The organism is Sphingobium sp. PAMC28499 (assembly GCF_004795815.1).
Taxonomy (GTDB): Bacteria; Pseudomonadota; Alphaproteobacteria; order Sphingomonadales; family Sphingomonadaceae; genus Sphingobium; species Sphingobium yanoikuyae.
Map to the genome: position 1 here is coordinate 3283160 of NZ_CP039248.1, position 54985 is coordinate 3338144.

At 64.4% G+C, this 54985-nt stretch carries 57 protein-coding genes and 1 pseudogene; 24 read left to right on the forward strand and 34 right to left on the reverse strand.

Translation table 11 applies throughout. The annotated features are described in order from the left end of the window. The first annotated feature begins 122 nt into the window (after positions 1 to 122). The 7 genes from E5554_RS23085 (at position 123) to purC (ending at position 6835) form a co-directional block, all read left to right on the forward strand. The gene (locus E5554_RS23085) at positions 123 to 293 is read left to right on the forward strand and encodes a hypothetical protein (protein WP_004207346.1); all 171 of its coding nucleotides are present in this window, start codon (positions 123 to 125) and stop codon (positions 291 to 293) included. 61 nt (positions 294 to 354) lie between these two features. Further along, positions 355 to 1119 carry a trehalose-phosphatase gene (otsB, locus tag E5554_RS15675; RefSeq protein WP_136187375.1) on the forward strand — a complete coding sequence of 255 codons (765 nt, stop codon included), beginning with the start codon at positions 355 to 357 and terminating at the stop codon, positions 1117 to 1119. Between the two features lie 143 nt (positions 1120 to 1262). Further along, the gene (locus tag E5554_RS15680; protein ID WP_136187376.1) at positions 1263 to 2987 is read left to right on the forward strand and encodes a glycoside hydrolase family 15 protein; all 1725 of its coding nucleotides are present in this window, start codon (positions 1263 to 1265) and stop codon (positions 2985 to 2987) included. Then, positions 2984 to 4390 carry an alpha,alpha-trehalose-phosphate synthase (UDP-forming) gene (gene otsA, locus E5554_RS15685; RefSeq protein ID WP_136187377.1) on the forward strand — a complete coding sequence of 469 codons (1407 nt, stop codon included), beginning with the start codon at positions 2984 to 2986 and terminating at the stop codon, positions 4388 to 4390. The genes E5554_RS15680 and otsA overlap by 4 nt, the downstream gene beginning before the upstream one ends. 35 nt (positions 4391 to 4425) lie before the next feature. Further along, complete coding sequence (locus E5554_RS23505) at positions 4426 to 4560, forward strand: hypothetical protein (RefSeq protein ID WP_004207350.1); 135 nt, start codon at positions 4426 to 4428, stop codon at positions 4558 to 4560. A 90-nt stretch (positions 4561 to 4650) separates the two neighbouring features. Further along, complete coding sequence (locus E5554_RS15690; RefSeq protein WP_136187378.1) at positions 4651 to 5925, forward strand: aminotransferase class V-fold PLP-dependent enzyme; 1275 nt, start codon at positions 4651 to 4653, stop codon at positions 5923 to 5925. A 127-nt stretch (positions 5926 to 6052) separates the two neighbouring features. Continuing rightward, positions 6053 to 6835, forward strand: coding sequence for a phosphoribosylaminoimidazolesuccinocarboxamide synthase (gene purC / locus E5554_RS15695; RefSeq protein WP_004207352.1), 783 nt, complete (start codon positions 6053 to 6055; stop codon positions 6833 to 6835). A 177-nt stretch (positions 6836 to 7012) separates the two neighbouring features. Here purC and E5554_RS15700 read toward each other — a convergent pair whose 3' ends face one another. Then, positions 7013 to 7765: a sulfite exporter TauE/SafE family protein gene (locus E5554_RS15700; protein ID WP_136187379.1), complete on the reverse strand. Its 753-nt coding sequence runs from the start codon at positions 7763 to 7765 to the stop codon at positions 7013 to 7015. A 71-nt stretch (positions 7766 to 7836) separates the two neighbouring features. After that, positions 7837 to 9051: an MFS transporter gene (locus tag E5554_RS15705; protein WP_125985877.1), complete on the reverse strand. Its 1215-nt coding sequence runs from the start codon at positions 9049 to 9051 to the stop codon at positions 7837 to 7839. Positions 9052 to 9143: 92 nt separating this feature from the next. Between E5554_RS15705 and E5554_RS15710 the strand changes: the two genes are divergently transcribed. Next, a complete protein-coding gene (locus E5554_RS15710; protein WP_136187380.1) occupies positions 9144 to 9908 on the forward strand; it encodes a helix-turn-helix transcriptional regulator in 765 nt (254 codons plus the stop codon). Positions 9909 to 9911: 3 nt separating this feature from the next. Here the strand turns inward: E5554_RS15710 and E5554_RS23090 are convergent, their stop codons facing one another. Further along, complete coding sequence (locus E5554_RS23090) at positions 9912 to 10064, reverse strand: hypothetical protein (protein ID WP_004207357.1); 153 nt, start codon at positions 10062 to 10064, stop codon at positions 9912 to 9914. A gap of 154 nt (positions 10065 to 10218) precedes the next feature. Here E5554_RS23090 and purS point away from each other — a divergent pair, with 154 nt between their 5' ends. From purS to E5554_RS15725, 3 genes are all read left to right on the forward strand, one after another. Then, the gene (gene purS, locus E5554_RS15715; protein WP_004207358.1) at positions 10219 to 10452 is read left to right on the forward strand and encodes a phosphoribosylformylglycinamidine synthase subunit PurS; all 234 of its coding nucleotides are present in this window, start codon (positions 10219 to 10221) and stop codon (positions 10450 to 10452) included. A gap of 3 nt (positions 10453 to 10455) precedes the next feature. After that, positions 10456 to 11130, forward strand: coding sequence for a phosphoribosylformylglycinamidine synthase subunit PurQ (gene purQ / locus E5554_RS15720; RefSeq protein WP_004207359.1), 675 nt, complete (start codon positions 10456 to 10458; stop codon positions 11128 to 11130). 177 nt (positions 11131 to 11307) lie between these two features. Next, positions 11308 to 11811 (forward strand): hypothetical protein, encoded by a 504-nt coding sequence (locus tag E5554_RS15725; protein WP_136187381.1) that lies wholly within the window; start codon positions 11308 to 11310, stop codon positions 11809 to 11811. A gap of 11 nt (positions 11812 to 11822) precedes the next feature. Here E5554_RS15725 and E5554_RS15730 read toward each other — a convergent pair whose 3' ends face one another. The 4 genes from E5554_RS15730 to wecB all read right to left on the reverse strand — a co-directional run bounded on the left by E5554_RS15730 (position 11823) and on the right by wecB (position 17316). Further along, positions 11823 to 13967: a polysaccharide biosynthesis tyrosine autokinase gene (locus E5554_RS15730; RefSeq protein ID WP_136187382.1), complete on the reverse strand. Its 2145-nt coding sequence runs from the start codon at positions 13965 to 13967 to the stop codon at positions 11823 to 11825. Continuing rightward, positions 13967 to 14695 carry a polysaccharide biosynthesis/export family protein gene (locus E5554_RS15735; protein ID WP_136187383.1) on the reverse strand — a complete coding sequence of 243 codons (729 nt, stop codon included), beginning with the start codon at positions 14693 to 14695 and terminating at the stop codon, positions 13967 to 13969. Before E5554_RS15735 ends, E5554_RS15730 begins: the two co-directional genes overlap by 1 nt. 117 nt (positions 14696 to 14812) lie before the next feature. Then, complete coding sequence (gene wecC / locus E5554_RS15740) at positions 14813 to 16108, reverse strand: UDP-N-acetyl-D-mannosamine dehydrogenase (RefSeq protein ID WP_004207363.1); 1296 nt, start codon at positions 16106 to 16108, stop codon at positions 14813 to 14815. 71 nt (positions 16109 to 16179) lie between these two features. Continuing rightward, positions 16180 to 17316, reverse strand: a complete 1137-nt coding sequence (gene wecB / locus E5554_RS15745) for a UDP-N-acetylglucosamine 2-epimerase (non-hydrolyzing) (RefSeq protein ID WP_136187384.1) — start codon at positions 17314 to 17316, stop codon at positions 16180 to 16182. A 157-nt stretch (positions 17317 to 17473) separates the two neighbouring features. On the opposite strand from wecB, the gene E5554_RS15750 reads away from it, so the two are divergent. Further along, the gene (locus E5554_RS15750; protein WP_017499497.1) at positions 17474 to 18793 is read left to right on the forward strand and encodes a UDP-glucose/GDP-mannose dehydrogenase family protein; all 1320 of its coding nucleotides are present in this window, start codon (positions 17474 to 17476) and stop codon (positions 18791 to 18793) included. Between the two features lie 124 nt (positions 18794 to 18917). Here the strand turns inward: E5554_RS15750 and E5554_RS15755 are convergent, their stop codons facing one another. Beyond that, positions 18918 to 19766, reverse strand: coding sequence for an ABC transporter permease (locus E5554_RS15755; RefSeq protein WP_004207367.1), 849 nt, complete (start codon positions 19764 to 19766; stop codon positions 18918 to 18920). 113 nt (positions 19767 to 19879) lie between these two features. Here E5554_RS15755 and E5554_RS15760 point away from each other — a divergent pair, with 113 nt between their 5' ends. Further along, a complete protein-coding gene (locus E5554_RS15760) occupies positions 19880 to 20569 on the forward strand; it encodes a GcrA family cell cycle regulator (protein WP_037519632.1) in 690 nt (229 codons plus the stop codon). Positions 20570 to 20620: 51 nt separating this feature from the next. On the opposite strand, the gene E5554_RS15765 is transcribed toward E5554_RS15760, so the two are convergent. After that, positions 20621 to 21799: a M48 family metalloprotease gene (locus E5554_RS15765; protein WP_136187385.1), complete on the reverse strand. Its 1179-nt coding sequence runs from the start codon at positions 21797 to 21799 to the stop codon at positions 20621 to 20623. A 115-nt stretch (positions 21800 to 21914) separates the two neighbouring features. Then, positions 21915 to 22757, reverse strand: coding sequence for an outer membrane beta-barrel protein (locus tag E5554_RS15770; protein WP_136187386.1), 843 nt, complete (start codon positions 22755 to 22757; stop codon positions 21915 to 21917). Between the two features lie 153 nt (positions 22758 to 22910). Between E5554_RS15770 and parE the strand changes: the two genes are divergently transcribed. Together parE and E5554_RS15780 are read left to right on the forward strand one after the other, a co-directional pair. Next, positions 22911 to 24890 (forward strand): DNA topoisomerase IV subunit B, encoded by a 1980-nt coding sequence (gene parE, locus E5554_RS15775; protein ID WP_122928075.1) that lies wholly within the window; start codon positions 22911 to 22913, stop codon positions 24888 to 24890. Beyond that, positions 24887 to 26161 carry a serine hydrolase gene (locus E5554_RS15780; RefSeq protein WP_136187387.1) on the forward strand — a complete coding sequence of 425 codons (1275 nt, stop codon included), beginning with the start codon at positions 24887 to 24889 and terminating at the stop codon, positions 26159 to 26161. The genes parE and E5554_RS15780 overlap by 4 nt, the downstream gene beginning before the upstream one ends. 168 nt (positions 26162 to 26329) lie before the next feature. On the opposite strand, the gene E5554_RS15785 is transcribed toward E5554_RS15780, so the two are convergent. The 9 genes from E5554_RS15785 to E5554_RS15825 form a co-directional block, all read right to left on the reverse strand. Continuing rightward, positions 26330 to 27121, reverse strand: coding sequence for a LysR family transcriptional regulator (locus tag E5554_RS15785; protein WP_136187388.1), 792 nt, complete (start codon positions 27119 to 27121; stop codon positions 26330 to 26332). Beyond that, positions 27118 to 27516: a Co2+/Mg2+ efflux protein ApaG gene (gene apaG, locus E5554_RS15790; protein ID WP_004207375.1), complete on the reverse strand. Its 399-nt coding sequence runs from the start codon at positions 27514 to 27516 to the stop codon at positions 27118 to 27120. The genes E5554_RS15785 and apaG overlap by 4 nt, the downstream gene beginning before the upstream one ends. Before the next feature lie 32 nt (positions 27517 to 27548). Next, the gene (locus E5554_RS15795) at positions 27549 to 28757 is read right to left on the reverse strand and encodes an aminotransferase class I/II-fold pyridoxal phosphate-dependent enzyme (protein ID WP_004207376.1); all 1209 of its coding nucleotides are present in this window, start codon (positions 28755 to 28757) and stop codon (positions 27549 to 27551) included. Continuing rightward, entirely contained in the window at positions 28754 to 29752 is a 999-nt protein-coding gene (locus tag E5554_RS15800; RefSeq protein WP_136187389.1) for a threonine dehydratase, read from the reverse strand. Before E5554_RS15800 ends, E5554_RS15795 begins: the two co-directional genes overlap by 4 nt. Positions 29753 to 29832: 80 nt before the next feature. After that, a complete protein-coding gene (locus E5554_RS15805) occupies positions 29833 to 30249 on the reverse strand; it encodes a hypothetical protein (RefSeq protein WP_136187390.1) in 417 nt (138 codons plus the stop codon). 85 nt (positions 30250 to 30334) lie between these two features. Then, positions 30335 to 31378, reverse strand: coding sequence for a 3-isopropylmalate dehydrogenase (gene leuB / locus E5554_RS15810; protein WP_136187391.1), 1044 nt, complete (start codon positions 31376 to 31378; stop codon positions 30335 to 30337). Positions 31379 to 31498: 120 nt separating this feature from the next. Further along, entirely contained in the window at positions 31499 to 32233 is a 735-nt protein-coding gene (recO, locus tag E5554_RS15815) for a DNA repair protein RecO (RefSeq protein WP_136187392.1), read from the reverse strand. Positions 32234 to 32271: 38 nt separating this feature from the next. Continuing rightward, on the reverse strand, positions 32272 to 33252 hold the full coding sequence (locus tag E5554_RS15820) for a TerC family protein (RefSeq protein ID WP_136187393.1): 981 nt from the start codon (positions 33250 to 33252) through the stop codon (positions 32272 to 32274). A gap of 141 nt (positions 33253 to 33393) precedes the next feature. After that, the gene (locus E5554_RS15825) at positions 33394 to 34911 is read right to left on the reverse strand and encodes an acetyl-CoA hydrolase/transferase family protein (RefSeq protein WP_136187394.1); all 1518 of its coding nucleotides are present in this window, start codon (positions 34909 to 34911) and stop codon (positions 33394 to 33396) included. Between the two features lie 116 nt (positions 34912 to 35027). On the opposite strand from E5554_RS15825, the gene E5554_RS15830 reads away from it, so the two are divergent. Further along, the gene (locus E5554_RS15830) at positions 35028 to 35915 is read left to right on the forward strand and encodes a LysR substrate-binding domain-containing protein (RefSeq protein WP_136187395.1); all 888 of its coding nucleotides are present in this window, start codon (positions 35028 to 35030) and stop codon (positions 35913 to 35915) included. On the opposite strand, the gene E5554_RS15835 is transcribed toward E5554_RS15830, so the two are convergent. The 3 genes from E5554_RS15835 to uvrC all read right to left on the reverse strand — a co-directional run bounded on the left by E5554_RS15835 (position 35912) and on the right by uvrC (position 39752). Next, positions 35912 to 37438 (reverse strand): methyl-accepting chemotaxis protein, encoded by a 1527-nt coding sequence (locus tag E5554_RS15835; RefSeq protein ID WP_136187396.1) that lies wholly within the window; start codon positions 37436 to 37438, stop codon positions 35912 to 35914. The genes E5554_RS15830 and E5554_RS15835 overlap by 4 nt on opposite strands. Further along, positions 37435 to 37740, reverse strand: coding sequence for a hypothetical protein (locus E5554_RS15840; protein ID WP_247594287.1), 306 nt, complete (start codon positions 37738 to 37740; stop codon positions 37435 to 37437). The genes E5554_RS15835 and E5554_RS15840 overlap by 4 nt, the downstream gene beginning before the upstream one ends. 98 nt (positions 37741 to 37838) lie before the next feature. Next, positions 37839 to 39752 carry an excinuclease ABC subunit UvrC gene (gene uvrC, locus E5554_RS15845; protein ID WP_136188392.1) on the reverse strand — a complete coding sequence of 638 codons (1914 nt, stop codon included), beginning with the start codon at positions 39750 to 39752 and terminating at the stop codon, positions 37839 to 37841. Between the two features lie 240 nt (positions 39753 to 39992). Between uvrC and E5554_RS15850 the strand changes: the two genes are divergently transcribed. The 3 genes from E5554_RS15850 to E5554_RS15860 all read left to right on the forward strand — a co-directional run bounded on the left by E5554_RS15850 (position 39993) and on the right by E5554_RS15860 (position 42696). Then, on the forward strand, positions 39993 to 41045 hold the full coding sequence (locus E5554_RS15850; RefSeq protein ID WP_136187397.1) for an NAD(P)-dependent alcohol dehydrogenase: 1053 nt from the start codon (positions 39993 to 39995) through the stop codon (positions 41043 to 41045). Between the two features lie 141 nt (positions 41046 to 41186). Continuing rightward, complete coding sequence (locus E5554_RS15855) at positions 41187 to 42101, forward strand: HAD family hydrolase (protein ID WP_136187398.1); 915 nt, start codon at positions 41187 to 41189, stop codon at positions 42099 to 42101. A gap of 70 nt (positions 42102 to 42171) precedes the next feature. After that, positions 42172 to 42696: a GNAT family protein gene (locus E5554_RS15860; protein ID WP_063141370.1), complete on the forward strand. Its 525-nt coding sequence runs from the start codon at positions 42172 to 42174 to the stop codon at positions 42694 to 42696. 62 nt (positions 42697 to 42758) lie between these two features. On the opposite strand, the gene E5554_RS15865 is transcribed toward E5554_RS15860, so the two are convergent. The 8 genes from E5554_RS15865 to E5554_RS15900 form a co-directional block, all read right to left on the reverse strand. After that, on the reverse strand, positions 42759 to 43373 hold the full coding sequence (locus tag E5554_RS15865) for an ATP synthase subunit B (protein WP_004207390.1): 615 nt from the start codon (positions 43371 to 43373) through the stop codon (positions 42759 to 42761). Further along, on the reverse strand, positions 43366 to 43860 hold the full coding sequence (locus tag E5554_RS15870; RefSeq protein ID WP_004207391.1) for a hypothetical protein: 495 nt from the start codon (positions 43858 to 43860) through the stop codon (positions 43366 to 43368). Before E5554_RS15870 ends, E5554_RS15865 begins: the two co-directional genes overlap by 8 nt. A 67-nt stretch (positions 43861 to 43927) precedes the next feature. After that, positions 43928 to 44155 (reverse strand): F0F1 ATP synthase subunit C, encoded by a 228-nt coding sequence (locus E5554_RS15875; protein ID WP_004207392.1) that lies wholly within the window; start codon positions 44153 to 44155, stop codon positions 43928 to 43930. Between the two features lie 52 nt (positions 44156 to 44207). Continuing rightward, on the reverse strand, positions 44208 to 44993 hold the full coding sequence (locus tag E5554_RS15880; protein ID WP_017503282.1) for a F0F1 ATP synthase subunit A: 786 nt from the start codon (positions 44991 to 44993) through the stop codon (positions 44208 to 44210). A gap of 46 nt (positions 44994 to 45039) precedes the next feature. Beyond that, positions 45040 to 45363, reverse strand: coding sequence for an AtpZ/AtpI family protein (locus tag E5554_RS15885; protein WP_004207394.1), 324 nt, complete (start codon positions 45361 to 45363; stop codon positions 45040 to 45042). 173 nt (positions 45364 to 45536) lie between these two features. After that, positions 45537 to 45923, reverse strand: coding sequence for a YdbL family protein (locus E5554_RS15890; protein WP_004207395.1), 387 nt, complete (start codon positions 45921 to 45923; stop codon positions 45537 to 45539). Beyond that, positions 45920 to 46108, reverse strand: coding sequence for a YnbE family lipoprotein (locus E5554_RS15895; RefSeq protein WP_004207396.1), 189 nt, complete (start codon positions 46106 to 46108; stop codon positions 45920 to 45922). The genes E5554_RS15890 and E5554_RS15895 overlap by 4 nt, the downstream gene beginning before the upstream one ends. After that, positions 46105 to 49344: a YdbH domain-containing protein gene (locus tag E5554_RS15900; RefSeq protein WP_136187399.1), complete on the reverse strand. Its 3240-nt coding sequence runs from the start codon at positions 49342 to 49344 to the stop codon at positions 46105 to 46107. Before E5554_RS15900 ends, E5554_RS15895 begins: the two co-directional genes overlap by 4 nt. A gap of 152 nt (positions 49345 to 49496) precedes the next feature. On the opposite strand from E5554_RS15900, the pseudogene E5554_RS15905 reads away from it, so the two are divergent. Both E5554_RS15905 and E5554_RS15910 read left to right on the forward strand, forming a co-directional pair. Further along, positions 49497 to 49910, forward strand: a pseudogene (locus tag E5554_RS15905) (hypothetical protein); the annotation flags it as partial. Positions 49911 to 49954: 44 nt separating this feature from the next. Beyond that, positions 49955 to 51652, forward strand: coding sequence for a recombinase family protein (locus E5554_RS15910; RefSeq protein WP_136187400.1), 1698 nt, complete (start codon positions 49955 to 49957; stop codon positions 51650 to 51652). A gap of 4 nt (positions 51653 to 51656) precedes the next feature. On the opposite strand, the gene E5554_RS15915 is transcribed toward E5554_RS15910, so the two are convergent. Together E5554_RS15915 and E5554_RS15920 are read right to left on the reverse strand one after the other, a co-directional pair. Continuing rightward, positions 51657 to 52052 (reverse strand): DUF6232 family protein, encoded by a 396-nt coding sequence (locus E5554_RS15915; protein ID WP_136187401.1) that lies wholly within the window; start codon positions 52050 to 52052, stop codon positions 51657 to 51659. A 181-nt stretch (positions 52053 to 52233) separates the two neighbouring features. After that, positions 52234 to 52416 (reverse strand): hypothetical protein, encoded by a 183-nt coding sequence (locus E5554_RS15920; protein WP_136187402.1) that lies wholly within the window; start codon positions 52414 to 52416, stop codon positions 52234 to 52236. 169 nt (positions 52417 to 52585) lie between these two features. Here E5554_RS15920 and E5554_RS23095 point away from each other — a divergent pair, with 169 nt between their 5' ends. The 3 genes from E5554_RS23095 to E5554_RS15930 all read left to right on the forward strand — a co-directional run bounded on the left by E5554_RS23095 (position 52586) and on the right by E5554_RS15930 (position 53675). Further along, the gene (locus tag E5554_RS23095; RefSeq protein ID WP_168708720.1) at positions 52586 to 52759 is read left to right on the forward strand and encodes a hypothetical protein; all 174 of its coding nucleotides are present in this window, start codon (positions 52586 to 52588) and stop codon (positions 52757 to 52759) included. A gap of 113 nt (positions 52760 to 52872) precedes the next feature. Then, complete coding sequence (locus E5554_RS15925) at positions 52873 to 53250, forward strand: hypothetical protein (RefSeq protein ID WP_168708721.1); 378 nt, start codon at positions 52873 to 52875, stop codon at positions 53248 to 53250. Between the two features lie 65 nt (positions 53251 to 53315). Continuing rightward, positions 53316 to 53675: a DUF2958 domain-containing protein gene (locus E5554_RS15930; RefSeq protein WP_136187404.1), complete on the forward strand. Its 360-nt coding sequence runs from the start codon at positions 53316 to 53318 to the stop codon at positions 53673 to 53675. Between the two features lie 145 nt (positions 53676 to 53820). Here E5554_RS15930 and E5554_RS15935 read toward each other — a convergent pair whose 3' ends face one another. Further along, a complete protein-coding gene (locus tag E5554_RS15935) occupies positions 53821 to 54216 on the reverse strand; it encodes a hypothetical protein (RefSeq protein WP_136187405.1) in 396 nt (131 codons plus the stop codon). Positions 54217 to 54302: 86 nt separating this feature from the next. Continuing rightward, on the reverse strand, positions 54303 to 54830 hold the full coding sequence (locus E5554_RS15940) for a site-specific integrase (RefSeq protein ID WP_136187406.1): 528 nt from the start codon (positions 54828 to 54830) through the stop codon (positions 54303 to 54305). Positions 54831 to 54985: the final 155 nt, after the last annotated feature.

Sequence of the window (54985 nt, forward strand, 5' to 3'; positions counted from 1 at the left end):
GATAAGCCAGGCTTATCTATGCTGTCCATGCTTTTGTTGGCGCCAAGGGTGCTGTTCGGGCAGAGACAGCGGTGCCGGCGGCCCTCCGCGCCCGGCGATGATCATGGACGGAAGGAACAGTGATGCGCGATCAATATGACGCCCGGCTGTGGAACGACAGCCATGAAGAAATCAGCAAGAGTGCCGACCATTTCCTGCATCGCGTGATGCAGGCATTTCGGGTGCTTCACCGCATCGAATGGAGCGCGCCCTGGGCCGATGAACGCCAATGCAAGCGCCCCTGCCAATCGTGAAAATCCCGGCAAGGGGCAAAACAGGGGTTGCGGTTTCCGGTACAGGCGCCACCTTTAGGCCGTGCCCGAAACCGCTCTTCCCCCTCTGCCCGATCTTCCCGCTCCCCCGCCCGCGCTGCTGACCGGCGCCGCCCTGTTCCTCGATTTCGACGGGACATTGGCGCCGATCGCGGACACGCCCGACGGGGTGCATGTCGATGATGATCTGCTCGCCCTGCTGGCGGCGCTGCGGCGCAAGCTGGAGGGGAGGCTCGCCATCGTCAGTGGCCGGTCGATCGCCACGCTGCGCGATTTCGGCTTTCAGGATTTTCTGCTTGCCGGCACCCACGGCCTGGAATTTGCCGCGCCCGGCGAAGTGCCGGATGCTCCGCCCCGCCTGCCCGCCATAGACGCGGTCGAACGGGCCTTTCATATCTTTGCCGACACCCGTCCCGGCGTGCTGGTCGAACGCAAGTCGATCAGCGTCGGCCTCCATTTCCGCGGCGCGCCCGATTGTGGCGAGGCCGCCGGCCTGCTCGCCCATCAGCTTGCAGAGGAACATGGCCTGGCCGTGCAGGCGGGCAAGATGCTGTTCGAACTGCGCCCCGGCGGCGCCGACAAGGGCAGCGCCGTCACCCGCCTGATGCAGCAGGCGCCGATGGCTGGCGGCACGCCGATCTTCATCGGCGACGATGTCACGGACGAAGAAGGTTTCGCCGCCGCCGCGCAATTGGGCGGCCATGGTATATTGGTCGGGCCCGCACGGCACACGCACGCGGCCTTCGGCTTGGAACAGGTTGCCGCCGTCAGGCATTATCTGGCGCAGGGGGTCGCCGCGATCATCTGACCGGCGGCCACCATTCGCATGAACGAAGGGGGCCGAACATCATCCATACCAGCGACCATATCCTGGCCGGAAACGAGCGTGATCTCGACCTCTGGCCGATCGGAAACTGCCAGGCATCCGCCCTGATCGACCGCGCCGGGCGCATGGTCTGGGCCTGCGTGCCGCGGGTCGACGGCGACCCCGTCTTTTCCGCCCTGCTCGACAACAAGCATTGGGACAGCAAGGAAGCGCGCGGCTTCTGGGCAATCGAGCTGGAAAATTGCGTCGCGGTCGAGCAGCATTATATCCGCAATACGCCGATCCTGGTAACCTGCCAGAGCGACGGCCAGGGCAATGCGATCGAGATTTTCGATTTCTGCCCGCGCCACAAGCATAAGGGCCGCATGTATCGCCCGGTCGCCTTCGCGCGCATCGTGCGCCCCGCCGCCGGCAGCCCGCGCATCCGCGTCCGCCTGCGCCCCACGACAAGCTGGGGCAAGGAAAATGTCCCGGTCACCTACGGCTCCAACCATATCCGCATGGTCCTGTCCTACATGGCGATGCGGATATCGACCAACGCGCCGATCGGTCTCATTTCCCAGGAAAGCTGGTTCCGGCTGGAATCGGACATGCATTTCTTCATGGGGCCGGACGAGGGATTTTCCGACGCGCTGCGCCCGGCGATCGAGCGGATGCTGGACGACACCATCCTGGAATGGCAGCTCTGGGTGCGCGGCCTCGCCATCCCGCCCGAATGGCAGGAGGCGGTGATCCGTTCCGCCATCACGCTCAAGCTCTGCCAGCATGAGGAAACCGGCGCGATCGTCGCCGCGCTCACCACCTCCATCCCCGAACATGCCGACAGCGGCCGCAACTGGGACTATCGCTACTGCTGGGTGCGCGACGCCTATTATACGGTCGAGGCACTGAACCGGCTCGGCGCCCTCGACGTGCTGGAAACCTATCTCGTCTATCTGCGCAACATCGTCGACGGCGCCAAGGGCGGCCATATCCAACCGCTCTACGACGTGCGCGGCAATGCGACGCTGCATGAATGGGAGGCCGCGCACCTGCCCGGCTATCGCGGCATGGGGCCGGTGCGGGTCGGCAATGCCGCCTATGAACAGATCCAGCATGACGCCTATGGCCAGATCGTCCTGTCCTCGGTCCAGGGCTTCATCGACCGGCGCCTGCTGCGCATGGCCGGCCATGCCGATTTCGAGGCGCTGGAGGCGGTAGGCGAACGCGCCTGGCAGGTCTATGACCAGCCGGACGCAGGCCTGTGGGAATTGCGCACCCGCGCCCATGTCCACAGCTACAGCGCGGTGATGTGCTGGGCCGCCTGCGATCGTCTGGCCCATGCCGCCACCGCGCTCGACCTGCCGCTGCGCGCCGCCCATTGGGAAAACCGCGCCGAAACCATGCGCGCCCGCATCATCGAATCCGCCTGGCGCGCCGACAGCAAGGCGATCTCCGCCAATTTCGAGGATGACGCGCGCGACGCGTCGCTGCTGCAACTGCTCGACCTGCGCTTCCTGACCGCCGACGATCCGATGTTCATCGGCACGCTCGAAGCGCTGGAAAAGGATCTGCGCCGCGGCAACGACATGCTGCGCTACAGCGCGCCGGACGATTTCGGCGAGCCGGTCACCGCCTTCAATGTCTGCACCTTCTGGCTGATCGAGGCGCTGCATCGCACCGGCCGGACCGAGGAGGCACGCGAACTGTTCGAGGAGATGCTGTCCCGCCGCACCGCCGCCGGCCTGCTGTCCGAAGATATCGATCCCCATAATGGGGAACTCTGGGGAAATTACCCGCAAACCTATTCGTTGGTCGGCATCATCAACTGCGCCGTCTTGCTGAGCAAACCGTGGAGCGTGATGCGATGAGCCGTCTGATAGTCATTTCCAACCGGGTCAGTCGCCCCAATGGCGCCGCCAATCAGGGCGGGCTGGCCGTGGCGCTGGCCCAGGCACTGCGCGAAAGCCGGGGCATCTGGGTTGGCTGGTCGGGTGGCACGACCGACAATTTCACCGGCCATATCGGCTTTGCCGACGATGACGGGGTCAAGACCGCAACGATCGACTTGGAAGAACAGGATGTCGACGAATATTATAATGGCTATGCCAACAAGACGCTGTGGCCGCTGTTCCATTACCGCATCGACCTGGCCGAATATGCCCGCGATTTCGAGGGCGGATACAACCGCGTCAACCAGCGCTTCGCCGACACCGCCAGCCCGCTGATCGAACCGGAAGACATTATCTGGGTGCAGGATTATCACATGATCCCGCTGGGCCAGATGCTGCGTGATCGGGGCCATCAGAACCGGATGGGCTTCTTCCTGCACATTCCCTGGCCGCCGACCCGCCTGCTGGTATCCCTGCCCCACCATACCAAGCTGGTCAGCACCCTCTTCGCCTATGACGTGATCGGCTTCCACACCGAGGAATGGCTGGAATCCTTCCGCCATTATGTCGAGCGCGAGATGGGCGGCACCGTCGATGGCGATTTCGTCACCGTCGGCGGTCGCACCATCCAGGCCGTCGCCTGCCCGATCGGCATCAATGCCGAGGAGTTCAAGCAGGCCGCCGCCAGCGACGCGGCGGTGGAGATGCACCGCCAGGTCCGCGCCTCGCTGCAGGATCGCTCGCTGATCGTCGGCGTCGACCGGCTCGACTATAGCAAGGGTCTGGAAGAACGGTTCAACGGCTATGCCCGCTTCCTGAAGGACCATGCCGAACATCATCGCCGCGTCGTGCTGGCGCAGATCGCCCCGCCCTCACGCGGCGAGGTAGAAAGCTATCAGCAGATCCGCGCCACGCTGGACTCGCTCGCCGGGCGGATCAACGGCGAATATAGCGATGTCGACTGGACACCGATCCGATACGTCAACCAGGGCTATCCGCGCGACAAGTTGGCCGGCATCTATCGCTCCGCCCGGATCGGCCTGGTGACGCCGCTGCGCGACGGCATGAACCTGGTCGCCAAGGAATATGTCGCGGCCCAGAACCCGGACGATCCCGGCGTCCTGATCCTGTCCCGCTTCGCCGGCGCGGCGATGCAGCTCAAGGATGCGCTGCTCATCAACCCCTATAGCCCCGAAGAAATGTCCGACGCGATCGACCGGGCGCTGGCCATGCCACTCGACGAGCGCAAGCGGCGCTGGCGGGCGATGATGGACAGCGTCGAGCAGCAGGATATCAGCTGGTGGCGCAGCGCCTTTACCGAACGGCTGGCGGCGACCCGCCAGGAAGAGCCGGAGGCCGAGCCGGAACCGGCGACCGAATGATTGAGATCAGGCACCGGCCCCGCTAGGCCGGTGCCATGCATAGCGAAGATGATGACGAACCGCGCGGCCTGTGGGCCGCCATCAGCGCCAAATCCGGCGTGATCATTGGCAGCATCGGCCTGATCGCCTGGCTGGCGCTGATCTGGTTCATGTTCGGCGACGTGCTGTAGCGCGCCCTGCGGATTTCCCCTTGCGCCTCGTTGAACCAGCGGCAGACATGATGCCGCTCCGGCTTCGGGAGCGCCAAATGGGGGATGTCCATGCTCGATCGCCGTTCCTTCCTCGGCAGCGCCGCTGCCGCCTCGCTCGCCGCGCCGGTCGGGGCGCAAGCGCTGACCAGCGTGCCGCTGCCAGCCGCCGATCTCCATGCGAAGAATGAAGATGCCTATTGGGCGGCGCTGCGCAAACAGTTCCTGATCCCGGCCGATGTCGTGAACCTCAATGTCGGTACGGTCGGCTCCTCGCCGCGCCCGGTATTGAAGGCGATCTTCGACGGGTTCGAGACGACCGAGCAGATGACCCAGGAAGGGTCCGAGGATTATCCGATCTGGGGCTATGGCGCCTGGGACCAGTATCGCAAGCCGTTCGCCGACTTCATGGGCGCGAAGGTCGAGCAGATGGCGATCCTGCGCAACTGTACCGAGGCGAACAGCTACATCGCCAATGGCTTCGACATGAAGCCGGGCGACGAGGTGCTGATCAGCGACGAGGAACATGGATCGGGCGAAATGCCCTGGATGCTGCGGTCGCGCCGCTATGGCGTGGTGGTCAAGAAATTCGCCATGCCCAAGCCGGCGAAGAACGCGGCCGAAATCCTCAACCGCATCAGCGAGGCGATCACGCCGAAGACGCGGATCATCTTCGTCAGCCATATCAGCACCTCGACCGGCGTGGTGCTGCCGGCCAAGGAGATTGCCGCGCTCGCCCGGTCGAAGGGGATCATCTCCGCCTTCGACGGCGCCCATGCGCCGGGCATGATGAAGGTCGACCTCAACGATATCGGCTGCGACCTCTATACCGGGTCGATGCACAAATGGCTGTTCGCGACCAAGGGCACCGGCTTCCTCTATCTGCGCGACAGGAGCGTGATGGACCGGGTCTGGAACACGATCGCGACCGGCGGTTATGACGACCCGACGCGGATGGCGGATCGCTATATGCAGATCGGCTCCTCCTGCATCCCGACCTTGATGGGCCTCAACGCCGCGATCAGCTTCGCCGACAGCATCGGCATGGAGCGGATCGAGGCGCGCAACCGCATGCTCGCCGACTATATCCATGCCGAGATGGTGAAGCGCGGCGCGGAGGACTGGACCTCGCCCGATCCGGCGCTGCGCTGCGCGATCGCGACCGTCAATGTGCCGCCGGTGCAGCGGATGGAATTGCAGGACTGGCTCTGGAAGAACCACAAGGTGCGCATTCGCGGCGGCAACCCCAGCAAGCTGCGCCTCGCCACCCCCTATTTCCTGAGCAAGTCGGACATCGACCGCTTCCTTGGCCTGTTCGACGAATTTCGGAAGATGAAGGGGGCGTAGCCGCCACAATTGCACCCTCGCGCGCTTTGCTCTATGGGCCACCCCAAGCAGCCCCGGCACCCGCTGATCCTTTCCGATTCGCGTTTGCCGGGGCAAAATCTTTTGTAAGAAAAAGACAGGAACGCGCATGGCCCGTCGCCGCCAGATCTACGAAGGCAAGGCAAAGATCCTTTACGAAGGCCCCGAGCCCGGCACGATCATCCAATATTTCAAGGATGATGCGACCGCCTTCAATGCCCAGAAGAAGGGCACGATCTCGGGCAAGGGCGTGCTCAACAACCGTATCTCCGAGCATATCTTCACCCTGCTCGGCCAGATCGGCGTGCCGACCCACTTCATCCGCCGCCTCAACATGCGCGAACAGCTCGTCCGCCAGGTCGAGATCGTGCCGATCGAGGTCGTGGTGCGCAACGTCGCCGCCGGTTCGCTGTCGAAGAAGCTCGGCATCGAGGAAGGCACCCAGCTGCCCCGCACACTGATCGAATATTGCTACAAGGATGATGCGCTGGGCGACCCGCTGATCTCCGAAGAGCATATTGCCTGCTTCGGCTGGGCCACGCAGGAGGAGATGCACGACATCGCCGACATGGCGATCCGCATCAACGACTTCATGTGCGGCCTGTTCGCCGGCATCGGCATCCGCCTGATCGACTTCAAGCTGGAATTCGGCCGCCTCTATGACGGCGATTACAGCCGCATCATCCTGGCCGACGAGATCAGCCCCGATGGCTGCCGCCTGTGGGACATGGCGACCAACGAGAAGCTGGACAAGGATCGCTTCCGTCGCGACCTCGGCGGCGAAGTCGAAGCCTATCAGGAAGTGGCCCGCCGCCTGGGCCTGCTGCCCGAAGGGCTGGACACCACCGTCCTCGACCTCGACACGCATCGCAAGAAGCGCGAGAAGGACTGATCTACGAAAAGGCCGGCCGCAACGCCGGCCTTTTTGTTATGCGCCTTTGGCGCGCCTGCACCGGCCCACACCCCCACCCGACCGCCCACAGAGTGTATCCTGAATGGGAGGTCGGGTGGGGGTGTGGGCCGGTGCCGCTACCGAAATGCGCTCTTTCGTGCATTTCGAGACAGCCTCTCAACCGATCAGCGCATCCGCCATCAGCTTGAGCCCCAGCAGCACCATCAACACATAGATGAGCGTATAGAAGCGCGCAGCATCGACCCGCCGGACCAGCCAGACGCCGGCGAAGGTCGAGACCACCGCCACCGGCACCAGCAGCGCCGTCGCCATCAGATTGGCATGGGTGAACTGGCCCAGCGCGGCATAGGCCGGCACCTTCATCCAGTTCATGACAGCGAAGGCGACAGCCGTGGTGCCGACCAGCATGTCGCGCGGCAGCTTTTTCGGCAGCACCCACATCTGGAAGGGCGGTGATCCGGCATGGGCGATCTGGCTGGTGAAGCCGCTGGCGACGCCGAACAGCGTGCCGACCCAACCCGGCGAACTGGACGGCAGGACGATCGCCCCGCCCCGCTCGACCCAGAGCCGCTGTAACCCGAACAAGGTGGAAATGGCGCCGAGCGCGCCCAGCACCGCAGTTTCGGAAACCTGCGCCGCGAACCAATAGCCCAGCCCGACGCCGATCGCCATGCCGGGCAGCATCACCGCCAGGATATGCCCGTCCCAGCTGCGGCGGAAGGCCCAGACGCTGACCGCATCCTGCAGGATCAGGATCGGCAGCAGGATCGCCGCGCCGCGCACCGGATCGACGCCCAGCGCCATGATCGGCATGGCCAGCGCCCCGACACCGGCAAAGCCGCCCTTGGCGAGCCCCGATATGATGACGGCGATGATGGCACAGGCGAGATAGAGAAGGTCGGGACTCATGCCCCAGCCTTATAAGCAGTTGCCCGCAAAGAGAATAAGCGGGGCGACCTGGGCCGCCCCGCCTGTGACATTCAGTTCCGTTCGCGTCCCAGATTGGGCAGGAAGGCGGTGAGCAGGCCGATCGCCGGCAGGAAGGCGCAGACCCGGAACACCATCTCGATGCTGCTATGGTCGGCCAGCCAGCCCAGCCCGGCCGCGCCCAGCCCACCCATGCCGAAGGAGAAGCCGAAGAACAGGCCGGAGATCATGCCGACCTTGCCCGGCACCAGTTCCTGCGCAAACACGACGATCGCGGGGAAGGCGGAGGCAAGGATCAGGCCGATGATGACGGTCAGCGGCCCGCTCCAGAACAGCCCCGCATAGGGCAGCGCCAGGGTGAAGGGCAGCGCCCCCAGGATCGAGAACCAGATCACATATTTGCGCCCGAACCGGTCGCCCAGCGGCCCGCCCGCGACCGTGCCGACCGCCACCGCGGCCAGGAAGGCGAACAGATGGAGCTGCGCATTCTGCACCGACAGGTCGAACCGCTGGATCAGGTAGAAGGTATAATAGCTCGTCAGGCTGGCGAGATAGACATATTTGGAGAAGATCAGCGCCAGCAGGATGGCGATGCCCCGCGCCGCCTGCCCGCGCGGCAGTTCGATATGCAGCGCGCCGGCGCCGCCGACCTGCAACCGGCTGAGGCCATGATGGCGATACCAGTTGGCGACATTCCACAGCACCGCGCCCGACAGCAGCGCCAGCAGCGCAAAGAAGGCCAGGCTCGACTGGCCCCAGCGCACCACGACCAGCGCCGCCGCCAGCGGCCCCAGCGCCTGCCCCGCATTGCCACCGACCTGGAACAGCGACTGGGCCAGGCCATGGCGACCGCCGGCCGCCATCCGCGCCACGCGCGAGGATTCGGGGTGGAAGACCGAGGATCCGACGCCCAGCAGCGCCGCGCCGACCAGCACCAGTCCATAGCTGTGCGCGATCGATAGCACGGTCAGGCCCGCCAGCGAGAAGAGCGTGCCGCCCGGCAGCGCCATCGGCGTCGGCCGCTTGTCAGCATAGAGGCCGATCATCGGCTGCAGGATCGACGCGGTAATCTGATAGACCAGGGTCACCATGCCGATCTGGCCGAAGCTCAGATGTAGCTCGCTCTTGAGGCCCGGATAGATGGCGGGAAGCAGCGACTGCATCATGTCGTTGAGCAGATGGCAGAAGCTGATTGCCACGATCACGCCGAACGCCGTGCCGCCCGCTGCCAATTGTGCGCCTGTCTTGTCTATCCGTGTCTCTTTCATTGTCCGTTCCTTTCTGAGGCCGGACCGATTAGCGCTTCCCTTCTCGTCCCGCTTCCGCATATGGGCCAATCTCTTTTGTGATCGGGACAATCATGGACCAGCGGCACCCGGACGATCATGAGCATGTGCCCCGGCCGGTGGTCGGCATCGGCAATGATTATCCGCCCTCCTTCGAACTGGCCGAGCATCAGCATCGCCGCGGGCAATTGCTTTATGCCGCGTCCGGCGTGGTCGCGGTCAGCACGCCGCAGGGCGCCTGGGTCGCCCCACCCGAACGGGCCGTCTGGATTCCGGGCGGCACGCCCCATGCGGTGCGGATGGTCGGCGCGGTGCAGACGCGCAGCGTGCTGGTCGACCAGGCCGTCTATCCCGGCCTGGCCCGGTCCTGCCGGGTGCTCGGCGTGTCGCCGCTGCTGCGCCAGTTGCTGGTGGAGGCCGCCCATGTCCCGATCGAATATGCGGAAGCGGCGCGCGATGGCCTCGTTATGCGACTGCTGGTGGCGGAGATCGAGCGGGCGCCGCTGATCCCGCTCGCCGTGCCCTTCCCGCGCCATGCCGCGCTTGCGGCGCGCTGCCACGCCTTTGTCGAACAGCCGCAGGCCCATGTGACGATCGACCAATGGGCCGACTCGCTGGCGATGAACCGGCGCCGCTTCACCCGGCTGTTCCGGCAGGAAACGGGCATGAGCTTCGCACAATGGCGGCAACAGGCCTGCCTGTCGGCGGCCCTGCCCCGGCTGGCGGCGGGCGAACCGATCACGACGATCGCGCTGGATCTGGGCTATGACGGGCCGGCCAATTTCTCGACCATGTTCAAGCGGGCGCTGGGCGTCTCGCCCAGCCGCTATCGCCCCTGATCCTCAGGCGGACTTGGCGCGATAGCCGACCAGCAAGCCGAAGCAGAAGGTCGCGAACAGCGCCAGTTGAACCCGCCCATGCGGGTCGTCATAGCCCACAATCTGCTGCCCCCAGGCAAAAAGCCCCACAAACATTGCCAGTGCCAGACCGGACATGCCCCATATCCCCGCAAAAAACTCGGCGATCAGATTATCCTCAGCTTCCTAAGAAAGTCATAATCTCTTGCCTGCGCGCCGCGCCGCGCCTAGGGGGAGCGGCAAAGTTCATCCCCCCGCATCGGCGGGCGGCATGCCAAGGAGTTTGCACCTCATGAAAGCCCGCATCTTCGTCACTCTCAAGGGCGGCGTCCTCGATCCGCAGGGCCGTGCGATCCATCACGCGCTCGAAGGCCTGGGCTTTGGCGGCGTCAACGACGTGCGCGCCGGCAAGCTCATCGAGCTGGACCTGGCCGACGGCACCAGCGACGAAGATATCGACGCCATGTGCCGCAAGCTGCTGGCCAACACGGTCATCGAAAATTACCGCATCGAAAAGGTGGCCTGAGCCATGAAGAGCGCCGTCATCGTCTTTCCGGGCAGCAATTGCGACCGCGACCTGGCGGTGGCGTTCGAGGCTGCGACCGGTTCCAAGCCCACCATGGTGTGGCATCGCGATACCGAACTGCCCGACGACATCGACCTGATCGGCGTGCCCGGCGGCTTTTCCTATGGTGACTATCTGCGCTCCGGCGCGATGGCCGCCCGCTCGCCGGTGATGCAGGCCGTCGCCCGCGCCGCTGACCGTGGCGCCTTTGTCCTGGGCATCTGCAACGGCTTCCAGGTGCTCACCGAAAGCGGCCTGCTGCCCGGCGCGCTGCTGCGCAACGCCGGCGGCCATTTCGTCTGCCGCGACGTCGCCCTGACCGTCGAGAATGCCCAGAGCGCCTTCACCAGCCGCTATGCCGCCGGCGAAGCGATCAGCTTCCCGGTCGCCCATCATGACGGCAATTATTTCGCCGACGATGCCACGCTCGATCGGCTGGAAGGCGAAGGGCGCGTCGCGCTGCGCTACGCCCAGAACATCAACGGCTCGGCCCGCAACATTGCCGGCGTCCTCAACGAAGCCGGCAATGTACTGGGCATGATGCCCCACCCCGAGCGCGTGATCGAACCGGCCCATGGCAACACCGACGGCCAGCGCCTGTTCGCCGGCCTGGTCGAGGGCCTTCTCGCCCGCGCCTGATCCTCCGGATCGAGATCACAAAAAAGCCCGCCACGCATCAGCGCGGCGGGCTTTTTTTTTACGTCCGGCTGCGGCGATGCCGGCATCGGTCCTGACTTGCATCATTCCCCCTTTGTTCTACACGGGATGGACAATGACCAAGGGGGATCGATGATCAGCAAATCGCGCGTGTAGCTGATGGCCTTGCTGCTATTGCCGACGGCCGCTCAAGCTGCCGAACCCGGCACGATCGCGGTTCCCGAAGCGGTCCTTGCGCTAAGTGGCTGCTGGGAAGGCGAAGGCAGCGTGATGGGCAAGCCGGTCCGTGTGTCCATCCGCAGTCAGCCCATAGCGCTCGATGCCATGCTCGCACTCGATGTGGAAAGCAGCGCCCTGGCCGATCCCAAGGATCGCTACGCCGCGCATCTGATCTTCGGCGGCACCGAAAAATCCCATCCGATCATCGGTTTCTGGGCCGACAGTTTCGGCGGCGCCTTCACGGCCCTTGGCGAAGGCGAAAGCCAGCCCGATGGCTTCGACATCGACTATGCCTATCCCGACGCGACCTTCGTCAACCGTTGGCGCATCAAAGGCGCGCAACTGACATGGAGCATCGTCGCGCGTGACGAGGCAAATGCCGAAAAGCCCTTCGCCAGCTACAGCCTCCACAAGGTTGCGTGCGCGCCCGCCAAGGCGCGCTAAACGATCAGGCTCTAGCCGCCCCGGTGATAGTCATAATCATAGGCCCGGCCATGCGCCTTGGTCAGCACGGCGCCGACGATCGAGCCGCCGGCCCGGCGGAGTCGGTCCACTGCCACCCGCAGGCCGCCATGATGGTTGCGGCCCCATTCGACCACCAGCAGCGTGACCTGCACCTTGGCGGCGAGCAGTTGCGCGTCGGACATGCCCAGGATCGGCGGCGCGTCGATCAGCACCGTGTCATAGCGGTCGCGCACCGCGCCCAGCAGCGCGTCGAGCGCAGGGGTGGAGAGCAGTTCCGCCGGATTGGGCGGCACCGCGCCACAGGGTAGCAGCGACACGCCGGCGACACCGCTGTCGAGGATCAGATCCTCGACCTTGCCCTGGCCCGTCAGCACCTCGCTGATGCCGCGCGTCGCGGTCACCCGGAACAGGCTGTGCTGCACCGGCCGGCGCATGTCGGCGTCGATCACCAGCACCTTCTTGTCCAGCCGCGCCAGCGCGCGTGCCAGCGCGTTGACGGTCAGCGACTTGCCTTCCTCCTCCTGCGCGCTGGTGACCAGGATGGAGCGCGGCAGGCCGGCAACCGATGCCAGTTGCAGCGACGCCGCGATCGGCGCGAAGATGTCCGGCGCGCTCGGCTGGTCGCCGGTGGTCGGTACTGCGCCCAGCAGCGGCAGGTCGACACGCTCCGCCAGCGTATCGGCCGACGTCACCGCATCGTCGAACATGTGCCGCGCTGCGATCAGCAGCAGGCCCAGCAGCATGCCGCCGAGCAGCGCGACCAGCATGATCTGGCCGGCATGGGGGGCAAAGGGCGTGGTCGGCACCGCCGCCCGGTCGAGCGGCTGGATGCGGCCGGCCTGGAAGCCCGCCTGCGACGCCATGTCGCGATAACGTTGCAACAGGCTGTCATGCAGCAGGCGATAGGTTTCGACCGACCGGCTCATCATGCTCATCTGCATGTCGCGGCCGCGCTCGACCCGCGCATCGCCTTCCAGCGCGGCGATTTCCGAAGCGATCTGCTTCTCGCCATGCGCCGCCACCTCATATTCCTGGCGCAGCGACGCGCGGATCGTGTTGGCCATGCTCTCGGCCTGGTCGTCAAGCGCCGCCAGCCGCGCCCGTGCCTCGCGCATTTCGGGGTGGGCGTCCTTGCGGAACTGCCGTTCCTCGACCAGCGCCGCCCGCGCCTGCGCCCGTTCCGCCATCAACTGCTGCATGGCGCCATTGCCCAGCACCTCGGGCAGCGTCTCGGCGCTCGCCGCCTTCGCGCTTTCCCAGCGCTTCTGCGCGGCGATACGGTCGGCGACCGCCTGCGCGCGGAAGGCGTTGAGCTGCGCCAGACGCGCCGCGGTCGATCCTTCCGGCACCGGCGCGGCATCGGGCTTTGCATCCTTGCCGTCGTTCTTCTTGTCCTCGTCCGTGGCCGCCTCGGCCGGCACCGCGCCGGTGCGCGAGGCATAGACCGCCAGATCGCGCTCGGCCCGTTCCAGATCCTTGCGCGCCCCATCCAGCTCGCCCAGCAGGAAACGACGCGCCTGCACGCCGGACTCAAAGCCACGCTTCAGGTCCGCCCGGATCAGGCTGTCGGCATAGCTGTTCGCCACCCGCGCCGACAACGCCGGATCGGCGCTGACGAAGCTGATGCGCAGCACCCGCGACTTGCCCGGCAGTTCGACCTGCAGATTGTCGCGCAGCAGCTTGATGACCTGCTCATGCTCGACCTGGCGCTGGGTCAGGCTGCCCTGCCCCTGTGCCGGGCGGCGCGCATCCATGCCCTGGAAGAAGACCGGGCTGCCGACCAGCGCCAGATCGCGCGCGACATCCTCGGCCAGTGCCCGGCTGCGCAGCACTTCCAGTTCGGTCTGCATCATGCTTTCGGTGTCGGCCGCGCTGACCGGCTTCTGCATCGCGCCCGCGCCGGCGGCCCCCGCCGGCACATCCTCCACCTCGACCGAGGCGGTCGCGCGATAATCCGGCGTCGACAGCAGGATATAGATGACGCCCGCCAGCACGCAGAGCGCCATGGTAACGAACAGGATCACCCGGTGCCGCCGCACCACGGTCCATGTGCCGCGCGCACTCTCGACAAACCGGGTGGTGCGATCCTCCTCCCCGGCCTGACGCTGTTCCAGTTCGATGATCCGGGACACCATCAATTGCCTCCGTCTATGGCGATGAAGCCGGTCGCGACGGCGGGAATGGCGATCAGCGCGCCGCCAAGGATGGCCTTGGCGCGCGACAGGCCGACGATCACCAGATCGCCGGCCAATATTTCAGGATCGGGCGCTTCGCCCTTGCGAATGGCGCCCAGGTCGAAGGTCGCGGCCTGACGCTGCCCCTCGACGGTGCGGACCACCACCACCTGCCCCAGGCTCGCCAGCCGGGTCGGGCCATGGGCCAGCGCCACCGCCTGGATGAGGCCGATCCGTCCCTCGATCGGGAACAGGCCGGGCTCACGCACCTCGCCATCGACGGTGATGCGGCGGCCGACCGCCTGCTTCACAAACACTGTGACCTGCGGCGATACCAGATAGCGCTCGCCCAGCCGGCCGGCGATCACGTCCGATGCCTCGCCGGCGGTCAGCCCGCCGATCGATACATCGCCGACCAGAGGCATGCGGACCATGCCGGCCGCGCTGACCCGCGCATCCTCCAGCGACAGGTCGGGCTCGTGATAGACCTGGATACGCAGCACATCGTCGGGACTGATGACATAGTCGCGGCCCACCGCGGCGGGCGCGGGCATCAGCGCATAGGCGGCCTCGCCGCGCGGGGCATCCTCAACAGTCGAGCAGCCGGCGAGCAGCATCGCCGCTGCCGCGACGGCGCCGCCCTTCATGCCCTTGCCATAGTGCCCCAAAATCTGGCGCTTCATGCGCATCAACACCCCATTGCGAACCGGGTGCGGCCCGCAAAAGGGCCGCTCGGCTCGGGGGTTAGCGACGCGGCACCGTCATGGCAACCGCGCGGGGGGCAGGACGAACCGCCCGGCCGACGATCAGACCGCGATGCGCTGCGCGGCCGGCTCGGGCTGACGACGCGGCTGGTCGGGCCAGATGCCGCGCGTATCATAGACGGCCTTGCCGGCACGTTCGTCGACGGGAACGGATTTGAACATGTCATGATCGACAAGAATGATGAACACGCCGCATTGTTCCAGAGCCGTATCGAGATCGATCAGTTCGGCACCGGTGCCGGCGAACTCCATCGGCAGATCCTGGGCATAGGGTTCGACGAGCTTGACCCGCTTGCCGTAGCGGCGGGCGAGCCGGCTGGCGACCTTGACCGCCGGGCTTTCGCGGAAATCGTCGATGTTCGGCTTGAAGGCGAGGCCGAGGCAGGCGACATCCTCGCCGGCAAAAGCGTCGATCATGTCCGACGATTTGGCCACGACATAATCGGTCTTGCCGTCGTTCACCTCGCGCGCGGTGCGGATGATGCGGGCATTTTCCGGGTCGCCATGGACGATGAACCAGGGATCGACGGCGATGCAATGACCGCCAACGCCCGGCCCCGGCTGCAATATGTTGACGCGCGGATGGCGGTTGGCCAGGCGGATCACTTCCCACACATCAATGTCCATGCGGTCGGCGATCACCGACAATTCATTGGCGAAGGCGATGTTGACGTCGCGGAAGCTGTTTTCCACCAGCTTCACCATCTCGGCCGCCCGCGCGGTGGTGGTGATGCAGGCTCCGCGCACGAACTGGCGATAGAAGCCCAGCGCCTTGCGCGCGCAGCGCGGCGTGATGCCGCCGATGCAGCGATCATTGTCGATCAACTCGACCAGGATGCGGCCGGGCAGCACCCGCTCGGGGCAATAGGCGATGGCGATGTCACCCGCCACGCCGGGCGCCGGCATCCTGAGGTCGGGGCGCAGCTCGGCGATCAGGTCGCGCATCGCCTCGGTCGTGCCGACCGGCGAGGTGGATTCCAGGATCACCGTATCGCCGTTCTTCAGCACCGGCGCGACGGTCCGCGCCGCCTGCAGCACATAGGAGATGTCGGGCGCGCGGTCCTCGGCCACCGGGGTCGGCACCGCGATGATGAAGACGTCGCTGGCCTCGACGCTGAGCGACGCGCGCAGATTGCCGCGTGCAACCACGCCCTGCACCAGGCCGTCCAGATCGACTTCCTCGATATGGACCCGACCCGAATTGACCGTCTCGACCACATGGGCGCTGACATCGACGCCGACGACCTGCGCCCCGCCGCGCGCGATCAGCGCCGCAGTCGGCAGGCCGATATAGCCCAGGCCAATGACGGAAACCTTCTGCTTGCTGTCGACGGGCATGGGGGAGATAATCCTTCATTCACCAAAATTCGGAGCAACATTGCCCGGAAATGTTGAAGATTTGGGTAATGTCAGGCGGCAAGATGCGCCGCGCCGGCCTTTCCTGCAATGATATCGGCAATCCGCTCGGCCGCCTTGCCGTCGCCGAACGGGTTATGGGCACGGGCCATCGCCTGATAGGCGGCATCATCGTCGAGCAGCGCCAGCACCTCGCGCACGATCCGGTTCCGGTCCGCGCCGACCAGCTTCGCCGTGCCGGCCTGCACCCCTTCGGGCCGTTCGGTGGTCTCGCGCATCACCAGCACCGGCTTGCCGAGCGAGGGCGCCTCCTCCTGCACACCGCCGCTGTCGGTCAGCACCAGATGGCACAGGTCGAGCAGGCGGACGAAATGGGGATAGTCGAGCGGTTCGATCATCGCGACATTGGGCAGGTCGCCCAGCACCGCATCCATGACCGGACGGACATTGGGATTGGGATGGACGGGGAAGATCACCGCGACATCGGGCCGCGCGGCAATGTCCGCGATGGAACGGGCGATCGCCTCCATCCCGCCGCCGAAATTCTCGCGCCGGTGGCTGGTGACGGCCACGATCCGCTTGCCCGCGAAACGCGCCGCCAGATCGTCGAGGCCGCTGGCCAGCGCCGGTTCGCCATGGACCCGATCGACCGTCGCCAGTAGCGCGTCGATCACGGTATTCCCCGTGACATGAATGCCGGCCGCATCGCGATTTTCCCGCAGCAGCGCATCGGCCGCCGCCTGGGTCGGCGCGAAATTCATGTCGGCAATGCACGCGACGACGCTGCGATTGACCTCCTCGGGCCAGGGATGATGGATGTCGCCGCTGCGCAGGCCGGCCTCGACATGGGCGACCGGGATCTTGCGATAATAGGCCGCCAGGCTCGCCACCATCGTCGTCAGCGTGTCGCCGTGCACCACCACCCGGTCGGGCTTCTCCGCGTCGAACGCCTCGCCCAGTGCGACGATCAACTTGGCGGTCAGCCCGTCCAGCGTCTGGTTGGGCGTCATGACGTCCAGATCGATGTCGGGCACGATGCCGGCAATCTCCAGCACCTGGTCCAGCAGGCCACGATGCTGCGCCGTCACGATCACGCGGGTGTCGATATCGGCACGCGCCTTGAGCGCGTGGATCACCGGAAACAGCTTGATCGCTTCCGGCCGTGTCCCAAATACCAGCGCTACTTTCACTCTGTGCCCTTTCGTTCGGATGCGCCTTCCCTGACAAAAAAGGGTAACCAGCCGCTAAACGGTAGCATGGTAATTACGCAAAGGCGCGAATTGTATTGCGTTATGACTATGCTAGAGCCTCAAACCAATCACTTCCCGTTTGGAGTTCCACCAACTCATGAAAATCACCATGATCGGCACCGGCTATGTCGGCCTCGTCTCCGGGGCCTGCTTTGCGGATTTCGGCCATGATGTCGTCTGCGTCGACAAGGATGCGGGCAAGATCGCCGCGATCGAGGCCGGCACGATGCCGATCTACGAACCCGGCCTCGACCAGCTGGTCGGCACCAACGCCGCCGCCGGTCGCCTGACCTTCACCACCGACCTGCCCGAAGGCGTGAAGGGCGCCGACGCCATCTTCATCGCCGTCGGCACGCCCTCGCGGCGGGGCGATGGCCATGCCGACCTCAGCTATGTCTATGCCGCCGCCAAGGAGATCGTCGAATCCCTCGATGGCCCGGCGGTCATCGTCACCAAGTCGACCGTGCCCGTCGGCACCGGCGACGAGGTCGAGCGGATCGCGCGCGAACTGCGCCCGGACCTCGACATCCAGGTCGTGTCGAACCCCGAATTCCTGCGCGAAGGCGCGGCGATCGGCGATTTCAAGCGCCCCGACCGCGTCGTCGTGGGCACCACCGGATCGGAACGCGCCATTTCGGTGATGAGCCAGGTCTATCGCCCGCTGAACCTCAACCAGGCGCCGCTGATGTTCACCGGCCGTCGCACGGCCGAACTGATCAAATATGCCGCCAACGCCTTCCTGGCGACCAAGATCACCTTCATCAACGAGATGGCGGACCTGTGCGAGGCGGTCGGCGCCGAAGTGCAGGACGTGTCGCGCGGCATCGGCCTCGACAAGCGGATCGGCAGCAAATTCCTGCATGCCGGTCCGGGCTATGGCGGCTCCTGCTTCCCCAAGGATACGCTGGCCCTGGTCAAGACCGGGCAGGATTATGACGCGCCGATCCGCATCGTCGAAACCGTGGTGCAGGTGAACGACCTGCGCAAGCGCGCCATGGGCCGCAAGATCGTGAAGGCGCTGGGCGGTGAAGCGCGCGGCAAGACCGTCGCCTTGCTGGGCGTCACCTTCAAGCCCAATACCGACGACATGCGCGACGCGCCCAGCCTGGCGATCGTGCAGGCGCTGGAGGATGCCGGCGCGAAGGTCGTCGCCTATGATCCCGAGGGCATGGACGTGGCCGCGCCGATGATGCCCGGCGTCACCATGGCCGGTTCGGCCTATGAGGCCGCGTCCGGCGCCGACGCGCTGGTGCTGGTGACCGAATGGGACGCCTTCCGCGCGCTGGATCTCAAGCGCCTGGCCGGTTCGATGAGCGCGCCGGTGCTGGTCGACCTGCGCAACATCTATCCGGTCGCGGAAGCGGAAGCCGCCGGCTTCACCGTCACCCGCGTGGGTGGAAAGGGCAGCGCCGCCTGATGTGGCCATGGGAAGAGGAGGGCGTCAGCGCCCTCCCCCGACTGCGCCACTGGCTGCTGGCCGCCATGCTGATCCTGGGCGCGATGCTGGCCGTGCCGATCTTTGCGGCCCTTACCTGACGCCGTCAGGCCTTGAGCTTCCAGCCCTTGCGCAGCAGCACATAGCAGAGCAGCGCCAGCCCGGCATTGAGCGCCAGCAGCACCACGCTGCCGACCAGCACATTGCCATCCGCCGCCGCGACGAAGCCATAGCGGAAACCGGAAATGGCGTAGAAGAAGGGGTTGGCGTGGCTGATCGCCCGGAAGAGCGGCGACAGGCGGTCGATCGAATAGAAGGTGCCCGACAGCAGCGTCATCGGCCCGATCACGAAATTGGTGATCGCGGCGGCATGATCGAATTTTTCCGCCCAGATCGACGTCATCACGCCGATGAAGGCGGTCAGGCTGGCGCCCATCAGGCCGAACCAGATCACCGCCCACAGATGCGTCGGCGTCACATGCACGCCGGGCCACAGCGCCATCGCCCCCCACAGCGCCAGACCGACCGCCACCGCGCGCGTCACCGCCGCGCCGACCAGCGCCAGCAGCAATTCGCCCACCGACAGCGGCGGCATCAGATAGTCGATCAGCGTCCCCTGCATCTTGCCCGCCAGCAGCGAGAAGCTGCTGTTGGCAAAGGCATTGTTCATCATGCCCATCATCATCAGGCCCGGCGCAATGAAATCGGCAAAGGGCACGCCCAGCACCTGGCGGTTCGCCCCGCCCAGCGCGATGGTGAAAATCACCAGGAACATCAGCGTGGTAACGGCCGGCGCCCAGATCGTCTGGAGCTGCACCTTCATGAAACGGCGCACCTCCTTGCGGTAGAGCGCGCGCATGCCGGCCCAATTGACGTTGCGGATCACCAACTCCCCCGGTTCATGGAAGGGAACGGGTGCGGGATGGGCGGCTGCAATTTTGGGCTGGTCGTTCATGATGGGATCGACTATCGGCTGGTCCGTTATGCCGCAAGGGCGTTCTGCGCGGTTGGAAGTCGCGCCTGCATGCCCCATATAGGGCGCATAGCGCAGATTGTGAGGAGTTTTCATTGTCCTGGACCGACGAACGTATCGACCAGCTCAAGGCGATGTGGGAAAAGGGCCTGACCGCGAGCCAGATCGCGGACGAACTGGGCGGCGTCAGCCGTAACGCGGTGATCGGCAAGGCGCATCGCCTTGGCCTGCAGTCGCGCCCGTCCCCGGTGAAGGCCAACGAGGCGCCCAAGAAGGCCGCGCCCGCCCGCAAGCCGGCAGCCCCTGCCCCGGAAGCTGAAGCGCCCCGCGCTGCCGCACCCGTGGCCGCCCCGCCGCCGCCGCCGCGTCCGGCCCCGGTCGCCGCACCGGCTGCGCCTGCCGCACCGGCTGCCGCCGCTGCCCCCAGCGACGCGCCCGCCGCGCCCCAGCCGCGCATCGTATCGGTCGGCCCCGGCGGCTTCCTGCGCCAGGGCCCCGGTGACCAGCAGGCACCGATCCCGCCGGCACCGCCGCGCCGTCTGGTGCCCGCCAAGCCGAGCGCCGAAATTGCCGGCAAGACGAGCCTGCTCGACCTGACCGAGCGGATCTGCAAGTGGCCGATGGGCCATCCGGGCGAGCCGGACTTCCATTTCTGCGGCGAAGCAGTGAACCCCGGCTTCCCTTATTGCGTGGAACATTGCGGCCGCGCCTATCAGGCACAGCTGCCGCGCGGCACGCGCCGCCCGCCCCCGCCGCTGCCCTTCGGCGGCCCGCGGGTCCGCTGAGCGAAACGAGACAAGAAAGGCCGCCCCACCGGGCGGCCTTTTCTTTTGCCCCTATTTACCGATCAGTTGCGGATTTTCCGCCTTCCAGACCATCGCGGCATGGATGCGCCGTTCGACGCTGGGATGGTCGTAGAACAGGATTTCCTCCAGCCGCGAGGGCGATGAGGCGCGATATTCGATCGTCTTGACCAGCGCCTTGGCCAGGCCATCGGGCTCATGCGCGACCTTGAGCGAGAAACGGTCGGCGGCATTCTCGTCATAGCGGCTGATGCTGTTCATCAGCGGCACCAGGAATATCCCGACCACTGCCGCCACCGCCCAGGCGACCGGCATATGCGCCGGATCGCTGATCGCACTGCCCGCGCCGAACCAGCGCGCCGCCACCGGATAGAGCCGGTCGACCAGGAAGAAGAGCAGCATCGCCAGCAGGCTCATGCCGCCGGCCAGCCACAGCACATGATGTTCGGCATAATGGCCCATTTCATGGCCCACCACGCCGCGCACCTCGGCCAGGTCGGCGCCGCGCTTGAACATCACATCGCTCATTGCCACCCGCGCCGTTCCGAACAGGCCGGAGACATTGGCGGTATAGCGTTCCGACTGCTTCGACCCTTCATAAATATAGATTTTGTCGCCCGGCACGCCGGCACGATGCGCCAGTTCGACCACCGCATCGCGCGTCGGCCCGGCGGGCGCGGGCGTATATTTATTGAACAGCGGCTCGATCGCCACCGGCGCGATCACAACCATCAGGATGATGCCCAGCACGACCACCAGCCCCGACCATGCCCACCACCAGCGCGGCGTGCGGCGCATCAGCGCATAGATGGCGACCGCCAGCAGCGCCAGCAACGGCAAGCTGATCGCACTCGACAATATGTCCTCGCCCAGCCAGCCACCGAAACCCTGGCTGGTCAGCCCATAGCTGCGCTCGCGTCCCCAATTGGCATAGACGGACCAGGGCAGTTCGATCAGCCAGTCGAGCAGGAAGAAGAGCAAGGCGGACAGGAACACCGCCAGATTGGGGCGCCGCACATGCACCCGCCGCCCCAGCCGCACCAGCAGGCCGCTGCGCCAGATCAGCGCCATGGCGACCAGTGTCACCAGCATGCCCCAAAGCAGCAGCCAATGCCCGCCCTGGGTATAGGCGATCGCCCGTTCATGCTGGGCCGGCGACAGTGTCGCCAGATAGGCGGCGGTCGCCGCATCGGGGTTGAAACCTGCCGCCATATTCTCGACCTCCCGCCATATCCTGTCGGCGGAAAGCTATGTCGGGCGCGGGATCAGGTAAAGATCACAAGAGGAAAGGGCCGGAACATCGTCCCGGCCCCTTCATGGCAGCGGATCAGAAGCGGAAGCTGGCGGTCGCCATCAGGCTCTGATTGTCGAACTTGTCGCCACGGTTGATGCTGGTGCCGCCGGATGGCGTGATGATGAAGGGGTTGGTCGCGGGCGCGCTGCCCTGCCCTACATCGACGCGATAGTCGCCCGTATTATAACGGGTCCAAAGATAGCGGGCGCCGATCGAGAAATTCTGCGCAACCTTGGCTTCGACACCGCCGCCCATGGTGTAGCCCCAGGCATCTTCCTTGCGATCATATTCGGTGAAGCTGTTGGCGGTGTTGCTGGTGTCGAAATGATTCTTCACCTTGGCATAGGCCAGGCCGCCGGTGATGTAGGGCATGACGCCGCCATCGGTGGTATAGCCCAGCCGCGCGCGCAAATTGGCGTTCCAGCCGATCCGCCGGGTCATGGTATAGCTGGCCGGCGTGGTCGAATATTCGGTCACGCTGTCGCTGACATAGGCCTTGCCCGCTTCGCCGACGATGCCCGCGACGATATTGCCGAACTGCCGGTCATAGCCGACATGGCCCATCCAGCCGATCGCATCCTTGTCGCCATTGCAGCCGCTGGCCGGCGTCGCGCCCCGTGCCGAACCGCCGCAGGTGCCGGGCGAAAAGGCATTGGCCCCGGCCGCCGTGGTGACGACATCATCATAATTGCCGTCCCCGTCCGTGTCGAAGCGCAGATGCTCGCCGCCATCGCCCTTCGACCAGTTATAGCCGAAGGAGCCGCCGACATAGGGGCCGGTCCAGTCGACCTTGCCGCTGTCCTGCTGCGCCATTGCCGGCGTCGCCAGGGCGAGCGCCAGCGTGGCGCCGATCGGCGCAAAATGCTTGAATGTCATGAATTTCTCCAGCCTGACCTTGGGAATATACCCTGATGGAGGCAACGGGTCGGTCGGCCGATTTGTTGCACCACGCCTTGTAACAATTGATTGCTGACGATCGCGTGCGCGCAGCGCTTGCACCCGACGCCCGGCTGCCTATAGCTTGGCGGAATGTCCGAAGACCTGTTCGCCTCCGCCCAGTCCACCACCTCGCCGGGCTATGACGCCTCTACTATCGAAGTGCTCGAAGGGCTGGAGCCGGTCCGGCGCCGTCCGGGCATGTATATTGGCGGCATCGACGAGCGCGCCTTCCACCATCTCGCCTCCGAAGTGCTCGACAACAGCATGGACGAAGCCGTCGCCGGTCATGCCACACGGATCGAGATCAGCCTGGAACCGGGCAACAAGCTGACCATCACTGACAATGGTCGCGGCATTCCGGTGGATGATCACCCCAAATTCCCCGGCAAGTCGGCGCTGGAAGTCATCCTCACCACGCTTCATTCGGGCGGCAAGTTTGAAGGCAAGGCCTATGCAACCTCGGGCGGCCTGCATGGCGTGGGCATCAGCGTCGTCAACGCCCTGTCGATCAGGACGGTGGTCGAGGTCGCGCGCAACAAGGAACTGTTCCGCCAGAGCTTCAGCCAGGGCCTGCCCACCAGCGGCCTGGAAAAGGTCGGCGCCGCCCCCAACCGGCGCGGCACCGCGGTCAGTTTCATCCCTGACAGCGAGATTTTCGGCGAGCAGAAATTCAAGCCGGCCAAGCTCTATCGCCTCGCCCGGTCCAAGGCCTATCTGTTCGCCGGGGTCGAGATACGCTGGAAATGCGCGCCCGAACTGATCGGTGACGACACCCCGCCCGAAGCGGTATTCCAGTTCCCCGGCGGCCTGGCCGACCATCTGAAGGAGCAGCTGGGCGACCGCGAATGCGCCACCACCCAATTTTTCTCGGGCAATCAGGATTTTCCGGGCGAAGCCGGCCGGGTCGAATGGGCGGTCGCCTGGCCGCTCTGGTCCGACGGCAGCTATAGCTGGTATTGCAACACCATTCCCACGCCCGATGGCGGCACCCATGAAAACGGCCTGCGCGCCGCGCTGGTGAAGGGCATCCGCGCCTTTGGCGAACTGGTGGGGCAGAAGAAGGCGAAGGACATTACCGCCGATGACATCATGACGTCATCGGAAATCATGCTGTCGGTCTTCATCCGCGATCCCCAGTTCCAGAGCCAGACCAAGGATCGCCTGACCAGCCCCGACGCCGCGCGCCTGGTCGAAAATGCCGTGCGCGACCATTTCGACCATTTCCTGACCGACCATATGGACCGGGGCAAGGCGCTGCTCGCCTATGTCATCGACCGCATGGACGAGCGCCTCAAGCGCAAGCAGGAAAAGGAGGTCAAGCGCAAGACCGCCACCAGCGCGCGCAAGCTGCGCCTGCCCGGCAAGCTCACGGATTGTTCGAATGATGACCCGGAAGGCGCTGAAATCTTTCTGGTCGAAGGTGACTCGGCCGGCGGATCGGCCAAGCAGGCTCGCGACCGCAAGACGCAGGCGATCCTACCCCTGCGCGGCAAGATCCTCAACGTTGCCTCAGCAAACACCGCCAAGATATTGGCAAACCAGGAAATTGCCGACATGATCCTGGCGCTGGGCTGCGGCACGCGCAAGGATTGCAACCCCGATAATCTGCGCTACGAACGCATCGTCATCATGACCGACGCCGATGTCGACGGCGCCCATATCGCCACCCTGCTGATGACCTTTTTCTTCCAGGAAATGCCCGAACTGGTGCGGCGCGGCCATCTCTATCTGGCGCAGCCGCCGCTCTATCGCCTGACCGCCGGCGGCAAGAGTCTCTATGCGATGGACGATGCCCAGCGCGAGGCGATGCTGGCCAAGGAGTTCAAGGGCAAGAAGGTCGAGATCAGCCGCTTCAAGGGGCTGGGCGAAATGAACCCGATGCAGTTGCGCGAAACCACCATGGATCCCAAGACCCGCAGCCTGATCCGCATCACCCTGCCCGACGACATCGAGGACCGGCAGCAGGTGCGCGATCTGGTCGAGCGGCTGATGGGCACCAACCCCGCCCATCGCTTCGCCTTCATCCAGGAAAATGCGGCGGCGGTCGATGAGGAAGCGATTGACGCATGAGGCTGCTGGCGGTCGCGCTTGTCCTTATCGGGATGGCGCTGCTGCCGGGCCGCGCCATGGCTGATCCGGCCCCTGCCTTTCGCGCGCGCGCCACGCAACTGGTGACCATCCTCGCTGGCCCCGGCAACGAAGCCGACTTCTTCTCCCCCGTCTTCATCGACGCCATCCCGGTCGACCGCTGGCGCGCGCTCGCCGCCGACCTGCGCCGCCAGCATGGCCGTCCGGTCGCGCTTGGCGCGCTCACCCAGCAAAGCGCAACCGCCGGGCAGATGGAGGTCCGCTACGAACGGGCGATCGTCGCCATCACGCTGGTGATCGCGCCCGATCCGCCCAACCGCGTCGTCGGCCTGCGCATCATCGGCAGCCGCCAGGCCGATGACAGCATGGCCGCGGTGCTGCGCGACATCGCCGCCCTGCCGGGTCGCAGCAGCTTCGCCATCGCCCGGCTGACCGATGCCGGTCCCGTCCTGCTCCAGTCGCACCATCCCGACCAGCCGATGGCGACCGGCTCCTCCTTCAAGCTGACAGTGCTGGCCGAACTGGCGCGTGCGGTGCAGGCCGGCGAGCGGCGCTGGAGCGATGTCATGCCGCTCGGTCCGAAAAGCTTTTCCGGCCGGCTGATGGCATGGCCTGATCACGCGCCGATGACGCTGCACAGCCTGGCGACCGCGATGATCGCCGAAAGCGACAATAGCGCGTCGGACACGTTGCTGCTGGGCCTCGGCCGCGACAAGGTCGACGCCATGCGCCAGCGCTTCGGCATCGCCGATCCCCGCAGCCTGCCAATGCTGACCACGGCAGAGGCCTTTGCCCTGAAGATGCCGGCCAATGCCGAATTGCGCCGCCGCTATGAGGCCGGGACCATCGCCGATCGCCGCGCCCTGTTGCGGGATGCCGCCACCCGGCTGACCGCCGCTCATGTCGATGTCGGCACCGTGTCGGAAAATCCGGTGGCGATCGACACGCTCGAATGGTTCGCCAGCCCGCAGGAGGAAATCGCCCAGCTCGACTGGCTGCGCCGCACCGGTGGCGATGCCCTGTCGATCATGGCGGTCAATCCGGGCATCGCCCCCGCCAACGCGAAACGCTGGCGCTATTTCGGCTATAAGGGCGGCAGCGAACCCGGCGTCATTGCGATGAACTTCCTGGTGCAGGCGCAGGACGGCCAATATTACGCAGTCAGCGGCGCCTGGAATGATCCGGTCGCCCGCGTCGACGAAGGCCGCTTCGTCATGCTGATGACGCGCGCGCTCAACCTGCTGGCCGACTGATCGCCCGGTCCGGCGCCTGTCCTACACGCCGCCGATCCTCTATACATGCCCGATGGGACATGGACGACACTCGCAACAATCCATCACCAGTTGGACATTTAATGTCAAAATGCGCGGGAAATATGCGAAGTTAAGCGGACCAAATCCTATTTTCCTGCCCCCGCCGGGTCAGGCCGTGAGCGCCTCGACCAGCGCCTTGACCTTCTTCTGGCGCCATTGCGGCAGCGGGGCGATCAGCCAGTAGCTGAGCATTGTCGGCAGGGCATCGCCCACCTTGCGCACCCGTCCATTCTCGATATCCGCCTGCGCCAGCAGCAGAGGCACGCTCGCCCGGCCAAAGCCGTTCGCCGCCGCCTCGATCGCCAGGCCCGCATCCGCCACCCGGATTGCGGCGGGCAGGTCGCCCGTGGGGCAGCCGGGCCATTCGATCCGCTGCTCCGGCCCGCCCGCCGCCGCTTCCACGGTGACGAAGGCGGTTTCGCCGATCTTGATGCCCTCATGCTCGCCCGCGCCATCGGTCAGGCGCAGCGCCAGGTCCAGATTGGCCTCGGTAAAGTCCAGCGCCTCGTCGGCGGCGACCAATGAGAAGGTCAGGCCGGGCTGGCTCGCGGCATAGGCGGCCAGGCGCGGCTGCAGCCATTTGGCGGTGATGTCGCGCGGCGCGGCGATCGTCAGCGACGAACTGGACTGGCCCGCCTGCATCGCCCGCACCGCTTCCTCGAACTCCAGGAAACCGGCGCGCAGCGCTTCAAGGCCCGCTTCGGTTTCGGGCGTCAGTTCCAGCCCCTTTGGCGTGCGGCGGAACAGCACCACGCCCAGCATATCCTCCAGCGCGCGGATCTGCTGACCGACGGCCGCCGGCGTCACCGCCAGTTCGTCCGCCGCGCGGGTGAAGGACAGGTGGCGTGCCGCTGCATCCAGCACGCGCAGGCCGTTGAGCGGCAAATGGGTCCGCTTCATTCGGCCACCGCCGGCGCGATCAGCGCGAAATGGGGAATGGTCACCTCGAACGTCTCGCCATCGGAACCGATCATCGTATAGGCGCCGCGCATCGACCCCGTCGCCGTGTTGAGCGGGCAGCCCGACACATAGTCATAGCTTTTGCCCGGTTGCACCACCGGCTGTTCCCCGATCACGCCTTCACCCTCCAATTCCTGCTGAATGCCCCGCCCATCGGTAATGATCCAGTGACGGCTCAGCAGTTGCACCGGCTGTTCGCCCTGATTTTCGATCCGGATATGATAGGCCCAGAACCAGCGCCCCCGGTCCGGCTCCGACTGTTCGGGCAGGAAAGTCACGGCGACATGGACGATGATGTCCCGCGTCGTCGCGTGCAGGGGGAACAATGCGTTCATATTTCCCGCATGCGCCTCCCTGCCCGGTTCCGTCAACGCCCTATCGTCTTGAGCGCCTGGTCGAAGTCCGCGATCACATCGTCCGGATCTTCCAGGCCGACGTTCAGGCGCAGCATATCCTCGGTGATGCCGACTTCCAGTCGCGCCTCTTCGGCCATGCCGAAATGGGTGGTCGATGCCGGATGGGTCATCAGCGAGCGCGAATCGCCGATATTGTTGCTGATGTCGACCAGTTCCAGCGCATTGAGCAGGCCATGCGCCTCGGCCCGGCCGCCGCCGACATAGAGCGAGAAGATCGGTCCGGCCGCGTCCATCTGCCGCATCGCCAGCGCATGCTGCGGATGGCTCTCCAGCCCCGGATAATTGACCTTGGGCAGGCGGGTTTCGAGGAATTGCGCAACCTTGAGCGCATTCTCGCTCTGGCGGCGAATGCGCAGGTCCAGCGTCTCCAGCCCCTTCAGCACGACCCAGGCGTTGAACGCGCTGAGCGTCGGGCCGGTGTTGCGGTGGAAGGGCAGCAGCACATTGTCGATCCAGTCGCGGCTGCCACAGATGGCGCCGGCCAGCACGCGGCCCTGCCCGTCCATCATCTTGGTCGCGCTATAGGCGACGACATCGGCGCCGAACTCCATCGGCCGCTGCAGCGCGGGCGAGGCGAAGGCGTTGTCGACAACGGTGGTGATGCCGCGGGCCTTGGCGATCGCGCAGACGGCAGCGATGTCGACCACGTCCATGGTCGGGTTGGCCGGCGTCTCGAAGAAGAAGACCTTGGTATTGGGCTGTGCCGCCGCTTCCCAGGCGGCAACATCGCTGCCGTCGATCGTCGTCGTCGCGATACCGAATTTGGGCAGCAGCGTGTCGACCAGCCAGCGGCAGGAGCCAAAGGCCGCCTTGGCCGCGACGACATGGTCGCCGGCCGACAGCTGGCACAGCAGGGCGGCGGTCATGGCCGCCATGCCGGTCGCGGTCGCGCGACAGGCTTCGGCGCCTTCCAGCAGGGCGATGCGCTGTTCCAGCATCTCGACGGTCGGGTTCTGCAGCCGGCTATAGGTCATGCCCTGCTGTTCACCGGCGAAGCGCGCGGCAGCGTCCTCGGCCCGGTCGTAGCAATAGCCGCTGGACAGGAACAAGGCCTCGGACGTCTCGCCATATTCGGTGCGCGCGGTGCCGCCCCGGATGGCCAGCGTCGCCGGCTTCCAGTTCTTGGTGATCTCAGGGTTCTGACCGCTCTTCCGCTTCATATCGCCTTCCGCATATCCGTCGTGACGCGCGGCGTTTCGCCGCCCAATATCTGTGCCATCTGGCTCATGTCGCCATTACCGCCCGAGAGGATAACCGCAACCTTCTTGCCGCGCATCCGCTCCTTTTCCTGGATCAGCGCGGCCAGCGCCACCGCACCGGCGCCCTCGGCCAGATTATGCGTGTCCTGCCAATAGATGCGGATGGCGTCCGCCACCTCGTCATCGGTGACGCCGACGAAGCGGTCGGCCCGCGGCCCGAAATAGTCGAGCGCGGCCTGAACCGGGGTACAAACGGCGACGCCATCGGCAAAGGTATAGGCGGTCGGGCTGGTGAGCAATTGCCCTGCCTCGAACGAGCGCTTGGCCGCATCGACATGGGCGGAAACGACGCCGACGACCTTGGTTTTGAGGCCCAGCGCATCCCTTGCCGCGATCGTGGCGCACAGGCCCGATCCGCAACCGACAGGGACGTAGACGGTGTCGAGGTCCGGCACAGCATCGAACAGTTCCAGCCCATAGCTGGCGACACCGCGCACCAGTTGCGCATGATAGGCCGGGACCATGAACAGCCCCTGCTCGGCGGCCAGGCGAACCGCCTCCGCCTTGGCGCTGTCGAAATCATGGCCATGCTCGATCAGGGTGGCACCGAATGCGCGCATCGCGGCATTCTTCTCCAGCGCATTGCCATGGGGGACAACGATCGTCGCCTGCAGACCGGCGGCGCGGGCCGCGCGCACCTGCGCCTGGCCATGATTGCCGCGGGTCGCGGTGATGATGCCCGTCACCTCGGGATGGGCGCGGCGCAGCCAGTCGATATATGTGATAGCGCCGCGCACCTTGAAGGCGCCGGTCGGCGTATGGTTCTCATGCTTGACCCAGGTTTCGACGCCGATCCGCCCGGCCAGCAGCGGCCAGGCATATTGCGGGGTCGGCGGCACCTGGTCACGAACCATGGCGGCAGCGGCACGAAGGCTGGGCAGGGAAAAGTCGTCCATGCCGCTGCCTAGCTGGCGTGCGGAAGAGCCGACAGGACCGATATGCGCGAATTGGCCCCCTTAGGCGGCCCTTCGCACCCTTAGGCGGCCCTTCGCACCCTGCCCTCGATCAGCGGATGCAGATGCGCCTCTTCCCACTCCATATGGTCATAGAGCATGTCCTGCAGCGCCAGCGTCGCCCGCTTGTAATTGCCCCAGTCAGCCATGATCTGGGCAGGCGTCCATTGCTTGATATGGTCGCTGTAGCGCAGGAACAGGGCCACCATGGTGCGGCCATGCTGATGCACGACCGGCTCGGCTTCCATCGCCAGCGGTCCCTGGCGCAAGCCCCGCGCCAGCATGTCCTCACGCCCCATATGGTCGCGGAACAACTGGGCGAAGCGGATGCGCCAGCGGGTCAGGAGTGCCATGTCGCGGACGTCATCGTCCATCATGCTGGCAAAATCCCGCATCATGCCCCGCAGGACATGATGGTCTTCAATCAGTTCAGTCGGCATTTGCGTCCCCATTCACCGCTCATATCGACCGGAAACGAAGAAACTTTACGTTCGCGTCACGCAAATGCGACGAACCGAAGCGGAATTAAAGCGCGGCGAGAACCGCGTCGCCCATCTCCACCGTGTTCATCGTGCCGCCCAGATCCGGCGAACGGGCACCGTCGGCCAGCGCCTTGGCCACCGCCGCCTCGATCCGGTCGGCCGGCTCGGGCAGGTTCAGCGAGTAACGCAGCATCATCGCCGCCGACAGGATGGTCGCCAGCGGATTGGCCTTACCCTGGCCGGCAATGTCGGGCGCGGACCCGTGGATCGGCTCATAGAGGCCCTGGCCGCCGCCGTTCAGCGTTGCCGATGCCAGCATGCCGATCGAGCCGACACACATGCTCGCCTGATCCGACAGGATATCGCCGAACATGTTGCCGGTGACGATGACATCGAACTGGCCGGGGTTGCGGACCAGCTGCATCGCGGCATTGTCGACATACATATGGGTCAGGGCGACGTCGGGATATTCGGCCGACACCTCGATCACCACGTCCCGCCACAGCTGGCTGGTTTCCAGCACATTGGCCTTGTCGACCGAGCAGAGCTTGCCGCGACGGGCGCGCGCCGCCTGGAAACCGGCATGGGCGATGCGGCGCACTTCGGCTTCGTTATAGGACATGATGTCATAGCCTTCGCGCAGGCCATCGGTGGTGGTGCGCATGCCCTTCTCGCCGAAATAGACGTCGCCATTGGTCTCGCGCACGATCAGCAGGTCGATCGATCCGGCCACTTCGGGCTTCAGCGCGCTTTCGTGCGCCAGTTCGGGGAAGACCTTGGCAGGCCGCAGGTTGGAGAAGAGGCCCAGTTCCTTGCGCAGGCCCAGGATCGCCTGTTCCGGACGCAGATGCCGTTCCAGCGAGTCGCAGTCGGGATCGCCGACAGCGCCGAACAGGATGGCGTCGGCGCGCCTGGCGATGTCCAGCGTCTCGGGCGGCAGCGGATGGCCGACCGCCTTGTAGGCCGAACCACCGACCAGACCTTCTTCATAAGTGAGGCCGTCGATCGCCAGCGCATCAAGCACGCGCTTCGCCTGCGCGACGATCTCGGGGCCGATACCATCTCCAGGGAACAGGGCGATCAACATGGGAAACCTCTTTCTAAATCTCTGCCGGCACGGTTCCGCGAAAGAAAATGGCCGCCGCTGCCCGGTGGGCGAACGGAGAATGCGGAAACGGCGCGCCCGCCCTTGCAAAAACTGCGCGCGTTACGCAACCGCTCTTTTCAGCCGATCGACCAGTCTTTCGCGCGCGGCCATCACATCGGCCCGCCTTTCGGTTAGCACGGACCGCTCCAGGAAGAAGCCGGTCAGGCGCAATCCATCCATCATCTGCGGCCAGTCGCCAGCCCCGCCCTGCAACAGGAAAGGCGGCAGCGGCAGCAGGCGCGCCTCATAGCCCTCCGCCCCGACCCGGCTGACCGCCGCCGCGCTGCGCGGGCTGACAAAGGCCAGGTCGTCGGCGGTGCCAGTGGCAGCGCAGCGGCTGAGGTCGAGGCCAAACCCCAGTTCCGCCAGCAACAGCAATTCGTAGCGGACCAAAGCCGCCGCCCAGCCCCGCGCCGCCGGCGCCGCCTCGACCGCGCCAAGCACGCCATCGAGCGCTTCGTAAAGCGTCGGATAGGGCGTTCCCTCCGGCAAAGCCGCCGCCGTCAGCGCGCAGGCCCAGTCGATCGCCGCCGCCGGCAATGGCTCGCCCAGCAGGGGCGCACGGCTATGCTCCAGTTCGACGGTCAGGCTTGCCAGTTGGTCCTCGGTACGGGCGCGGAACTCCGCCTTCACCGCATTGCCCGGCAGCAGCACCGGGCGCAGCGCCCGCGACCGCCCGCCGCGCACATAGCCCGCGACCAGCCCATGATCGGGCGTCAGCAGCCGCGCGACCGCGCCATGTTCGCCATGGGCACGCAGCGCGCAGACGATCCCGGATGTGATGAGGATGGGCATGGCGCCTTCCTATCGACGATCCGGCATCCGTGCCAAATCTAATGTTGCGGCTGCGCCTCGCCACGGGTGCGCCACAGCGACAGGCCGATGCCTGCACCCAATACCCCGGCCGTCACCAGCAGGGAAAAGGCCGGCGGGATCTTCTCCAGCCCCAGCGCATCGGCCAGGAAGATCTTGGCGCCGATGAAGATCAGCACCACCGACAGCGCATATTTGAGATAATGGAAGCGGTGGACCGCGGCCGCCAGCGCGAAATAGAGCGCGCGCAGCCCCAGGATCGCGAAGATGTTGGAGGTATAGACCAGAAAGGGATCGGTGGTGATGGCGAAGATCGCCGGCACCGAATCCACCGCGAAGATGACGTCGGCAATCTCGATCATAACCAGCGCCAGGAACAGCGGCGTTGCATGGAGCAGCGGCTTGCCGCCCGGCTCGGCCGGCTGGCGCACGAAGAAATGATCGCCCTCCACCCGGTCGGTCACGCGCATGTGACGGCGCAGGAAGCCGAGCAGCCGGTTGCCCTCCATCGTCTGTTCTTTGCCCACGGTCCACAACATGCGGATGCCGGTGAAGATCAGGATCGCCGCGAAGACATAGAGCGCCCAGGAGACATTCTGAACCAGCGCCGCGCCCAGTCCGATCATGATCGCGCGCAGGACGATGACGCCGATGATGCCCCAGAACAGCACCTCATGCTGGTAGCGGCGCGGCACATGGAAGAAGGAGAAGATCATCGCGATGACGAAGACATTGTCGAGCGCCAGCGATTTTTCGACGACGAAGCCGGTCAGATAGGCGACTGCCGCCTCCTGCCCCATCTGCCAGGCGATCCAGCCGCCAAAGGCGAGGCCAATGGCGATGTAGAAGCCGGCCAGCTTCACGCTCTCCCGCACGCCGATCTCGCGCTGCTTGCGATGCAGCACGCCCAGATCCAGCGCCAGCAGCGCGATGATGATCGTCAGGAAGAGCGCCCACATCCAGATGGGCTTGTCGAGAAAGTCAGTCGTCAGGAAATCCATGACAGGTCCGTGCTGCGAATATGCAGGTCAAGCGGACGGCGTGGCTCCCGGTTCCCTCAGCGGAAATATGTCGAAAAGCGGCAATCGAACAGCAATGATCAGTGGCCCGGCGCAGGTCAGGCTGCACCGGGCCATTTATGATCAGCCCGGCATCATGGAGCCGGTATCGATGAAGCGCTGGTGCCAGGCAAATGCCTCGGCCGGCAGCATCGGCGACTGCAGGCCATAGCTGCCCTGCATCGCCCGCCTGAAATAATCCTTCAGCATCGGGCGATAATCGGGATGGGCGCAATTGTTGATGATCAGTTCGGCACGCTGGCGCGGCGCCAGCCCGCGCAGGTCGGCCAGCCCCTGTTCGGTGACGATCACCTGCACATCCTGGTTGATATGGTCGACATGGCTGGCATGCGGCACGATCGCCGAAATCTTGCCCTGCTTGGCGGTCGAAGGCGTCATGAAAATCGACAGATAGGCGTTGCGGGCAAAGTCACCCGATCCGCCGATGCCGTTCTGGATGCGCGATCCCATGACATGGGTGGAGTTCACATTGCCATAAATGTCCGCCTCGATGAGGCCGTTCATGGCGATACAGCCCAGGCGGCGAACCAGTTCGGGATGATTGCTGATTTCCTGCGGGCGCAGGATCATCTTGTTGCGGAAACGGGCCATGTCGGCATTGAGCCGCGCCGCCGCCTCGGGGCTGAGCGAGAAGGCGGTGGCGCTCGCCATGCGCAGCTTGCCGGATTCCAGCAGGTCGAGCATGCCGTCCTGGATGACCTCCGTATAGGAGACCATATTGTCGAACGGCGCATCGATCAGGCCGGTCAGCACGGCATTGGCGATATTACCGACGCCCGACTGGAGCGGCAGAAGCGATGCCGGGATGCGGCCCATCTTCACTTCATGGCCGAGGAATTCGAGCAGATGGCCGGCGATCGCCCGCGCACTGTCATCGGGCGGGGTGAAGGGCGCGTTGCGATCGGGCGAGTCGGTTTCGACCACCGCCAGCACCTTGGCGGGATCGACGCGGAAATAGGGTTCGCCGATGCGATCGTCGGCGCGGGTCAGCGGGATCGGCACGCGGCTCGGCGGCAACGCCGTGCCGTAATAAATGTCGTGCATCCCTTCAAGCGCGGCATTCTGCCAGCTATTGACCTCCAGGATGATACCCTTGGCGCGATCGAGCCAGGTCTTGTTGTTGCCGACCGAGGCGGACGGGATCAGCAGGCCGTCGGGCGTGATGCCGGTCACTTCGACCACGGCGACATCCAGTTCGCCCAAAAAGCCCTGCCACGCCATCGGCGCGACCTGGCTCAGATGCATGTCGAAATATTGCATCTCGCCGCGGTTGATCCGCTCGCGGGCGATCGGATCGCTATTATAGGGCAGGCGAAATTCGACGCCGTCGGCCTTGGCCAGCGCACCGTCCAGTTCCGGCCCGGTCGACGCGCCGGTCCACACCTTCACCCGGAACGGATCGCCGGCCGAATGGGCAGCGGTGATTCGGTCGGCGAGCGCCAGAGGGACGGCCTTGGGATAGCCCGAACCGGTGAAGCCGCTCATGCCCACGGTCATGCCGTCGGCAATCAGGGCAGCTGCGTCCTGCGCGCTGCGTCTTTTTGCCGTAAACCCTGCATGACCGATACGATCCGATGCCATCCTCTCGTCTCCATTAAATGTCTGACTGGCGTCCTTGCGCCGGCGCTTAGGTCTGGCTTTTCCGTTCTCCGCACAATAGGGATTCCCGGCACAATATCTGTGCAGGACATGTTCAAATGAGCGACCTGCTTCTTTCGATCCGCACCTTCATACGGCTATGTGAAAAGCCCAGTTTCACGCGCGTCGCTGCCGAGATGCATGCGAGCCACACCACCATAGCGCGACGGCTCGATCAGGTGGAAGCCCATTTTGGCACCGTGCTGTTTCATCGCACCACGCGCCGGCTGGTCCCGACGCCGGAAGCCGACCAGTTGCTGGTCCACGCCCGCACTCTGGTCGATGCGCTGGAAGTGGCCGAACAGGAATTGCGCCCGGTCCAGGGCGATGTCAGCGGCACGGTGCGGATCGGCGTCACCACCGCGCTGGGCCTCTATTATCTGGGCCTGCTGAGTCTGCTGAGCGATCAGCATCCCGGCCTGCGGATCGACATGGCGATGACGGACTGGCAGCGCGACCTGGTCCAGGACCGGCTCGATCTGGCGCTGCGCGTCGGCCCGGTCGGGGACGACATGCTGGTCGTGCATCGGCTGGGTGCCCTGCCCCGCATGCTGGTCGCCCATCCCGACTATGTCGCGCGCCATGGCCTGCCAACCAGCGCCGACGACCTGCCCAGCCATCGCTGCATCGCCTATGGCTATGGCGACCTGCCCGCCAAATGGACGGTGGACGGCCGCGACCAGTTGATCAGCGGCCCGTTCCGCAGCGACAATAGCGAGGCGGTGCATCGCGCCGCGCTTGCCGGCCTAGGCATCGCCATGCTGCCTGCCGTGCGGGTGGCGGAGGATCTGGAGGCGAGGCGCCTCGTGCGCGTTCTCCCCGCCAGCCAGATCGACCCAATCGACATTTTGGCGGTGCATCCTGCGCTGAAGCGCCTGCCCGCCCGCGCCCGGCTGGTGCTCGATTTCCTGAAGGCGAATTTCCCCGGCGACCCGCCCCAGCGCTAGGCGGCGCGCAGTTCCTCCAGCACGTTACGCACCGTTTCCTGCAATTCCTGCGAACGACTGGACAAGGCCGTCGCCGCCGCGTCGGTTTCGCCCATGGCCGATTGCGCCTCCGCCAGCGCCAGGCTCAGCGCTTCGGCCTGGGACGCCGCTTCGGCGATATGGCGGGCCATCTCCTCGGTTGCCGCGGCGATCTCGCCGGTGGCGCGTATCTGCTCCGCCACATCATCGACGATGCCGGCGGTCGACCGGTCGATGGTATCCGCCGATTGGGTCGCGACATCGATCGCACCCGACACGCTGTCGGCCGCGCGGCGAATATCCTGCAGATAGATGTCGATCTGGCGGGTCGCCTCGGCCGTCTGCGCGGCGAGGCTCTTCATCTCCGATGCCACGACGGCGAAGCCGCGCACTTCGCTGCCGCTACGCGCTGCCTCGATCCCGGCATTGAGCGACAGGGTTCGGCTCTGGGCCGCGATCTGCGAAATCAGCGCGACGATCGAACTGGCGGAATCGACCGTCGCCGACAGCATGTCGACCTCTGGCGTCAGCGCACGGGTTGCCATCGCGCCACGCAATGCATTGTCGCGGGTGTGGCTGGCGCTGCCGCCGACGCCATTGATCGAAATGGCCAGCTTTTCCGTGTCCTGCGCCACCGCGCGGACATCGCCATCGGCGCGGGCATGGGCCTTGCGCAATTCGGCCGAGCGCTGGGTCGTGCGATCGAGCAGATCGAACAGCCATTGCTTGCTGGCCGACAATTGCTCGGCCAGTTGGCCCAGATCGCCGACCACCGCGCCCAACCGCGCCTCCAGCGCATCGGCCACCAGCCGGCGCCGCTCGCTTGCCTCTTCGGCCCGCCGCGCCGCTTCCTCGATCGCGCGCTGCCGGGTGGCAATTGTCTGCGCCCGCTCCAGTTCGGCCAGCGCTACCTCGGCCCGCTCCTTCGCCGCATCGGCTTCCTTGCGCAGACCTTCGCTCCGCTGCCGCTCCTCGGTCTGCAGGCGGATGGTCTGGGTCAGCAGCGACACGATCCACCACAGCATCAGGGTCTGGATCACCACGATCAGCGCATGCACCAGCACGCGAGGCAGATCGCCCTCGCTGGCGAACACCCAGGCGGGATAGCTATAGTTGAGGATCAGATGGTGGAGCGCCGTCACGCCGGCCGCGACCAGCAACGCCCGCCGGTCAAGCAGCACGGTCTGCGCCGCCAGCGCCGCGAAAAAGCCCATATGCATGTCCATCTGCCAGCCATGGCCGCGCAGCAGGAAGACATAGAGCGCCGGGATCGCCACCGATGTCACCGCCAGCGTCATGCGGGCCGGCCCCGAAATATCGCGCCGCCGTACCATATGGGTCGGCAGCAGCGCCAGCAGCGCGGCCGCCAGCGCGCCGACTTCCGCATCGGGTGCCTTCAGCCACCATCCGATCAGCATCAGCGCCGGCACATTCAGCCAGAATAGCCACATCAGCATGCGCGCACCGGCCAGGCGGATGCTTTCCATCGGGCGTTCGACGTTCATGCCCGCCCTCCCTTGCCAGCGCAGAGGAAATCGGGCGCCGCCAGCAGCAATACGCCGCGCGTCAGCATCGGCCAGGCCAGGCGGTCGCGATCCCCCCGCACCACCAAAGCGCCATCGATCTGCCCCTTGCCGATCGGGATCGCGCCGACCGCAATCAACCCCGCCGCCAATCCATGGCCGCTGACCGTCGTCAGGGGAATGGCGAGCATGTCGCCCCGCGCCGGCGGCGCCAGAACGCCCGCCAGCATCATAAAACCGACCGTCGCCAATTGCGCAGCCGCAAGCCCCCACCTGTTCCCCACTCTTGTCTCCCCTGCCGATCGGCCGGGGAAACATCGCCAGCAATTGTTAACGCGTTACTTATGAGCCAGCAAAAATCATTGCGTTATCGTCACATTTTTCAGCCGTGGAAATAATCATAGACCTGCTGGGCCACCGCCTTCGACACGCCGGGTGCGCGTTGCAGATCCTCCAGCGCCGCATCGCGCACCGCCCGCGCCGTCCCGAAATGCATCAGAAGCGCCTTTTTCCGGGCCGGGCCGATGCCGGGCACCTCGTCCAGCGACGACACGGTGATCGCCTTGCTGCGCTTCGCCCGATGCGCGCCGATGGCAAAGCGGTGCGCTTCATCGCGCAGGCGCTGCATGTAGAAGAGCAGCGGATGATTGATCGGGAAACTCACCTCCCGGCCATCCACCAGATGGAACACCTCGCGCCCGTCGCGGCCATGATGCGGCCCCTTGGCGATACCGATCATGCAGACATCCTCGATGCCCATATCCTCCAGCATCGCCCGCGCCGCCGACAACTGCCCCTTGCCGCCGTCGATCAGCACAAGGTCCGGCCATTCGCCGCCGTCGCGATCAGGGTCTTCGCGCGCCGCCCGGCCAAAGCGCCGCTCGAACATTTCGCGCATCATCGCGAAATCGTCGTTCGAGATGTCCGGGTTCTTCATGTTGAACTTGCGATAGGCGTTCTTGCGGAAGCCCTCCGGACCGGCGACCACCATTGCTCCCAGCGCGTGCGCGCCCTGGATATGGCTGTTGTCGTAAATTTCGATCCGGTCGGGCACGCCGTCCAGCCCGAAGGCCTCGACCATCTCGTCCAATATCTTGGCCTGGGTCGTGGTCTCGGCCAGGCGCCGGTCGAGCGCCTCCACCGCGTTGCGCTGCGCCTGTTTGATCAGGCGCGTGCGCTCGCCGCGCTGGGGCACCTCGATCCGTACCTTGCTGCCTAGCCTTTCGCTCAGCGCCAGCGCCATCAGCTCGCACTCGGCCGGCTCACGGTCGGTCAGGATCAGCTTGGGCGGCGGCACTTCCTCGTAAAATTGCGCCATGAAGCTTTCCAGCACCTCTTCGGTCGCCACATCATTGGTGTGGCCCGGGAAGAAGCTGCGATGGCCCCAATTCTGGCCGCCGCGAATGAAGAAGGCCTGGATGCACATCGATCCGCCCTTCTCCGCCAGCGCGAAGATATCGGCGTCGCCCAGCCCCTCGGCATTGATCGCCTGCGATCCCTGGATGAAGGTCAGCGCCTTCAGCCGGTCGCGGATCATCGCCGCCTGTTCGAAATCCAGCGCCTCGGCTGCCGCCTCCATCGCCGCGCCCAGCTTCTGCTGCACGGCGGTCGACTTGCCGCCCAGGAAATCCTGCGCGTCCTGCACCAGTTCGGCATAGCCGGCCGTGTCGATGCGATCGACACAGGGCGCCGAGCAGCGCTTGATCTGGTACAGCAGGCAGGGCCGCGAACGATTGGCGAAGAAGCTGTCGGTGCAGGACCGCAGCAGGAACAGCTTTTGCAGTGCGTTGATCGTCCGCGTCACCGATCCGGCGCTGGCGAAGGGGCCATAATAGCGCCCCTTATATTTGCGCGCGCCGCGATGCTTCTGCACGCGAGGAAAGGCATGATCCTCGCGCAACAGGATGAAGGGGAAACTTTTGTCGTCGCGCAGCAGGACATTATAGGGCGGGCGATAGCGCTTGATGAGCTGCGCCTCCAGCAGCAGCGCTTCGGCTTCGCTGTTGGTGGTGACGATCGTCATGCTGCGCGTCTGCGCCACCATGCGCCGCAGCCGGTTGGGCAGCCGGTCGACCTGGGTATAATTGGCGACCCGGTTCTTCAGCGCCCGCGCCTTGCCGACATAAAGGACGTCGCCGCGCGCATCCTGCATCCGATAGACGCCGGGCCGGGTCGGCAGCGTCTTCAGCGTCGTGCGGATCGCCTCCACGCCCGCATCGATATCGGGCTGGCTGCCGGTGACGGTATAGGTCGCCTTGTCTTCGTTGAAACGGTCGGGGGATTGCGGCTGCGACATGGCCGCAGAGATAGCGGCACCGGCGCGGATCGCAATGGCGGTGTGGAACAAAGGGCGGCCAACACCGCCATTCATGATTGCCATTCATGGCTGTGTTGCCGAAAGCCGGCCTAATCAACAGCCTGTCGACTTCCTACATGGGACAGGCACAGGTCGTCCCACGGCCCGCGCCCATCCAAGAATAGCAGCGGAGGGGCATATGCCCTGCACACCGCGAACCTCAAGCAAAGGGACATCCCCATGGCCACCAAAGCCTATGGCGCCAACGCCGCCGACAAGCCGCTCGAAGCCCTCGACATCGAACGCCGCGCCGTCGGTCCGCATGATGTCGCAATCGATATCGCCTATTGCGGCGTCTGCCATTCGGACCTGCACCAGGTCCGTTCCGAATGGGACGGCACCCTCTATCCCTGCGTTCCCGGCCATGAGATCGTCGGTCATGTGACCGCCGTTGGCGATCATGTCAGCGCCTTCAAGGTCGGCGACACGGTCGGCGTCGGCTGCATGGTCGACAGTTGCCAGGGCTGCCCCTCCTGCGACGAAGGGCTGGAGCAATATTGCGAGAGCGGCTTTGTCGGCACCTATAATGGCAAGACCGATGATGCGCCGGGCCACACGCTGGGCGGTTATTCGCAGAATATCGTGGTGAAGGACAAGTTCGTCCTCAAGATCAGCCACCCCGCCGATCAGCTCGCCGCCGTGGCGCCACTACTGTGCGCGGGCATCACCACCTGGTCGCCGCTGCGCCACTGGAAGGTCGGCCCCGGCAAGAAGGTCGGCATCGTCGGCATTGGCGGCCTGGGCCATATGGGCATCAAGCTGGCCCATGCCATGGGCGCCAAGGTGGTGGCCTTCACCACGTCGGAGTCCAAGCGGCAGGACGCGCTGGACCTGGGCGCCGACGAAGTCGTCGTCTCGCGCAATGCCGAAGAGATGCAGGCTCATGCCAACAGCTTCGACTTCATCCTGAACACGGTCGCGGCCAGCCATAATCTCGACGCCTTCACGACTCTGCTGAAGCGCGACGGGACGATGACACTGGTCGGCGTGCCCGAACATGCCCACCCCTCGCCCAATGTCGGCGCGCTGATCTTCAAGCGCCGCAGCATCGCCGGCTCGCTGATCGGTGGCATCGCCGAAACGCAGGAAATGCTCGATTTCTGCGCAGAGAAGGGCATCGTTGCGGACATCGAGATGATCCGCATCCAGGATATCGAAGACGCCTATGCCCGCATGCAGAAGAGCGACGTCAAATATCGCTTCGTGATCGACAACGCCACGCTGGCGGCCTGATCGCAAGTAAAGGGGCGAATGGCCAACGGCCATTCGCCCCGACTGCGGGCCATGCCCGCCCCTTTCCGGGGGAAACCCCGATTGCTCCCAGCTTCCCGTCCCGGTCCAATCACCGGACGTCCAAGCGCGAAGGAGCCAGCCATGTCCGATCCCCTGCCATCCTGGAACGACGGACCTGCCAAGGCCGCGATCCTGGATTTCGTCGCCCGCGTGACAGGCTCGGGACCGGAGCATATCACCGCCCCGCAGCGCATCGCCACCTTCGACAATGACGGCACGCTCTGGGCGGAACAGCCACTTCAGACCCAGTTCCTGTTCGGCCGCATGCTGCGCGCAAAGCTGATCGAACAGGAACCGGAACTCGCGCAGCAACAGCCTTTCAAGGCCTATGTCGAACAGGACATGCCGGCGATAAAGGCGCTGGGGAAGCTAGGGCTGCTGGAGGTTGCCGCCCGTGAGCATGCGGGTGCGACCGAAGAGGAATTTGACAGGATCGCACGCGACTGGCTCGCCACCGCACATCATCCCCTGCTCGACCGGCCCTTCACCCGATGCGTCTATCGCCCCCAGATCGAATTGCTCGATTTCCTGCGCGCCCATGATTTCAAGACCTATATCGTCTCGGGCGGCGGGCTCGACCTGATGCGTGCCTTCGCCGAAGACGTCTATGGCATTCCGCCCGAACAGGTGATCGGCTCCAGTCTTTGCACCCGGTTCGAAATCGACGGTGATGGCGTCGCGCAGCTTGTCAAGCTGCCCGAACTCCACTGTTTCGACGACCGCGAGGCGAAGGCGCAGAATATCGCCCTTCATATCGGCCGTCGCCCGATCCTGGCCTTCGGCAATTCGGACGGCGACCTCGCCATGCTCCGCTATGTAAAGACCGGATCAGGGCCACGGCTGGCGCTGCTGCTGCATCATGACGATGCCGTTCGGGAATTTGCCTATGATCGGGATTTCTTCCTGAGCCCCTTGGCCGAGGCGCTGGACAAGGCCCCGGATTATGGCCTGACCCTGGTCAGCATGAAGCAGGACTGGAACAGCATCTTCGTCTGATCCGTTGACCGCGCCACCTTGGAACAACCGGCCGTGGCACTCCGCACGCTGGCGCGCCTATGACCGCCTTATGGTCCATCTCCTTCCCTTCACCCCCGATCATTTCTCCACCCTGTCGGGCTGGTTCGGCAGCGACGCGGATGTCGTTCAGTGGGGCGGACCCTATGTCCATTTCCCGCTGTCCGACGAACAGATGGCCGCGATGCTGAACGAAGGACGCAGCGATCCGCCCGCGCGCCTGTGCTGGATGGCGCAGGACGACGGTCAGCTTGTCGGCCATGTCCAGATCGCCTTCGACTGGCGCAACGGCAATGCCACGCTGGGCCGGGTCGCGATCGCGCCCGATGCGCGGGGCCGGGGTCTGGCAGTGCCGATGCTGCGCCTTGCGCTCGCCAGCGTCTTTGCCTTCGATGCCGTCGAGCGGCTGGAGCTCAATGTCTATGCCTGGAACCGGCCCGCCATCCGCAGCTATGAACGGCTGGGCTTCGTGACCGAAGGCGTCCGCCTGTCCTCCGTCCGGGTCGGCGATGCGCGATGGGATACCGCGATCATGCGGATGCTGCGATCCGAATGGACGGACAGCACGCCAGCCTGAACCCAAACAAAAAGGGCCGACGCCTTCCGGTGCCGACCCTTTTGCTATTTCTGCCTGTTCGATCAGGCGACCGGGCCAAGACCCTTGATCGCATCATCGACCAGCGCCTTGTCCGCCTTGGCATCATGGCCTTCGGCAATCAGGGCGGCGGCAGCGCCGGTAGCGGCCTTCACCGCCTTGGCACGAATGTCGGCGAGTGCGCTGCGCTCAGCCGCACCGATCTTGTCTTCCGCCATCTTCTGGCGACGGGCGACCAGATCGGCAGCCTGCACCTTGGCATCGGACAGAAGCGTTTCGGCTTCATGCTCGGCCGACTTGCGCATGGCGTCGGCTTCGCCGGCCGCAGCGGCCAGCTTGGCTTCATATTCGCCCTTGAGCGCTTCGGCTTCGGCACGAAGCTTCGATGCTTCGGCCAGCTGTTCCTTGATCTGGGCGATCCGGCCATCCAGCACGCCGCCGATCAGGCTGGGCACCTTCTTGATCAGCAGGATGACGATGAACACCGCCATCGCCAGGCTGACCCAGGCTGTCGCGTCCATGCCGACCGCCTTGGGATCGGTATGCGGCGCGACGCCTTCATGCGCCACGGTGCCAACCGGCTCCATGCCTTCGGCGTGGATTGCCTGATTGAGGTGCGGGGCCTGCGCCTCGCTATGCTCTACTGCTGCCTCAGCCATGAGCCAGTGCCGCCTTTACTGCGTTGCGGGCCGCTTCGTCCGACGCTTCCACGCCGGAAATCCGGACGACCATGTCGCGCGCCGCATCGGCGGCGACGGTTTCAATCTGTGCCATGGCGGCATCCGTGGCGGTCTTGATCCGGGCTTCGGCAGCGCCGATCTTGTCCTGGATCTCCGCATCGGCGGCGGCCAGCTTCGCTTCCGAAGCCTTGGCGGCATCCGCCTTCGCCTTGGCCAGCGTCGCCTGGGCGGCGGTGCGGCTTTCGGCATCACGGACGCGATAGTCCGCTTCCGCTTCGTCGGCGCGGGCGAAGGCTGCCTTGGCAGCATCGAGATCACCCGAAATCTTCGCGTCGCGCGCGTCGGCCGTCGCCTGCACCTTGGGCACCATGCCGCGGCCGATGACGAAGAAGACGAAGCCGAACGTCAGCAGCAGCCAGAAGATCTGGGAAGCATAGGTATCGGCGATTTGCGCGATTTGAGGCATTTTTATCCGTCCGAAAAGGGGGCGGTCGTCAAGGGGCAGGCAGCCAGGCTGCCCGCCCCGTCGATCTTTAGGCCACGAAGACCAGGATCATGGCGATAACGAACGCCAGCAGACCCAGAAGTTCGGCGGCGGCGAAGCCGATGAACAGGCGACCCTGCTGGCCGTCAGCGGCACCCGGATTGCGCAGCGCGCCTTCGAGGAACGAGCTGAAGACGTTGCCCACACCGAGGGCGGCAATGCCCGCACCGATCGCGGCCAGGCCAGCACCGAGCAGCTTTGCGGCTTCTGCGTCCATGTTCTAAACTCCTTTTTCTAAACCAATTAAGCGTTGAAGAATGTACGAAAACTCAGTGCAGGTTTTCGGCGTCGTTGATGTAGACCGAGGTCAGCAGCGCAAACACATAGGCCTGGATCACGGCGACCAGCACTTCGAGTGCGCTGATACCGACCATCAGCACGAAGCTGGCGGCACCGACGGTCAGACCGAAACCGGGGCCAGCATTCGAGCTGTTGATGACGAAGCCGGCCAGCACCTTGAGCAGCACGTGTCCGGCGGTCATCGCCACGAACAGTCGCAGGCCCAGGCTGAACGGACGCACCATGAACGAGATCAGCTCGATCGGAAAAATGACCGGGATCATCGGCAGGGGCGTGCCGTGCGGCACGAACAGGGAGAAGAAGTGCAGCCCATGCTTCCAGAAGCCAACGATCAGCACGATCGAGAAGCTCATGATCGCCAGCACGCCGGTGGCGGTGAAGTGGCTGGTGAAGGTGAAGGGGTGTACCCCGACCAGACCCAGCGGCAGCAGACCCAGAAGGTTGGCCATCAGGATGAACATGAAGAGCGAGAAGACATAGGGAATGTACTTCTTGCCGCCTTCACCCACGTTCGAGATCAGCAGGTTCTTGATGAAGCCGGTGAAATATTCGACCGCCATCTGCCAACGACCGGGCACCAGTTCGCGCTTCATGCCGCCGATCACGAAGATCCACAGCACCACCGCAGCGGCGACCATATAGAGCGCGCTGTTGGTGAAGGCGATGTTGAAGCCGCCGATGGACAGGTGATCGGTACCGAACAGCGGTTCGATCGCAAACTGATGCATCGGATCGATTTTGCCGGATTCTGCCACTTGGACCCCTGTACCGTCTAATATTCGGACTAAGACAAAAGCGCCCCTATTGATCGGAACGCTTCGTCGTCGTCAATCTGATGATGTTCCTGAACGCCGCCACGATCCCGAGACCGAGGAAGACAAGCAGGAGCCATGGGGATGTGCCGAGCAGCCGATCGAGAACCCAGCCGATCAACGCACCACCGACAAGACCACCGATCAGCTCTGCGAGAACCCTGTTGCCCAGACGCGAACCATCGTCCGCCTGCTGCACCTTCGTCCCCTGTCTGACCTGCTCGGCATGTTCCGCCTGCGCAATTCTCGCTTCCAGTGAAGCGATCCGCGCATCTTCCCCCGCCGGGTCCTGCCCGGATTCACCCGCAACCATTGCAAATCCTTCCATCAGGCTGAAACCCAATGGCAGGCGGCATGGCGCTTGCGGCTGCACCCGTCAAGGCGCGGCCCGTTTAGAAAGGGGATGACGGATAGTCAACTATACTTGGGCAGGAGATTATCCTGCCCAGACGAACTGGCGGTCAAAGTCCGCCAGCCACGCGCGATTTACTGGCCTGCGGTGGCGCAATAGGCCGGCAAAGAGATCGCCCCGGCGCCCTTGGTCTGCCAGGCACCACCGCCGACGCGATAGACCTGCCCCGGCTTCACCCGGCTGCTGAGCGTCTGGCAACCGGTTGCGGCCGCCACATCCTGCACCGTCACACCACGCTTGCCGGCCAGATCGGTATAGACGGCGCGGCGCTTGATGTTGATCGATTCGACCTCGGCCCGCACATCCGCGCCCACCGTGCCGGCGATACCCAGATAGCCATCGGCCTGCTCGCCCACCGTGCCGGCGGCGATCGCGGCGGCCGCACCACCCTGGGCCTGCGCGGCGCCGGCCAGAACTAGGCCGCCCAGCACAGCGGCGGCCAGCATGAACTTGCGTGTCATTGCGGGAACAACTCCGGGTTATTGTTGATCAGATCCTTGGCGTCCTTCTCCAGACGGACGACGACCTCCTGCTGGACCTTCACGTTCAGATTGATCTCGATCGGCTTGTCCGGGGCCTTGACCTGGATGCATCCCCCCAGGGCCGAAGCGGCCAGACCGGCCATCATGATTGCTGCTATCTTCATTTCGGCTCCGTATTTGACACAGTCTCGCTTGCCGCAGGCTGAACCGCAAGACCAGATTGCAGATCGGCCGCGCTTTGTGCGCGCATCTTCTGCTGGGCATCCTCGCCAATCTGGTCGCGGATCACCTGCGACGGGTCGACATAGGATTGGGCGGATTTCATCAGGCCGCGGAAAGGCGCGGAAATCCGCACGTTGAAGATGAAGGGCAGGCCGACGAAGCTTTTCGCTATCCCCTGCGGCGCACCGCCCAATTGGCCCCGGTTGACGCCGTTGAACACCACATTGGTCACCATCTCGCCATCCAGCGCGCCATCCATCAGGATGGTGAGGCATTTATATTGCAGATCCTTCAGCGCATCGAATGCGACCTTGCCCATAACTCCGACTTGTTCGTTCGATACCGGCCCCACATAGGACAGCACGCCGGACTGGCGCGTTGGATCGCAGGGGATGCTCGGCAGCACGCCCTCGGGCATGATCAGCGGCGCCATGCCCTGCTGCCGCGCGACCAGCACGCCGCCGGCAACCCGCCCGCCCTGCGCATTGAAGATCAGCGGCATGATCCCGTCGAACGTGCCGGTCGCCGACACGTTCTTGAGGTCCATAGCCTGGATGAAGGCGCCAGCGTCGAGGCCGATGACCCGGAAGGTCAGATAGCGGTCGACATCGGCACCAAAGTCCATGGTCGTGGGCAGAAGCACCAGTTCGCCACCCGAGAAAGGAAAGCCGCCGCCCTCGATATGCACCTTCTGGCCGGCACCCAGGCGATAGCGCACCGTACCATTGCGTGCCTCGACCCCCGGATTGACCAGCGCGATTCGCGCCTCCTGCCCGGTCGGCGTCACCATGTTAAGCAGGTCGGAGAAGCGGATCTCGCCCGACAGTCCCTCGACCGGGCCGAAGGCCGCCGCCAGATCCAGCCGATCGGTCCGGAAGACGCCATCGCTGCTGACATCGGACCCGGTCCAGCGGATATGCCCCTCGCCGGTCACGCGGCCAGCGACATTGGCGATCACGCCGAGCGTCAACGGCGTCAGTTCCTCCGGCTGCAATCCCGCCCCGAAGCCAAGGTCCGGCACGGTCAGGTCGGCATGCCCCTTCCCGCTGCCCAGGTCGTGCGCAATATCGGCGCGCGCCACCGTGGCGCCCTTGCCCGGCACCTGCAGCGTGCCGGTCGCGGTGATTCGGCTATCCTTCATCGCCAGGGCAAAGTCAGGCACGGACAGCGGGTTGAAGCGCACCGAAGGCTGCGCATCGCGCACCTGCATCGCCGCCTTGAGCGACAGCGCACCCTTGGCAAAGGCCCAGCCGCCCGCACCCTGCTCGACGATCAGCGGCACGGTGCCGATCCGTCCGCCCGCGCCCTTGATGTCGCCGGCAAAGCCATCCTTCGTCGCCGCACCGGTGACGCTCGTCGCAGACAGGCGCACCGGCGCATCCTCCGGGCCGATGGCAAAGTCTGCGTTGCCCAGGGTGAAGCCGGTCTGGCCCAATATCAGCCGGGCGTTGTCCGCCCTGAGCCGCATCGGGCTGTCACCGCTTCGCCCGTTCAGCGCCACATTGCGAAGCTCCGCACCGCCCTTCATACCGCCCGGCCCCATGGCGAAGAGCGCCGAATTGGGCAGCGGGCAGAGTGTCTGCCGGGTCTGCCCCAGCGCGAAGCTGCCATAGCGCGCTTCCAGCAAGGTCAGTGGCGCGCAATGTTCGTTGATCGCGATCGCGCCATCGGGCGCCAGCCGGCCATCGATCGGCAGGCCAAGACCGCGAACACCCCCATCGGGCAGCGGCCCATCCAGCCGCAACGCGGTCGTGAAGCGCGTATCGCCCTTTGGCCCGGCAACGAATCGGACAGGCTCGAACGCCAGTCGGGCGCCGTCGGCCGTATAGGGATCGATGAACAGCTGCCCGCCAAAGCCGCCGCCGGCGCGCCGAGCCAGCCGGAGCGCCGCCTTGGGCAAGCCGCCGCCCTGCGACGTGATCGCGCCGTCCAGCGCCCAGTCGATCGCTGCGCCGCCCTTGCCCGGCCAGGCCAGCGTCACCCGCCCTTCGCGCGCCACGGCCACCTGCGCGCCGCTGCGCGCTGCAAATTCGGTATCGGTCAGCACCAGACTGCCGGCATCGCCCTTCTGCGCCAGCGCCACCCGCGCCCGCAGCAGATTATCCGCCCCGGCCCGCTGTGCCGCATCCGCCAACCGCAGGGCCAGCGGCGCCACCGGCGTGCCAGCCGTCGACGTGCGCAAAGCCGCCAGCGGATCACGCCCGGCCATCCGCCCGTTCCGCGCGGTCAGATCGCCGCTGAAGGTCGCATCACCGCCGCGCAGCGTCCAGTCACCGGCCAGTTCGGTTGGCCCCGCCAGCACCCCGGCACCGGAAAAGGCGCGCGCGCCGATCCGCGCCCGCCCGGCCATGGCCTGGGCCGAACCGTCGAACTCGATCCGACCGACAGGAGCCGCCAGCAGCATGCCCTGCGCCTTGAGCGCCTTGCCCGCGAGCTGGGCCGATCCGTTCCAGCGGTCCAGCCCCTGGCCCAGCCACAGATCGATCTCGGCCGTCGGCGCAGCCATCGCCATGTCCGCGCAGGCGAGCGCATCGCCCTTGATCGGCCCGCGCAGGTGCGGCCGGCCGTCCACCATCGCCACATCCAGCCAGGCGCTGGCCCTGGCCACGCCACAGCCGGCCATCCGTGCCCTGGGCATGGCAGCGGCCAGCTTGCCGCGGAAACCCGATTTCAGATTGCCATTGCCATCGATCTGCATGCCGACCGCACCCGCATCGGTATCCAGCCGCAACTGCGCATCGCGCAGGTGAAGCAGCAGGTCGGGCATGGCGAAGGGCGCGGTCGAATCGGGATCGCGAAACTTGTCCAGTTCGCCCAGCGTCAGCACGCCGTCGCGATAGGCGCCGCGCATCCGCACGCCACCGGCGCGCACCGCCGCCACCTGCGGCGTCACGCCGGAAAAGGCGATGTCGACCTCCACCCAACGAGCGGTCAGGTCCGGCCGTGCCGGATCGCCCAGCACGACATTCTCGATCCGCTGGGTGCGCAGACCCACCTGCGTCAGGTCATAATTGGCCTGAACCCCGCGCCGGTTCAGTTCGCGGTTGACGAAATTCTCGGCGATCGGCGCGCGCTGCGTCCACAGCGCGACCAGCACCAGGCCGAGCGAACCCGTCCCGACACCCAGCCAGCGCAGCCAGCCCCGGCGAATTTCGGCTTCGCCGTTCTCGTCTTCCATCTGCCTGGCCAACCCCGACTTTCGCTCGCACTTCAGGTCCGTAACGCATCCATAACGTCTGACCCATTGGAAATATCCACCCCTGAAATAGCCTTGCCCACGAAATCCGCAAAGCCTAGCCTTCATTTGCCGGGGAATGGGGGATCGCCAGCATGACCGAAAAGGACGAACGCGCGAGCCAGGATGGCGCCGGTCATCGCGCCCGCCTGCGCCAGCGACTGGCCGAAGGCGGCGACGGGCTGCTCGACCATGAACTGATCGAATATCTGCTCGCCCTCGCCATCCCCCGCCGCGACACCAAGCCGCTGGCCCGGCTGCTGCTGCGCGAATTTGGCGGGATCGGCGGATTGATGGCGGCCGACTGGCAGGCGATCGTACGGGTGCCCGGCATGGGCGATACCAGCGTCGCCGCGATCAAGATCGTCCAGGCCACCGCGCTGCGGATGCTGCGCAACGATGTGGCGGAACGACCGGTGCTGGGCAGTTGGCAGGCACTGCTCGACTATCTGCGCGCGGACATGGCCTATCTCCATGTCGAACGCGTGCGGGTGCTGCATCTCAACACGTAAAAACGGTTGTGCAAACCCGTTGAACAGCGCAGATTCTGGGCATGAAACCTCATGCATACATATACGCCCGGTTCTCAACCAAGCGGCAGGACCGGGGCGAATCGCTATCCCGCCAGTATGAACTCACGCAGAAGATGTGCGAGGATAATGGCTGGGAGGTTGTCGAGACGCTGACGGACAAAGGCCAGTCTGCGTGGCGAGGTAATCATCTTCGCGTCGGGGAATTGGGCCGCTTCAAAGAGCGAATCGATCATGGCGACATACCGCCAGGATCATATCTGGTGGTCGAAAACCTCGATCGCCTAAGTCGTCAGGACATAAAGAAGGCTCGCCGCTGGATCGAAGAAGTTACCGACGCTGGGATCAGGGTTGCTGTCGCTAGCCCTGCACCCGGAAAGATATTCGACGAGGTCAGCCTGTCCGGCGAGAACATCGTTGATCTGTTACAATACCTTCTTGAAGCCCAACGCTCGAACAAAGAGGCAGAACGCAAAAGCCAATTCCAACAGAAGGCCGTCGAGGGCTTCATGAACAAGGCCCGCAACGGCATTGTCTACAGCAAGCGAGTTCCTGCTTGGCTCAAGGGCGAGAAGAACGGCTCATTCGAAGTTGATGAAATACGCGCTGCCGTTGTGCGCCAGATTTATGAATGGTGCGCTGCCGGTCAGGGCATCCACCTCATCACGAAGAAGTTGAACGCGTCTGTCGAGCCGTGGACTGTCGGCCACAAATCTGCGCCAAGTTGGAAAGTCGGTTACGTCCGAGATATTCTGACGGGATGGCAAGCCGAGGGGGAATATCATGTTCGCTCCGGCCCTAATCGCGTCCGCACCGGTGAAGTCATCACCAATTACTATCCGCGCGTCGTTCCTCCCGAACTGGTCGCGGCCGCCCGGTCAGCTATGGAAAATCGGCGAGGCGCAACCGGGCCGAACCATTCCGAGGCGAAGAACCTCTTCGCGGGCCGTGTCAAATGTGGCCATTGCGGCGACACTATGATCCGCACTGTCCAGCGCAACACCAGAGGCACCCAATATGAGTATCTGAAATGCACCCGGTTCAACAACGGAGCCGAGTGCGTCAACACCACCCTGTATCGCTACGACAATTTCGAGCGAGCCGCACTCGATCAGATTTTGCACCTCGCACTCGATCATAGCCACTTTGTCAGAAGCGACGAGACCGGTCCCCTGCTCGCCCATGTAGCTCAATTGTCCAAAGACGTTGAACTCCTAGAAACAGAGCGCAGCAACCTCATGGCCTTCATCCGTAAACATGGTGAGGATGATGACACCGAGCGAGACATACTGCTGCTTAGGCCAAAGCTAGCAGCGGCAAGGGCCGACCTTGAGAAAGCACGGGAAGCCTTGGAGCGGGCTAAAGGTCATGCCACGCCGGAAGAACATCTTGCCCGCGTTCTGGAGGTAAAGGACGCTATCGCGAGCGATGATGATGAGGTCAGGCAGGATGCCCGCCGCATTGTCAGAGATGCTGTCCGTTCGGTCGTTCAGGTGGTCACTTGCCGTCGCGAATATATCGAAGGCCGCAAAACTCCGAACCGCCAAATTCAGATGACGCTAGCAGGAGGCCTTCTAGCCTTCCTGTTCGACAATGATGGAACACTGCTCCAGAAGGTCGATAAATCATCCTTGCCAGACGAAATGCTGACAGGTCTCAAGGGAACAGGGGCAGAGCAAGCCATCAAAGATGTGAAGCGCCGGCGGACTAAAGCCCTGTAGAGCGTCAATGGCCGGTCATTGCCCATTCAATCTCATTCCTCAGCTTGTCAATCACACTCTCGTCAGTCGTGGTGAGTGCCTGGGCCTCAGAACTCGATGTCATGAGATATAGGTGATAAAGCGGCGTCGGATGGCGCTTGCTGAACGACCGCCAACCGATGAAGGCAAAGAACGCCCCGATCAGCGCGAACGTCGCGGCTGATTCCTGCGCAACGGGAGCCGAGCCATAAGCCGAGAAGAAGAACAAGGCCATCAGCAGCCACCACAGCACATAGGCTTGCGACCCTTTCTTGACCGTCTCCCGAACCTCGACCGAATTGATTTTGTTGATCGCGTAGGACTTTTTGCCGAACCGGGCAAAGTGTTCGTCCACGCTGATGTCGCCGTCCTTGTAAGCCATGTCCCCTGCCTCTCATGCGATGAATGCGGGGAAGACTAGCTTCTTACGGTTAAGGAACTGTAAGACCGCAGATAATCGACGGCCCTACTGAGCGCCCTAGGACGCCCGTAGAGGGCCTATGACAAAAGAAAGCCCCTGCATAGCTGCAAGGGCTTCTTTGTTCTCAGCGGGCTTCTCTGGGTTAGCAGCGGGGTAGTTCGAAGATGGTCGAACCAATCTCCAAACGGAAGTGACTCTTTTTGCGTTCGCAGTAGACACGCGCATCATCAAACGTGAATGCAAACTGGTCATCTTCGTAATCGGAATTGCAGTCCAGCGTCTCTACGAAATTAGCAAGTGCATTAAGATCGATGTTGTTAAACATGCGCTGTCTCCTTCCCCATCTTATTGTTGCCGTTCAGGAAGAAAATCATCCAGAAAAAGACATTGAGAGAAGAAAACTCAGAAGTCTTTGCAGTTGTCTATTTTCTGGATGACACAGGAAGAATCTGGTGCTTGATGATCGCGTGGCACAACACAGGAGTAAGCCACAAATGAACATCAAAAAGCATCCCGAGTTCGAAACCGAAAACACTATCCGGGGCAAGAAGACCGCTGTGTTTGCGGGAGACACCAGCGTTTGGCTGCTTATTGAAAGCAATGAGGAAGACCCCGAGGCTTTCGAGTTCAACGGAACTTGGTGGCGCAAGGCGCTGCCTGACAACTAAGTTAAAAAGCGGTTAAAGAGTCGCCCCGGAAAGCAATTTCCGGGGCTTTCGCGTCTGTGGTTGACTTCCTCGCCATAAGGTCAGCATTTGCGATCAAATTGACCGGAGGACGTATGGGCAGACGGATTGAGATACGCTTGCTAGAGGGCCTGCCAGAGCATCTACAAGCGACGATCCTCACCGACGCTAAAGCGATGACTGTAAAGCCCAGCGCAACGCTACAGACGGCCGTAGGGAACGAGGCGCTGTCGTGGTTACGGGAACGCGCTGTCGGCAAGGACCATATCAGTTTCGCATTTTACAAGTGGCCCCCGAACGGCCCCGCTCATTACGGCATATTGTGGGCCTACAATCCCAGAACGGACCAGACGTTGCGCGTCCCGTTCAGCGAGACGGCAGGTGAGCGCGAAACGATTGCGAGTTGGGACGAGGCCGAAATTGAACTTCACCTGTTCAGCCTCAAACAATTTGGGCAACCCACGCAGGTTTGAAGTCGCAGCGCGCCCAAAAAGGCTTATGATCTCCTTAGGCACATCAACCGAAAGGACGTGCCTAAATGGAATGGTTATCCGTGTTTACGCCGCAAGCTGCCCAGCAGCTTATCCAAAATCACAAAGAGCAGTTGCCACTGAAAGGGACTAACCGGGAACGGGATTTCGAACCTGTGTGTCGCCTATTTTTGCCATGGGCGGCGGCCACATTTCTGCTCACCGAAATGGACGATGACGGCCTCGCGTTCGGGCTGTCCGATCTCGGCTTTGGAACGCCAGAACTCGGCTACATCAGCATGGACGAAATCTACAGCGTCAAGGGGCCGGGAGGACTCAGGGTGGAGCAGGACTTGCATTGGACAGCCAAGCGCACCCTGTCCGAATATGCCGCCCTTGCGCGTAAAGCGGGAAGCATCCCCTCATAAATAACGGCGGGTTGTTTTCTGTCATTTTACAACCTGCAAATGGGGAAGCTGGATCGGGAACGGTCCAGCTTTTCTCATGGGTAGCCACTCACAAAAAAAAGGCCCGACAGATGCTACCGGGCCGTTAATTCGGATTGAGGAATGCTCAGTCCTTTTTGTTCGCCTTGCGCGTCTGGGACATGGTTGCAGACCGCTGACGAACAGCAGCTTCGCCGGCATCCAACTGCGCTTTGAACTTGCCCTTTTCAACATCGGCCTTGATGGCGTTCATCACATCGACAAACTGCGCTTTGGGCACCACGACATGCGTTTCCTCGCCAACCAGCTTGAGGGGCGAGTTAGCGTAGCGGATGGTGAAGCCCACATTCTCGCCATTCACTTCGAACCAGCGACGCCCTTCTTCCTTCGGCTTGTTGAACAGCGCAATCTGCTTGTCGATTGCATTTGCCACCACTTCGGCCGCCGTCTTCGGGACGCGGGCCTTGCCCTTCGCGAAGCCTTCAACGGCGCTTGCGGGCTTAACTATCTTGGTCCAATCCATGTTGATCTACTCCATCATTTGCAGCACGGCGCTGCACTAGCGGACATACAAACTCATTTGATCCCTATTGCAACCTGTTTCTGGTTTCAGGCAAAAACAGCAGTGCGGAGCATGTTCGGTGTGACGCCACAGTAGCTTTCAGTGGTTGCCAGATTCTTGTGCCCTAAAAACTCCTGCACGACACGCAGACTTACCCCACGATCAACCATGTTGGTAGCTGCACTCCGACGACCGGAATAGCAGCTTCCCTGAACACCTGACATGCGGTAAATGCGCCGGATAGCCTCGCTGATACCGTTGGCGGTAAATGCTTCCCCACGGGCATTGCGAAACACCCTGCCCTGCCGACCCTGCATGTGAAGCTGCAATGCGGAGATGATTTCCTCGTTTACGGGCAGCGAGCGAGAACCCTGACGCTTTGTCGATCCTTGCGGGATGCGGAGCGTGTTATCGTTTTGAAACCAGCTTGCTTCCATGTTTGCAAGTTCGATGGGGCGCAGGCCAAGGCGCTTCGAAAGAAGCAGCATCAGGCTATATTGCGCTGCATTCTGCATGTTAGCGGCAAACTGCTGCACAACTGCAAATTGGTCATCGGATAAGATCGGTGCTCGCATAACTGAACTCCTTGTTGTCCAGCATGTTTGCAGCCATCTGATTCCTGCGTCATCCAGAACCAGACCTGAGATTCAAAAAAAGCAATGAGTTGTCACCGGCTGAGTAGACCCGCGTGAATAACGTGCGGATGGAAAATAGCGGTGAGAAAATCGGA

What these genes read in the sequence shown, in the direction of transcription:
- E5554_RS23085 (WP_004207346.1), top strand. Translation starts at nt 123, where the DNA reads ATGCGCGATCAATATGACGCCCGGCTGTGGAACGACAGCCATGAAGAA.
- E5554_RS15680 (WP_136187376.1), top strand. Translation starts at nt 1,263, where the DNA reads ATGGTCTGGGCCTGCGTGCCGCGGGTCGACGGCGACCCCGTCTTTTCC.
- otsA (WP_136187377.1), top strand. Translation starts at nt 2,984, where the DNA reads ATGAGCCGTCTGATAGTCATTTCCAACCGGGTCAGTCGCCCCAATGGC.
- E5554_RS23505 (WP_004207350.1), top strand. Translation starts at nt 4,426, where the DNA reads ATGCATAGCGAAGATGATGACGAACCGCGCGGCCTGTGGGCCGCCATC.
- E5554_RS15690 (WP_136187378.1), top strand. Translation starts at nt 4,651, where the DNA reads ATGCTCGATCGCCGTTCCTTCCTCGGCAGCGCCGCTGCCGCCTCGCTC.
- purC (WP_004207352.1), top strand. Translation starts at nt 6,053, where the DNA reads ATGGCCCGTCGCCGCCAGATCTACGAAGGCAAGGCAAAGATCCTTTAC.
- E5554_RS15700 (WP_136187379.1), bottom strand. Translation starts at nt 7,765, where the DNA reads ATGAGTCCCGACCTTCTCTATCTCGCCTGTGCCATCATCGCCGTCATC.
- E5554_RS15705 (WP_125985877.1), bottom strand. Translation starts at nt 9,051, where the DNA reads ATGAAAGAGACACGGATAGACAAGACAGGCGCACAATTGGCAGCGGGC.
- E5554_RS15710 (WP_136187380.1), top strand. Translation starts at nt 9,144, where the DNA reads ATGGACCAGCGGCACCCGGACGATCATGAGCATGTGCCCCGGCCGGTG.
- E5554_RS23090 (WP_004207357.1), bottom strand. Translation starts at nt 10,064, where the DNA reads ATGTCCGGTCTGGCACTGGCAATGTTTGTGGGGCTTTTTGCCTGGGGG.
- purS (WP_004207358.1), top strand. Translation starts at nt 10,219, where the DNA reads ATGAAAGCCCGCATCTTCGTCACTCTCAAGGGCGGCGTCCTCGATCCG.
- purQ (WP_004207359.1), top strand. Translation starts at nt 10,456, where the DNA reads ATGAAGAGCGCCGTCATCGTCTTTCCGGGCAGCAATTGCGACCGCGAC.
- E5554_RS15725 (WP_136187381.1), top strand. Translation starts at nt 11,308, where the DNA reads ATGGCCTTGCTGCTATTGCCGACGGCCGCTCAAGCTGCCGAACCCGGC.
- E5554_RS15730 (WP_136187382.1), bottom strand. Translation starts at nt 13,967, where the DNA reads ATGGTGTCCCGGATCATCGAACTGGAACAGCGTCAGGCCGGGGAGGAG.
- E5554_RS15735 (WP_136187383.1), bottom strand. Translation starts at nt 14,695, where the DNA reads ATGCGCATGAAGCGCCAGATTTTGGGGCACTATGGCAAGGGCATGAAG.
- wecC (WP_004207363.1), bottom strand. Translation starts at nt 16,108, where the DNA reads ATGCCCGTCGACAGCAAGCAGAAGGTTTCCGTCATTGGCCTGGGCTAT.
- E5554_RS15750 (WP_017499497.1), top strand. Translation starts at nt 17,474, where the DNA reads ATGAAAATCACCATGATCGGCACCGGCTATGTCGGCCTCGTCTCCGGG.
- E5554_RS15755 (WP_004207367.1), bottom strand. Translation starts at nt 19,766, where the DNA reads ATGAACGACCAGCCCAAAATTGCAGCCGCCCATCCCGCACCCGTTCCC.
- E5554_RS15765 (WP_136187385.1), bottom strand. Translation starts at nt 21,799, where the DNA reads ATGGCGGCAGGTTTCAACCCCGATGCGGCGACCGCCGCCTATCTGGCG.
- E5554_RS15770 (WP_136187386.1), bottom strand. Translation starts at nt 22,757, where the DNA reads ATGACATTCAAGCATTTTGCGCCGATCGGCGCCACGCTGGCGCTCGCC.
- parE (WP_122928075.1), top strand. Translation starts at nt 22,911, where the DNA reads ATGTCCGAAGACCTGTTCGCCTCCGCCCAGTCCACCACCTCGCCGGGC.
- E5554_RS15780 (WP_136187387.1), top strand. Translation starts at nt 24,887, where the DNA reads ATGAGGCTGCTGGCGGTCGCGCTTGTCCTTATCGGGATGGCGCTGCTG.
- E5554_RS15785 (WP_136187388.1), bottom strand. Translation starts at nt 27,121, where the DNA reads ATGAAGCGGACCCATTTGCCGCTCAACGGCCTGCGCGTGCTGGATGCA.
- apaG (WP_004207375.1), bottom strand. Translation starts at nt 27,516, where the DNA reads ATGAACGCATTGTTCCCCCTGCACGCGACGACGCGGGACATCATCGTC.
- E5554_RS15795 (WP_004207376.1), bottom strand. Translation starts at nt 28,757, where the DNA reads ATGAAGCGGAAGAGCGGTCAGAACCCTGAGATCACCAAGAACTGGAAG.
- E5554_RS15800 (WP_136187389.1), bottom strand. Translation starts at nt 29,752, where the DNA reads ATGGACGACTTTTCCCTGCCCAGCCTTCGTGCCGCTGCCGCCATGGTT.
- E5554_RS15805 (WP_136187390.1), bottom strand. Translation starts at nt 30,249, where the DNA reads ATGCCGACTGAACTGATTGAAGACCATCATGTCCTGCGGGGCATGATG.
- leuB (WP_136187391.1), bottom strand. Translation starts at nt 31,378, where the DNA reads ATGTTGATCGCCCTGTTCCCTGGAGATGGTATCGGCCCCGAGATCGTC.
- recO (WP_136187392.1), bottom strand. Translation starts at nt 32,233, where the DNA reads ATGCCCATCCTCATCACATCCGGGATCGTCTGCGCGCTGCGTGCCCAT.
- E5554_RS15820 (WP_136187393.1), bottom strand. Translation starts at nt 33,252, where the DNA reads ATGGATTTCCTGACGACTGACTTTCTCGACAAGCCCATCTGGATGTGG.
- E5554_RS15825 (WP_136187394.1), bottom strand. Translation starts at nt 34,911, where the DNA reads ATGGCATCGGATCGTATCGGTCATGCAGGGTTTACGGCAAAAAGACGC.
- E5554_RS15830 (WP_136187395.1), top strand. Translation starts at nt 35,028, where the DNA reads ATGAGCGACCTGCTTCTTTCGATCCGCACCTTCATACGGCTATGTGAA.
- E5554_RS15835 (WP_136187396.1), bottom strand. Translation starts at nt 37,438, where the DNA reads ATGAACGTCGAACGCCCGATGGAAAGCATCCGCCTGGCCGGTGCGCGC.
- uvrC (WP_136188392.1), bottom strand. Translation starts at nt 39,752, where the DNA reads ATGTCGCAGCCGCAATCCCCCGACCGTTTCAACGAAGACAAGGCGACC.
- E5554_RS15850 (WP_136187397.1), top strand. Translation starts at nt 39,993, where the DNA reads ATGGCCACCAAAGCCTATGGCGCCAACGCCGCCGACAAGCCGCTCGAA.
- E5554_RS15855 (WP_136187398.1), top strand. Translation starts at nt 41,187, where the DNA reads ATGTCCGATCCCCTGCCATCCTGGAACGACGGACCTGCCAAGGCCGCG.
- E5554_RS15860 (WP_063141370.1), top strand. Translation starts at nt 42,172, where the DNA reads ATGGTCCATCTCCTTCCCTTCACCCCCGATCATTTCTCCACCCTGTCG.
- E5554_RS15865 (WP_004207390.1), bottom strand. Translation starts at nt 43,373, where the DNA reads ATGGCTGAGGCAGCAGTAGAGCATAGCGAGGCGCAGGCCCCGCACCTC.
- E5554_RS15870 (WP_004207391.1), bottom strand. Translation starts at nt 43,860, where the DNA reads ATGCCTCAAATCGCGCAAATCGCCGATACCTATGCTTCCCAGATCTTC.
- E5554_RS15875 (WP_004207392.1), bottom strand. Translation starts at nt 44,155, where the DNA reads ATGGACGCAGAAGCCGCAAAGCTGCTCGGTGCTGGCCTGGCCGCGATC.
- E5554_RS15885 (WP_004207394.1), bottom strand. Translation starts at nt 45,363, where the DNA reads ATGGTTGCGGGTGAATCCGGGCAGGACCCGGCGGGGGAAGATGCGCGG.
- E5554_RS15890 (WP_004207395.1), bottom strand. Translation starts at nt 45,923, where the DNA reads ATGACACGCAAGTTCATGCTGGCCGCCGCTGTGCTGGGCGGCCTAGTT.
- E5554_RS15895 (WP_004207396.1), bottom strand. Translation starts at nt 46,108, where the DNA reads ATGAAGATAGCAGCAATCATGATGGCCGGTCTGGCCGCTTCGGCCCTG.
- E5554_RS15900 (WP_136187399.1), bottom strand. Translation starts at nt 49,344, where the DNA reads ATGGAAGACGAGAACGGCGAAGCCGAAATTCGCCGGGGCTGGCTGCGC.
- E5554_RS15910 (WP_136187400.1), top strand. Translation starts at nt 49,955, where the DNA reads ATGAAACCTCATGCATACATATACGCCCGGTTCTCAACCAAGCGGCAG.
- E5554_RS15915 (WP_136187401.1), bottom strand. Translation starts at nt 52,052, where the DNA reads ATGGCTTACAAGGACGGCGACATCAGCGTGGACGAACACTTTGCCCGG.
- E5554_RS15920 (WP_136187402.1), bottom strand. Translation starts at nt 52,416, where the DNA reads ATGTTTAACAACATCGATCTTAATGCACTTGCTAATTTCGTAGAGACG.
- E5554_RS23095 (WP_168708720.1), top strand. Translation starts at nt 52,586, where the DNA reads ATGAACATCAAAAAGCATCCCGAGTTCGAAACCGAAAACACTATCCGG.
- E5554_RS15925 (WP_168708721.1), top strand. Translation starts at nt 52,873, where the DNA reads ATGGGCAGACGGATTGAGATACGCTTGCTAGAGGGCCTGCCAGAGCAT.
- E5554_RS15930 (WP_136187404.1), top strand. Translation starts at nt 53,316, where the DNA reads ATGGAATGGTTATCCGTGTTTACGCCGCAAGCTGCCCAGCAGCTTATC.
- E5554_RS15935 (WP_136187405.1), bottom strand. Translation starts at nt 54,216, where the DNA reads ATGGATTGGACCAAGATAGTTAAGCCCGCAAGCGCCGTTGAAGGCTTC.
- E5554_RS15940 (WP_136187406.1), bottom strand. Translation starts at nt 54,830, where the DNA reads ATGCGAGCACCGATCTTATCCGATGACCAATTTGCAGTTGTGCAGCAG.